General features: G+C 63.0%; 30 protein-coding genes and 9 pseudogenes (1 of these 39 running past the window's edge). 26 read left to right on the top strand and 13 right to left on the bottom strand.

Annotated elements, in window-relative coordinates; all coding sequences use genetic code 11:
• From NCS67_RS31720 to NCS67_RS32080, 3 genes are all read right to left on the bottom strand, one after another.
• On the bottom strand, positions 1 to 15,299 hold a 15,299-nt coding region (locus tag NCS67_RS31720; RefSeq protein WP_250437924.1), incomplete at its 3' end, for a non-ribosomal peptide synthetase.
• Positions 15,300 to 15,499: 200 nt separating this feature from the next.
• On the bottom strand, positions 15,500 to 16,396 hold the full coding sequence (locus NCS67_RS31715; protein WP_250437923.1) for a cupin-like domain-containing protein: 897 nt from the start codon (positions 16,394 to 16,396) through the stop codon (positions 15,500 to 15,502).
• Between the two features lie 24 nt (positions 16,397 to 16,420).
• Positions 16,421 to 16,600: an MbtH family protein gene (locus NCS67_RS32080; protein WP_008345490.1), complete on the bottom strand. Its 180-nt coding sequence runs from the start codon at positions 16,598 to 16,600 to the stop codon at positions 16,421 to 16,423.
• Positions 16,601 to 17,790: 1,190 nt separating this feature from the next.
• Between NCS67_RS32080 and NCS67_RS31705 the strand changes: the two genes are divergently transcribed.
• From NCS67_RS31705 to NCS67_RS31675, 7 genes and pseudogenes are all read left to right on the top strand, one after another.
• Positions 17,791 to 18,825, top strand: coding sequence for a substrate-binding domain-containing protein (locus tag NCS67_RS31705; RefSeq protein ID WP_008345492.1), 1,035 nt, complete (start codon positions 17,791 to 17,793; stop codon positions 18,823 to 18,825).
• A gap of 33 nt (positions 18,826 to 18,858) precedes the next feature.
• Entirely contained in the window at positions 18,859 to 20,340 is a 1,482-nt protein-coding gene (locus NCS67_RS31700; RefSeq protein ID WP_250437922.1) for a sugar ABC transporter ATP-binding protein, read from the top strand.
• Positions 20,337 to 21,287 (top strand): ABC transporter permease, encoded by a 951-nt coding sequence (locus NCS67_RS31695; protein ID WP_008345494.1) that lies wholly within the window; start codon positions 20,337 to 20,339, stop codon positions 21,285 to 21,287. The genes NCS67_RS31700 and NCS67_RS31695 overlap by 4 nt, the downstream gene beginning before the upstream one ends.
• Positions 21,284 to 22,270 (top strand): ABC transporter permease, encoded by a 987-nt coding sequence (locus NCS67_RS31690; protein WP_250437921.1) that lies wholly within the window; start codon positions 21,284 to 21,286, stop codon positions 22,268 to 22,270. Before NCS67_RS31695 ends, NCS67_RS31690 begins: the two co-directional genes overlap by 4 nt.
• A gap of 27 nt (positions 22,271 to 22,297) precedes the next feature.
• The gene (locus NCS67_RS31685) at positions 22,298 to 23,206 is read left to right on the top strand and encodes an SMP-30/gluconolactonase/LRE family protein (protein ID WP_008345503.1); all 909 of its coding nucleotides are present in this window, start codon (positions 22,298 to 22,300) and stop codon (positions 23,204 to 23,206) included.
• 24 nt (positions 23,207 to 23,230) lie between these two features.
• Positions 23,231 to 24,250, top strand: coding sequence for an ABC transporter substrate-binding protein (locus NCS67_RS31680; protein ID WP_008345505.1), 1,020 nt, complete (start codon positions 23,231 to 23,233; stop codon positions 24,248 to 24,250).
• A 271-nt stretch (positions 24,251 to 24,521) separates the two neighbouring features.
• Positions 24,522 to 24,671, top strand: a pseudogene (locus NCS67_RS31675) (SDR family NAD(P)-dependent oxidoreductase); the annotation flags it as partial.
• Between the two features lie 185 nt (positions 24,672 to 24,856).
• On the opposite strand, the gene hutG reads toward NCS67_RS31675, so the two are convergent.
• The gene (hutG, locus tag NCS67_RS31670) at positions 24,857 to 25,675 is read right to left on the bottom strand and encodes an N-formylglutamate deformylase (protein ID WP_250437920.1); all 819 of its coding nucleotides are present in this window, start codon (positions 25,673 to 25,675) and stop codon (positions 24,857 to 24,859) included.
• Positions 25,676 to 25,703: 28 nt separating this feature from the next.
• Positions 25,704 to 25,976, bottom strand: a pseudogene (locus NCS67_RS31665) (formimidoylglutamate deiminase); the annotation flags it as partial.
• A 678-nt stretch (positions 25,977 to 26,654) separates the two neighbouring features.
• On the opposite strand from NCS67_RS31665, the gene NCS67_RS31660 reads away from it, so the two are divergent.
• Together NCS67_RS31660 and NCS67_RS31655 are read left to right on the top strand one after the other, a co-directional pair.
• Positions 26,655 to 27,488, top strand: a complete 834-nt coding sequence (locus tag NCS67_RS31660; protein ID WP_250437926.1) for an AraC family transcriptional regulator — start codon at positions 26,655 to 26,657, stop codon at positions 27,486 to 27,488.
• A 76-nt stretch (positions 27,489 to 27,564) separates the two neighbouring features.
• A complete protein-coding gene (locus tag NCS67_RS31655; protein ID WP_175983202.1) occupies positions 27,565 to 27,990 on the top strand; it encodes a cupin domain-containing protein in 426 nt (141 codons plus the stop codon).
• A 230-nt stretch (positions 27,991 to 28,220) separates the two neighbouring features.
• On the opposite strand, the pseudogene NCS67_RS31650 reads toward NCS67_RS31655, so the two are convergent.
• A pseudogene (locus NCS67_RS31650) lies at positions 28,221 to 29,183 on the bottom strand (NAD-dependent epimerase/dehydratase family protein); the annotation flags it as partial.
• Between the two features lie 93 nt (positions 29,184 to 29,276).
• On the opposite strand from NCS67_RS31650, the gene NCS67_RS31645 reads away from it, so the two are divergent.
• Positions 29,277 to 30,173, top strand: coding sequence for a LysR family transcriptional regulator (locus NCS67_RS31645; RefSeq protein ID WP_008345513.1), 897 nt, complete (start codon positions 29,277 to 29,279; stop codon positions 30,171 to 30,173).
• A 395-nt stretch (positions 30,174 to 30,568) separates the two neighbouring features.
• Positions 30,569 to 31,528, top strand: a pseudogene (locus NCS67_RS31640) (MFS transporter); the annotation flags it as partial.
• A 315-nt stretch (positions 31,529 to 31,843) separates the two neighbouring features.
• On the opposite strand, the pseudogene NCS67_RS31635 reads toward NCS67_RS31640, so the two are convergent.
• Positions 31,844 to 32,035: pseudogene (locus tag NCS67_RS31635) on the bottom strand (RND transporter); the annotation flags it as partial.
• Positions 32,036 to 32,388: 353 nt separating this feature from the next.
• Between NCS67_RS31635 and NCS67_RS31630 the strand changes: the two are divergent.
• Positions 32,389 to 33,498, top strand: a complete 1,110-nt coding sequence (locus NCS67_RS31630; protein WP_284504213.1) for a porin — start codon at positions 32,389 to 32,391, stop codon at positions 33,496 to 33,498.
• Positions 33,499 to 33,603: 105 nt separating this feature from the next.
• A pseudogene (locus NCS67_RS31625) lies at positions 33,604 to 34,146 on the top strand (N-formylglutamate amidohydrolase); the annotation flags it as partial.
• Positions 34,147 to 34,365: 219 nt separating this feature from the next.
• Here the strand turns inward: NCS67_RS31625 and hpxZ are convergent.
• Positions 34,366 to 34,718: pseudogene (hpxZ, locus tag NCS67_RS31620) on the bottom strand (oxalurate catabolism protein HpxZ).
• Positions 34,718 to 34,999 (bottom strand): annotated as a pseudogene (locus NCS67_RS31615) (helix-turn-helix domain-containing protein); the annotation flags it as partial. The pseudogenes NCS67_RS31615 and hpxZ, both read right to left, overlap by 1 nt.
• Positions 35,000 to 35,243: 244 nt before the next feature.
• Here NCS67_RS31615 and NCS67_RS31610 point away from each other — a divergent pair.
• The 13 genes and pseudogenes from NCS67_RS31610 to NCS67_RS31550 form a co-directional block, all read left to right on the top strand.
• A pseudogene (locus NCS67_RS31610) lies at positions 35,244 to 36,131 on the top strand (2-oxoglutarate dehydrogenase E1 component); the annotation flags it as partial.
• A 471-nt stretch (positions 36,132 to 36,602) separates the two neighbouring features.
• Positions 36,603 to 37,457 (top strand): transporter substrate-binding domain-containing protein, encoded by an 855-nt coding sequence (locus NCS67_RS31605; protein WP_008345520.1) that lies wholly within the window; start codon positions 36,603 to 36,605, stop codon positions 37,455 to 37,457.
• Positions 37,458 to 37,464: 7 nt separating this feature from the next.
• A complete protein-coding gene (locus tag NCS67_RS31600; protein ID WP_250437917.1) occupies positions 37,465 to 38,127 on the top strand; it encodes an amino acid ABC transporter permease in 663 nt (220 codons plus the stop codon).
• 9 nt (positions 38,128 to 38,136) lie between these two features.
• Positions 38,137 to 38,790 (top strand): amino acid ABC transporter permease, encoded by a 654-nt coding sequence (locus NCS67_RS31595; RefSeq protein WP_250437916.1) that lies wholly within the window; start codon positions 38,137 to 38,139, stop codon positions 38,788 to 38,790.
• The gene (locus tag NCS67_RS31590; RefSeq protein WP_008345531.1) at positions 38,787 to 39,596 is read left to right on the top strand and encodes an amino acid ABC transporter ATP-binding protein; all 810 of its coding nucleotides are present in this window, start codon (positions 38,787 to 38,789) and stop codon (positions 39,594 to 39,596) included. The genes NCS67_RS31595 and NCS67_RS31590 overlap by 4 nt, the downstream gene beginning before the upstream one ends.
• The gene (locus NCS67_RS31585; RefSeq protein ID WP_175982112.1) at positions 39,593 to 40,828 is read left to right on the top strand and encodes a M20 family metallo-hydrolase; all 1,236 of its coding nucleotides are present in this window, start codon (positions 39,593 to 39,595) and stop codon (positions 40,826 to 40,828) included. The genes NCS67_RS31590 and NCS67_RS31585 overlap by 4 nt, the downstream gene beginning before the upstream one ends.
• Before the next feature lie 10 nt (positions 40,829 to 40,838).
• The gene (locus NCS67_RS31580) at positions 40,839 to 41,537 is read left to right on the top strand and encodes a DUF1989 domain-containing protein (RefSeq protein WP_008345533.1); all 699 of its coding nucleotides are present in this window, start codon (positions 40,839 to 40,841) and stop codon (positions 41,535 to 41,537) included.
• A 141-nt stretch (positions 41,538 to 41,678) separates the two neighbouring features.
• Positions 41,679 to 42,230, top strand: a complete 552-nt coding sequence (locus NCS67_RS31575; RefSeq protein ID WP_008345534.1) for a cupin domain-containing protein — start codon at positions 41,679 to 41,681, stop codon at positions 42,228 to 42,230.
• Between the two features lie 16 nt (positions 42,231 to 42,246).
• Positions 42,247 to 43,200 (top strand): agmatinase, encoded by a 954-nt coding sequence (gene speB / locus NCS67_RS31570; RefSeq protein WP_250437915.1) that lies wholly within the window; start codon positions 42,247 to 42,249, stop codon positions 43,198 to 43,200.
• A gap of 434 nt (positions 43,201 to 43,634) precedes the next feature.
• On the top strand, positions 43,635 to 44,309 hold the full coding sequence (locus NCS67_RS31565) for an alpha/beta hydrolase family protein (RefSeq protein WP_250437914.1): 675 nt from the start codon (positions 43,635 to 43,637) through the stop codon (positions 44,307 to 44,309).
• Between the two features lie 482 nt (positions 44,310 to 44,791).
• Entirely contained in the window at positions 44,792 to 46,081 is a 1,290-nt protein-coding gene (locus NCS67_RS31560; RefSeq protein WP_250437913.1) for an LssY C-terminal domain-containing protein, read from the top strand.
• A complete protein-coding gene (locus tag NCS67_RS31555; RefSeq protein WP_175982115.1) occupies positions 46,078 to 47,331 on the top strand; it encodes an LssY C-terminal domain-containing protein in 1,254 nt (417 codons plus the stop codon). The genes NCS67_RS31560 and NCS67_RS31555 overlap by 4 nt, the downstream gene beginning before the upstream one ends.
• Positions 47,318 to 48,475: a lipase family protein gene (locus NCS67_RS31550; protein ID WP_008345539.1), complete on the top strand. Its 1,158-nt coding sequence runs from the start codon at positions 47,318 to 47,320 to the stop codon at positions 48,473 to 48,475. Before NCS67_RS31555 ends, NCS67_RS31550 begins: the two co-directional genes overlap by 14 nt.
• Before the next feature lie 321 nt (positions 48,476 to 48,796).
• On the opposite strand, the gene NCS67_RS31545 is transcribed toward NCS67_RS31550, so the two are convergent.
• The 4 genes from NCS67_RS31545 to NCS67_RS31530 form a co-directional block, all read right to left on the bottom strand.
• Positions 48,797 to 50,866, bottom strand: coding sequence for a hybrid sensor histidine kinase/response regulator (locus NCS67_RS31545; RefSeq protein ID WP_008345540.1), 2,070 nt, complete (start codon positions 50,864 to 50,866; stop codon positions 48,797 to 48,799).
• A gap of 7 nt (positions 50,867 to 50,873) precedes the next feature.
• Positions 50,874 to 52,382 (bottom strand): ATPase domain-containing protein, encoded by a 1,509-nt coding sequence (locus tag NCS67_RS31540; RefSeq protein ID WP_033535654.1) that lies wholly within the window; start codon positions 52,380 to 52,382, stop codon positions 50,874 to 50,876.
• Positions 52,372 to 52,734: a HigA family addiction module antitoxin gene (locus tag NCS67_RS31535; protein ID WP_250437912.1), complete on the bottom strand. Its 363-nt coding sequence runs from the start codon at positions 52,732 to 52,734 to the stop codon at positions 52,372 to 52,374. The genes NCS67_RS31540 and NCS67_RS31535 overlap by 11 nt, the downstream gene beginning before the upstream one ends.
• A gap of 196 nt (positions 52,735 to 52,930) precedes the next feature.
• Positions 52,931 to 53,342, bottom strand: partial view of an NAD(P)/FAD-dependent oxidoreductase gene (locus NCS67_RS31530; protein WP_250437911.1) — the end only. It continues 512 nt past the right edge of the window; the window shows 412 of its 924 coding nt (coding positions 513–924); the start codon falls outside the window, past its right edge — the gene reads right to left on this strand; it ends in the stop codon at positions 52,931 to 52,933.

Raw genomic sequence — 53,342 nt, 5'->3', positions numbered from 1 at the left:
TCGTTGCGGCCGAGGAACTCGATGTTGCCATCGGCACGATAACGTGCGAGATCGCCTGTGCGGTACATGCGATCGCCAGAAGCGAAGGGGTCGGCGACGAAGCGCTGCGCGGTGAGCGCCGCGCGCCGCAGATAGCCGCTCGCGAGACCCGTACCGCCGATATACAACTCACCCGTCACGCCGAGCGGCACAGGACGCAGGAATTCATCGAGAACATAGGCTCGCGTGTTGGCCAACGGTCTCCCGATGGGAATCGACATGCCGTATGCGATGTCATCGTGATAGGCATGCGTCAACACGCCCACGGTCGTCTCGGTCGGGCCATAGTGATTCAGAATGCGCATGCCGGGCTTCAGTGCCTGCACGCGGCGGATCCAGTCGGAGCGCGTCGCTTCCCCGCCTAGCACGAGCAATTGCGTCGGCAATGCAGGCGCGGTGTCGAGCGTAACGTCAACCAGCGCGCGCAAATGTCCGGGCACGATCTTGAGCACATCGATTCCGCGCTGACGCATGTACTGCCCGAACAGATAGCTATCAGTGGTGCGGTCGTTCGACAGCACATGCAGCTCGTGGCCAGCGACCAGCGCACCGAACAGAATCGTATTGCCCAGATCGGTCGCGATGGTCGAAGCGAGGGCCATCTTGCACTGCGCGAGCACGTTCATCCTCGCAAGCACGCCGCTCAGATAGTTCGATAGATTCCGATGACTCAGCACGACGCCCTTGGGCTTGCCGGTCGAGCCGGACGTGTAAATCACATACGCGGGGCTGTGCGACTGCAGGTCAATGGCGGGATCGATATCGGGACATGCATCGATACGGCACGCTTCGTCGTCGGGACAAACGATCGAGACGTTAAGCGCGACCCGTGAAAGACCGTCGAGCAGCGATGTCTGAGTCACGAGCAGCGATACATCGGCGTCGTCGAGCATGTACGCGAGGCGCTCGGCGACCGAGGCGGGGTCGAGCGGCACATACGCAGCGCCTGCCTTGAGTATCGCCATCAACGCGACGATCATGTCGATGCCGCGCTCCATGCACAATGCGACGCGATGTTCCGGTTCGACGCCAAGCGCGATGAGATGGTGCGCAAGCCGATTAGCGCGCGCATCGAGTTGCGCATACGTGAGGGATTCGTCTTCGAAAACGAGCGCGATCGCATCGGGCGAGCGTCGGACCTGTTGGGCAAAAAGTTGATGGATACTCAAGTGCTGGGGATACGCAGCAGCGGTGTCGTTCCATCGCCTGAGGGATGCATGCTCTTCGGGTAGCACGATGTCGAACGCGTGCAGAGGCGCATCGGGTTTTTCTAGCGCTTGTTCGAGCAGACGCGCGAAGCGTTCCCCGAGCCTTGCAATCGTGTGCGCGTCGAAAAGATCGGATGCGTAGCTCAGGCTGCCAGTAAAGCGCCCTTGCGTGTGCGCGAGCTTCAACGTGAGATCGAACTTCGCGCCGGCTTCGGAAGGAGGCAGCAACTCGAGCGTGAGTCCGGGCAAGGCGAGCGGCTCCGCCGGGGCGTTCTGCAACACGAACATCGCCTGGAACAGCGCCGTACGGCTAGTATCGCGAGCGGGCGCGAGTGCTTCGACGAGCTTCTCGAACGGCAAGTCCTGATGCGCGTACGCGGCGAGCGTCGTATCGCGAACTTGCCTGAACAATGTACGCAACGAAGGCGAGCCGGAGAGATCCGCGCGCATGACGAGCGTATTGATGAACAGGCCGATGAGCGGCTCGACTTGCGCATGCGTGCGATTGGCGATCGGCGAGCCCACCGCGATATCCGTTTGCCCGGACAAACGCGCGAGGAGCGTCTGGAAGACGGCGAGCAGCAGCATGAAGGGCGTGGCGCCTTCGCGTTGCGCGAGCGCGATCAGCCGCTCGGAAAGCGCCGGGCTGAGGGCGAAGGGCAAGCTGGCGCCGCGCCCGCTGATGTGCGAGGGCCGGGGGTGATCGGTCGGCAGATCGAGCGGCGCGAGGCCTTCGAGCCGATTGCGCCAGTACCGAGTCTGTCTTTCGAGCTCGGCGCCGGCGAGCCAATCGCGCTGCCACAAGGTGAAGTCGGCGTACTGCACATCGAGCGGCGGCAACGCAGCAGGCGCGTTCGACAACGCCGCCGTGTAGCACGCGCCGAGTTCACGCACGAGCACGCCCGTCGACCAGCCATCGTAGATGATGTGATGGATCGTGAACAGCAGGACATGCTCTCGCGCGGACAGGCGCAGCAATCTCGCTCGGAGCAGCGGACCCTGTTCAAGATCGAATGCGCGTATTGCCTCATCTTGTGCGAGGCGGCGGACTTCGGTGACCTGCGCATCGGCATCGAGCGTATCGAGCGCGATCAGCGGCACGGTGACCTGCGCTTGCATTGCGATGCGTTGAACCGGAACGCCGTCGTGTTGCGCGAAGCAAGTGCGCAGGACTTCATGCCGATCGATGAGCGCGTTCATCGCGGTCTGCAACGCCCGAGCATCGAGCGATCCGGTGAGACGCACGGCCACTGGAATGTGATACGCGGACTGACCCGGGTTGAGTTGCTCGAGGAACCATAAACGTTCCTGCGCGAAGGACAACGGCAGATGCGCGGGGCGCTCGCGCGTCTGCAAAGGCGGCAAGATGCTCGCGCGATCCGAAGGCGCATCGAGCGTCAGCGCTTCGGCAAGCAAAGCGACGCCAGGCGCATCGAACAGCGTCCGCAAGGGCAGCTCGATCGCAAGCGTCTGACGCAAACGCGAGACGAGTTGCGTAGCAAGCAGCGAATGGCCGCCGAGCGAGAAGAAGTTGTCGAAGACGCTCACGCGTTCGAGGCCGAGTACATCGGCGAAGCACTTCGCGAGCGTGTGTTCGAGCAAGGTGCGCGGCGCGACATACGCGGCAAGGTTTTGCCATTCAGGATCGGGCAAAGCGCGACGATCGAGCTTGCCGTTGGGTGTCAGCGGCAGCGCGTCGAGCAGCACGAAGGCCGACGGCACCATATAGTCGGGCAGACGAGAACGTGCATGTTCCCGAAGTGCCTCGATGTCGATATCGCCGGTTGCCGTAACATAAGCGACGAGTTGCTGATCCAGCGTTTTTTGATGCCGCATGCGGCCGATGACGACAGCCTCGCGCACCGACGGATGACTGGCGACGTGCGCTTCGATCTCGCCGAGCTCGATACGGAAGCCGCGTATCTTGACTTGATGATCGTTGCGTCCGAGGAACTCGATATTGCCATCGGCGCGATAACGCGCGATATCGCCGGTTCGATACATGCGCGCGCCCGCGATGAACGGATCATCGATGAAACGTTCGGCCGTGAGTTCGGGCCGGTTCAGATAACCACGCGACACACCCGCGCCGCCTATATACAACTCACCGATCGCGCCCGGCGGGACCCGCCGAAGGTGCGCATCGAGCAGATAGATGCGCGCGTTGGCAATCGGCTTGCCGATGACCGGCTGCACCTGGTCTGCCGTGATCTCGGTAAGCGCCGCATCGACGGTGCATTCAGTCGGACCGTAGACGTTGAACGCGCGAATCTGTTCAGCGTTCGCCAGTCGATTCCACGTCTGTTGTGTGATCGCTTCGCCGCCGATAAGCAAGGTCAGCTTCGACCGCCGGCGTTCGAGCAAGCCGCTGGCGAGCATGACATCGAGTTGAGTGGGCGTGCAGTCGAGCACGTCGATATCGGCGTTGTTCAGATAGTCGATGAGCACCGCACTATCGGTGCGCACGTCGGCGGGAATCACGATCAGTCGATGACCTGCAAGCAGCGCCGTGAGGCTCTTCAATGAAGAGTCGAACGCGATGCTCGCGTTCAGACCGATGCCGGAGCGCGCGGCGCAACGTGCGAACACCGTCGATTGCAGCGCGTAATGCAGATTCACGACATGGCGATGTTCGACCATCACGCCCTTAGGCTTGCCGGTGGAGCCGGAGGTGTAGATGACGTAGGCGAGATGATGCGGTGCGACGTTCGTTTGCGGGTTCTCTTGTGGGAGCTCGTCATCGAGCGATGCATCGATTTCGAGTACGCCGAGCGCGCCGGTGTCGCCCAATGCTTCCCGGCCCGCGGCATCGGCGAGCAGCAGACGCGGCGCGGCATCGGTGAGGATATGGTTCAGGCGCTCGCCCGGATAAGCCGGATCGAGCGGCACGTAAGCGCCGCCTGCCTTGAGTATCGCCATCAACGCGACGATCATGCCGATGCTGCGCTGCATGCACAGCGCGACGCGATCGTCCGGCCGGACGCCGAGCGCGATCATCCGATGCGCAAGCCGATTCGCACGCGCATTGAGTTCGGCATACGTGAGCGAATCGCCTTCGAATACCAGCGCGGTCGCTTCAGGCGAGCGTCGAACCTGCTGCTCGAACAGACGATGGACGCATACATCTTCGGGATGCGCCTCGGCCGTGTCGTTCCATCGTTCGAGCAGCGCATGCTCGTCAGGCAGCACCAGTTCGAACGCGTGCAAGGGCGCATCCGGTTGATCGAGCGCCTGTTCGAGCAGACGCGTGAAGCGTTCGCCCAAGCGCACGATCGTCTGTTCATCGAACAGGTCGGTCGCATAAGCGAGCGTGCCTTGGAATCGATCTTGTGTATGCGTCAGATTCAGCGTGAGATCGAACTTCGCGCCGGCATCGGCGGGGCGCATCACTTCCAGCGTCAGGCCGGGCAGCGAGAGCGGCTCCATCGGCGCGTTCTGAAGGACGAACATGACCTGGAACAACGCCGTGCGGCTGGTGTCGCGAACCGGCGCGAGCGCTTCGACGAGCTTCTCGAACGGCAAGTCCTGATGCGCGTAAGCGGCGAGCGTGGTCTCACGCACTTGCGCGAGCAGTTCACGCAGCGACGGCGATCCCGAAAGATCGGCGCGCAAGACGAGCGTGTTGACGAACAGGCCGATGAGCGGTTCCGTCTGCGCATGCGTGCGGTTTGCGATCGGCGACCCTATGGCGATGTCGTTTTGACCGGACAGTCGCGCGAGCAGCGTCTGGAACACGGCGAGCAGCAGCATGAACGGCGTGACGCCCTCCCGATTCGCAAGCGCGTCGATCCGTTCGCATAAGGCGGCACCTACCGCGAATGGCACACTCGCACCGCGTCCGCTCATTTGCGATGGACGTGGGCGATCGGCGGGCAGGTTCAGCGGTGCGAGTTCGGCGAGCTGATTGCGCCAGTATTGCGTCTGACGGTCGAGTTCTGCACCCGCCAGCCAATCGCGCTGCCACAAGGTGAAGTCGGCGTATTGCACGGCCAGCGGCGGCAGTGAAACAGGCTCATTGCGTAACGCAGCCGCATAGCCCGCACCGAGTTCACGCACGAGCACGCCCGTCGACCAGCCATCCGAGACGATATGATGCATCGTGAACAGCAGCACATGTTCGTCTTGTGCAACGCGCAGCAGGAGTGCGCGCAGCAACGGACCGCGCTGAAGATCGAATGCCCGCGTGGCTTCGTCCTGCGCGAGTCGACGCAGTTCGGCGGCGTGCGCACCAGATGCAAGCGCATCGAGCGCGATGACCGGCAGCGCGATGTGCAAGTGCGGCGCGATGCATTGCACGGCCTGTCCGTCGTATTGCGCGAACGTGGTTCGCAAGCTCTCGTGACGCTCCACGAGCGCGTTCAGCGCGGTCTCGAATGACGGCACATCGAGCGATCCGTTCAGACGCACCGCGACTGGAATGTTATACGCGGATTGTCCGGGATCCAGTTGTTCGAGGAACCACATACGTTCCTGCGCGAAGGAAAGCGGCAGATGAGCGGGTCGCTCGCGTGCTTGCAGAGGCGGCAAGGCGCTCGCGACGCGGCGTGACTCATCGAGCGCAAGCACTTCGGCAAGCGCTGCAACGCTCGGCGCATCGAACAAGGCACGCAGCGGCAAGTCGATGGAGAGCGCTTGGCGCACGCGCGAAACGAGTTGCGTGGCCAGCAGCGAATGACCGCCCAGCGAGAAGAAGTTATCGAACACGGCGACACGTTGAAGGCCGAGCACACTGGCAAAGCATTGCGCGAGGGTTTCTTCCAGCGATGTGCGCGGCGCGACATATGTGGCCTGATCCTGCCACTGCGGATCGGGCAATGCGCGACGATCGAGCTTGCCGTTGGGCGTCAGCGGCAAGGCATCGAGCACCACGAACGCCGAGGGCACCATGTAATCGGGTAAGCCCGATGCAAGATGTTCGCGCAACATGCCCGCGTCGATCTCGTCCGTACCGGTGACGTACGCGATGAGTTGCTGATCCTGCGTCGCTTCATGCCGCGTGCGCGCGATGACGACAGCCTCCCGCACCGACGGATGACTCGCGATCTGCGCCTCGATCTCGCCGAGTTCGATACGGAAACCGCGAATCTTGACTTGATGATCGTTGCGTCCGAGAAATTCGATGTTGCCATCGGCGCGATAGCGTGCGATGTCGCCGGTGCGATACATGCGCCCGCCCGGTACGAAGGGATCGTCGAGGAAGCGCTCGGCGGTGAGTTCGGGACGGTTCAGATAGCCGCGTCCGACACCCGCGCCGCCGACATAGAGTTCGCCCACGGCGCCGACAGGCATCAGGCGGCGCTCGGCATCCAGCAGATAGATGCGCGTGTTCGCGATGGGACCGCCGATCGGCACCGGGTTCGACTCTTCCGGCAGGCACCGATACGCGGTCGCCCAAACCGTCGCTTCCGTCGGACCGTATTCGTTGTAGAGGGCGACCGGTCGAGGCAGCGTGGAGCTTTGCTTCGCGAGTCCGGGCGGGCACGCCTCGCCCGCTACGATGATCTCGCGAAGCTTATGATCATCGCTCGACGACATACTGTCGAGAATGGCCTGACCGAGCGACGGCACGCACAACACACGCGTGATGTCGCGGTGCCGCACCAGTTCGATGATCGCGTCCGGGTCTCGCGCGGTATCGAGATCGACGAGCGCAAGACAGCCTCCGTTCGTGAGTGTGCCGAAGAGGCCTGCGACGGAGCTGTCGAACGCGAGCGACGACAGCAGCAGGAAGCGTTCGTTCGGTGCGCGCTCATAGAACCGGTGCCGCGCGAAGGTGGACGCGACGAGCGTTCCGTGCTCGATCGCCACGCCTTTGGGCTTGCCGGTCGAACCCGATGTATAGATCACGTAAGCAAGGTGGTTCGGGCTGACGTTCGGGCGCGGATCATCCTGCGGATACGCGTCGTCGAGCGCTGCTTGCGGATCGATGACAGTGAGCGAACCCGTGTCGCCCAATGCTTCGCGACCGGCGGCATCGGCAATGAGCAGACGAGGCATCGCATCGGTGAGGATATGCGTCAGGCGTTCGCCCGGATAAGCGGGATCGAGCGGCACGTACGCGCCGCCTGCCTTCAGTATCGCCATCAACGCGACGATTCCTCCGATGCCGCGTTCCATGCAGAACGCGACGCGATCTTCCGCTTGCACGCCGAGCGCGATCAGCCGATGCGCAAGCTGGTTCGCGCGCGCATCGAGCTGCGTGTACGTGAGCGACTGGTCCGCGAAGATGAGCGCGAGGGCATCCGGCGTGCGCCGGACTTGCTCTTCGAAGAGTTGCTGAATGCAAACATCGTCGCGATAAGCCGTTGCCGTGTCATTCCATCGTTCGAGGAGCGCGTGCTCCTCGGGCAGCACGATGTCGAGCGCAAAGAGCGGCGCATCGGGCTGAACGAGCGCCTGTTCGAGCAAGCGCGCGAAGCGCTCGCCGAAGCGCGCGATGGTGCGTTCATCGAAGAGGTCGGTGGCGTAGTTCAGGCTGCCGGTCAGATGGTCTTGCGTATGAGTCAGGTCCAACGTGAGATCGAACTTGGCGCCGGCTTCGGCCGGTGGCAGCGGTTCCAGCGTGAGGCCGGGCAGCGCGAGTGGTTCGAGCGGCGCGTTTTGTAACACGAACATCACCTGAAACAACGCGGGGCGGCTAGTGTCCCGAACCGGCGCGAGTGCTTCGACGAGCTTTTCGAACGGCAAATCCTGATGCGCGTAAGCAGCGAGCGTCGTTTCGCGGACTTGCGTGAGCAACGTACGCAACGACGGCGATCCCGAAAGATCGGCGCGCAGCACGAGCGTATTGACGAAGAGGCCGATGAGTGGCTCGATCTGTGCATGCGTGCGATTGGCGATGGGCGAGCCGACGGCGACATCGTTCTGTCCGGAAAGGCGCGCAAGCAGCGTCTGGAACACGGCGAGTAGCAGCATGAAAGGCGTGACGCCTTCCCGATGCGCGAACGCATACAGCCGTTCGCACAGCGCGGGGCTGAGCGCGAAAGGCAAGGTCGCGCCGCGTCCGCTGATCTGTGCGGGGCGTGGACGGTCGAGAGGCAAGTCCAGCGGCGCGAGATCGGCAAGACGACCGCGCCAGTATTGCGTCTGGCGTTCCAGTTCCGCATCGGCGAGCCAGGCACGCTGCCAAATCGTGAAGTCGGCGTACTGCACGGGCAAGGGCGGAAGCGCAACCGGCTCCTTGCGCACGGCAGCCGTATAGCATGCGCCGAGTTCGCGAACGAGCACGCCGATAGACCAGCCGTCCGAGACGATGTGATGCATCGTGAACAACAGGACATGTTCAGCGGATGACAACCGCAGCAATCGCGCGCGAAGCAGCGGTCCATGTTGAAGATCGAAGGCGCGCGAGGCTTCGATCTGCGCGAGACGGCGGACCTCGGCGCTTTGCTCATCGGCGACGCGTTCATCGAGTTCGATGATCGGCAGCGCGATCTTCAGACTGGACGCTATGCATTGCACCGCTTGGCCGTCGTGCTCCACGAATGATGTGCGAAGGCTCTCGTGACGTGCCACGAGCGCGTTCAACGCGGTTTCGAATGCGTGAACATCGAGCGAGCCGGAAAGGCGCACGGCGACGGGTATGTTGTACGTCGATTGTCCCGGATCGAGTTGATCGAGGAACCACAAGCGTTCCTGTGCGAACGACAGCGGCACTTGCGCGGGACGCGGCAACGCTTGCAACGGCGGGCGCGCCCCGGCGCGATGAGCCGTGTCCTCCAACGCGTCGGCGAGCGCGGCGACGCTCGGCGCATCGAACAGCGTGCGCAAGGACAATTCGATCGACAGGGCTTCGCGCAGTCGCGAGACGAGTTGCGTGGCGAGCAGCGAATGCCCGCCAAGCGCAAAGAAGTCATCGAAGATGCTCACGCGTTCGAGGCCGAGCACGCTGGCAAAGCACTCGGCAAGCGATGTCTCGAGCGATGTCCGCGGCGCGACATACACGGCGAGGTTCTGCCATTGCGGATCAGGCAGCGCACGTCGATCCAGCTTGCCGTTCGTCGTCAGCGGCAAGGCATCGAGCGTCACGAACGCGGACGGCACCATGTAATCCGGCAGACGCGAACCGAGATGCTCGCGAAGGTCGCTCGTGTCGATGTCGGAAACGCCGGTGATATAGGCGATGAGTTGCTGATCCTGCGTCGCTTCATCGCGTGCGCGCGCGATGACGACGGCTTCGCGCACCGCCGGATGACTGGCGATCTGCGCTTCGATCTCTCCCAACTCGATACGAAAGCCTCGAACCTTGACCTGATGATCGTTGCGCCCGAAAAACTCCAGACTGCCATCGGGACGATACCGTCCGAGATCGCCCGTGCGATAGAGCCGCGCGCCCGGAACGAAGGGATCGTCGATGAAACGCTCCGCGGTCAGCTCGGGCCGATTGAGATAGCCGCGCGCCACGCCCGCGCCGCCGACATACAACTCGCCGACCGCACCGACAGGCGCGAGCCGCTGTTGCGCATCGAGCAGATAGATCGTGAGGTCAGGAATGCGCACGCCGATCGGGCTGTGGCTGTCCGCGCAGTCTTCGCGATCGAGCGGTCGATAAGTCACATGCACGGTCGTCTCGGTGATGCCGTACATGTTGACGAGGCGCGGATGCCGATCCGAATGACGCGCGTACCACGGCTCCAGCATCGAAGGATTCAACGCCTCGCCGCCGAATATCACATAGCGCAACGCGGTGGGCGCATCGTTCGTCTCCTGCGCCTGAATCAATGCGCGAAACGCGCTCGGTGTCTGATTCAGTACGGTCACGCGTTCCCGCTGAAGCAGTCGAAGAAAGTCGGGCGCGAAGCGCGCAAGCTGTTGCGGCACGATCACGAGCTTGCCGCCATAACGCAGCGCGCCCCACATTTCCCAGACCGAGAAGTCGAAGGCGAACGAGTGGAACAGGCACCATACGTCGCGTTCATCGAAATTGAACCAGTCGTGCGTCGCATCGAAGAGGCGAACGATCTGCGCGTGCTCGATCATCACACCCTTGGGCTTGCCGGTAGAACCGGACGTGTAGATCACGTATGCGAGATGCGACGGAGCGACGGCCGTGACCGGATCGTCTTGCGAGATGTCGTCGTCGAGCAATGCATCGGGATCGATCACGGTAAGCTCGCCCGTATCGCCGAGCGCCGCGCGGCCGGGGGCGTCGGCGAGCAACAGGCGCGGCGTCGAGTCGCTGAGAATGTGGCTCAGGCGCTCGCCCGAATAAGCGGGATCGAGCGGCACATAAGCGCCACCGGACTTGAGGATCGCGAGCAACGCGACCATCATGCCGATGCCACGCTCCACGCATAACGCGACGCGATCTTCCGGTCCCACGCCCAGCGCGATCAGACGATGCGCGAGCCGGTTCGCTCGCGCATTGAATTGCGCATAGGTCATGGATTGATCTTGGAAGACGAGCGCGACCGCGTCGGGCACGCGCGTAGCCTGCTGCTCGAAAAGCTGGTGAATGCACATGTCCGATGGATACGAAGCCGTGTCGTTCCATGTCTTCACCAGCAGCTCATGCGTGTCGGGCGGCACGACGTCGAGCTGATTCACCGGCGTTTGCGGCGCTTCTTCGAGTGCGTGCGCAAGGCTCGACAAAGCCTGCGCCATATATCCACAGAGCTGTGCGGGCGACAGCGGCGCAACGGTCTGCGCGATGAGACCGAGACTATCGCCGTTGTCATCGACGCACAACGTCAGCGGATAATTGGTGCGCTCTTCGGCGCCGAGCAGTTCGATGCCGTCGAAGGGGGTGTGCCGGTCGTCGGATGCGCGATTATGACGATAGTTGAGCAGCGCATTGAAGAGCGGCGCGGGCGCGGCGACGCCGCTGCATCGTTGAGCGAGCGCGAGCGGGGCATGCTGATGCCGCAGCAGCGCGGCGAGACGGTCATGCGCAAGACGCGCGCTGTCAGCGACGGAAGCGTCGTCGATGTCGAAGCGAACCGGCAAGGTGTTGATTACGAGCCCGAGCGCCTGGTCGACGCCCGCCTGCATGCGTCCGAGCAACACGGTGCCGAATACCACGCACCCATCGGAATCCAGTGCGCTGCCCGCGTTCAACACGCGCGCCCACGCGAGATGACAGAGACTCGCGAGACTGACGCCGATATGCCGGGCCTGAGCGCGCAGACGCGCATCGAGTTCGGCGGGCAGCGTGATCTGCGCTTCCGCGACGGCCGAGCCGTCGTGATGCACATCGGTCAAGCCGAACGGCAACGTGGGCTCGCTGACATCGGCGAGCATGTCGCGGAAAAAGGCTTCCTGCGCGTCATGGTTCGCCCCGAGCCGGGCCTGCGCGACAAGGTCGCGGAATGGTTGCGCCGCGCCCAACGCGTGCGCGCGGCCATCGAGAATCGCGCCGATTTCCGCATGCATGACCTCGAGCGTCGCATGATCGCCGATCAGATGATGCCAGTTCAATTGCATCAGCCAGCGATCCCCGCTCGCGTCGCGTGCGATTGCAATCTGCATCAGGGGCGCGCGAGCGAGATCGAGGCGCTGCGTGCGCGCATCGAAATGATGCGTCAGATCGTCGACCTCGACGATCGTCACGGGCGCATGACGCAGGACGACTTGCGCCGCCGTCGTCACGCCTTCGTGAACGAACGCAGTGCGCAGAATGTCATGCCGCGCGACGACCTGTTGCAACGCATCGACCCATGCATCGAGACGGGCGCGGCTGTCGAACGCGAGGCGCGCGGTTTGCAGATACGGATCGCCTTCCGTCGCGAGCATGTGATGAAACAGGATGCCTTCCTGAAGCGGCGCGAGTGCATAGATATCCTGAACGTTAGAGATTCCGCCAGGCATTTGATCGGCGATGCGATCGATATCCGTCTGCGTCAGCGAGATGAGCGGCAGCATGTCCGGCGTGATGGCGCTGTTCGCGGGCGTGATGACATTGGGCGGCACGACAATGTCGGACTTCGGCGCGGCGTAATCGATGGCATCGGCGAATGCGCTGAGCACGGGCGTCGCGAAGAGATCTCGCACGCTCGCTTGCAGCCCGATGCGCCGCAAGCGCTCGATGAGCGTCACCGCGAGCAGCGAGTGGCCGCCGAGCGCGAAAAAATTGTCATGCCGACCGACACGTTCGATTCCCAGCAGTTCAGCCCACAGTCCGGCAAGCGCGCTTTCGGTGCGACCTTGCGGTGCTTCGAAGGGACGCAGCGCGAAGGCGTCGGCTTGCGGATCGGGCAACGCGCGGCGATCGAGCTTGCCGCTCGGCGTAAGCGGCAGCGCATCGAGCGCAACGAACGCGGCGGGCGTCATATAGTCGGGAAGACGCGTGCTCAGATGTTCGCGCAAGTCGCTGGCATCGATGCCGAATTCATCGCGTGCGGTGACATAGGCGATGAGTTGCTGATCCTGCGAGCCGGGCGTGCGCGAACGCGCAATCACCACCGCATCGCGCACCGCCGGATGACTCGCGATCTGCGTCTCGATCTCGCCGGGCTCGATGCGGAAGCCGCGAATCTTGATTTGCAGATCATTGCGTCCGAGGAATTCGATATTGCCGTCGAGATGAAAGCGGGCGAGATCGCCGGTGCGGTACATGCGTGCGCCGGGCACGAACGGATCGTCGAGAAAGCGCTCGGCCGTGAGCTCGGGACGATTCAGATAGCCGCGCGCGACACCCGCGCCGCCGATATACAGCTCGCCCACCGCGCCAGGCGGCACCGTGCGACGCCGTGCGTCGAGCACATACGTGCGCGTGTTGGCGAGCGGCTTGCCGATAACCGGTCGCGCCTGTTCATGCGTGATCTCCGCGAAAGTCGCATCTACCGTGCATTCGGTCGGACCATAGACGTTGAACGCACGTATGCCTTGTGCGCGCGCAAGACGGCTCCACGTCTGCGGCGTGAGCGGCTCACCGCCGACGAGCACGGTCAGTGGCGCTTGCCGTCGTTCGAGCAGACCGGCCGAGAACAGCGATTCGAGTTGCGTCGGCGTGCAGTCGAAAACGTCGATACCGGATGTGTCGAGAAAATCGACGAGCGCCATCGCGTCGGTGCGCACATCGGCTGGAACGATGACGAGCCGATGCCCGGACAGCAACGCGGTGAGATTCTGCACGGACGCATCGAAGGCGATGCTTGCGTTCAGCGTCACGCCCGCATGCGGCGCGCAATGCGCGAACACGGTCGATTGCAACGCATGATGCAGGTTCATCACGTGCCGGTGCTCGACCATCACGCCCTTGGGCTTGCCGGTGGACCCCGACGTGTAGATGACATACGCGAGATGATGCGAGGCGAGGGCGGGCACATGCGGATCGTCGTTCGGCAGGGCATCGTCGAGCGATGCATTCGGATCGAGCACCGTAAGCGCGCCGATATCACCGAGCGCGTGACGGCCCGCTGCATCGGCGACGAGCAACCGAGGCGAGGCATCGCCGAGTATGTAACTCAGACGTTCGCCCGGGTAAGCTGGATCGAGCGGGATGTAAGCGCCGCCCGACTTGAGTATGCCGAGCAACGCGACGATCGCGCCGATGCCGCGCTCCATACACAAGGCGACGCGACCTTCGGGACGCACGCCGAGCGCGATGAGCCGATGCGCGAGCCGGTTCGCGCGCGCATTGAGCTGCGCAAACGTGAGCGATGCGCCATCGCAGACGAGTGCGACGGCGTCGGGTGTGAGCCGTGCCTGCTGCTCGAGAAGCCGATGAATGCACTCATGCTCCGGATACGGCGCGGTCGTGTCGTTCCAGCGTTCGAGGAGCGCCTGCCTTTCAGGTAACACGAGCTGAAGCGTATGCAGCGGCGCATCGGGCCGATCGAGCACTTGTTCGAGGAGACGTGTGAAGCGGCGCGCGTGCGCCTCGACGGACTCGGGCGTATAGAGCAACGGATTGCCATCGAACATCAATTCGATGCCAAGTTCATCGCCCTGGTCATGCACGATCAGCGCGAGATCATCGGGCGTGCCATAGAACGAGCGATTCGAGCCGATGACGCAGCCCGCGAAGTTCAGCGCACGGCTGTACTCCGGCATGATGTTCACCGTGGGACCGAAGAGCGGCCTGTCGGCTTCGATGCGGCCGACATCGCGCCGGATATCTTTCACGCGATAGCGCTGATGACGCAGTACGCGGCGGCTTTGCCGCGCGACGGCATCGAGAAGATCGACGATGGTCGTGCGTTCGTCGACGATCGCTCGTAACGGCAGCGCATTCGACAACATGCCCGGCACGCTTCTCGCCAGACGTCCGACGCGTGCGGTGACGGGCAACCCGAGCACCACTTCGGGCTGGCCGCTCAGACGTGCGACATAGGCGGCCATGACCGCCGTCATGATTTGCGGCCAGGTCGTGCCGTTGCGTTCGGCCATATCGCGCATGCGCGCGGTCGTGTCGGGCGACAGACGGATCCGCGCGCTCGCCTGCGAATAGGCTTCTGCGGGCATCGGCTCGGGCGCCATGCATGCCGAGAGGATCACAGGCTCGGGGCAACCCGCCATGTATTCGTGCCAGAACTGCCGATCGTTTTCGAAGGCGCTGGACGCGCGATACTCGGCGTCGTTATCGAGGAGATCGGCAAGACGCGCCCAGCCGGACGGTGCGGGATCGTCTCCTTGGATCAGTGCCGAGTAAATGGCTGCGAGCCGCTGCGTGAACAGCAAAAACGAAAAGCCATCGAACGCTACATGGTGAATCCGCTGAAAGAAGAAGAAGCGCGTGGGGCTCGCCTGAAAGAGCTGCCCATCGAATAGCGGCCAATGGCCGAGGTCGAAGGCGGTGGCCAGCGCGATCTGCACAGCGCGATCGATCGCTTCCAGCGGATCGGGTGCATCGCTTACATCGACCACGCGCAGTGTGAAGTGCAACGGCTCATCGGGAACGGTCTGACGCGGCAAGCCGTCGGTGACGAAGAGGCGCACCCGCATGCCTTCGGCTTCGTCGATGGTTTGCCGCAGCGCTGCCTGAAGCGCATCGACATCGAGCGGTCCGATGATCTCCGTGAGTTGAGCAAGATTGAAGCGCGGATCGCGCAAATCGAGTTGCTGTCGAAAGAAGATGCCCGATTGAGCGGGCGTGATGGGAAAACCGTGCATGGCGTCGATCCGTAGTGGAGAGCACGCGCGTGCTCTGAAAGCGATAGTCGAGAACGTCGTCATCGGAACGCGTGGAAGAAGCGCACGCGCGTTCGCGCGTGGTTGCATCTGGCACAGGTCCTTGCGTGTTCGTCAGACTGATGCGGCGGCGTAAAGCGACGCAAACGCGCCTCGATTGGCCGCGGGTATGAATGTGAAACTCAGGAAGTCACGAGCCTCGAAATCGAACCGAGGGCGACGAACGCTCTCATCCGGAACGCGAGCATGGCGCTTTGCTGCGCGCGGATGACGTCTTTCACCGCGGGATCGCTCAGTGAACCGAGGCGATTGAGCGGCGTTCTGAAACAATGAGCGAGTGTGATGCCGAAATCGTTATCGGCGGGATCGACGCCATGCCACCAGAACGGTGGGATATAGAGAACGTCGCCGGGCGCAAGCGTGGTTTCGAACTTCGTCAGTGCACCGTCCGCGGGAAAGAAGCGCGCGCCGTCATTCATGTGATGAAGATTGGACTTGATCGGCACGGCATACGCTTGCCAGTTTTCACTGGACAGCCTGAACATGGAAATGCGCTTGGTGCCGATGATCTGCGTGGTTAGCGTCTCGTCGGTCGTGTGGTAGTGCCATTCGGTCGAAGCATTCCGATAGATGAAGAGCCGGTCTTGTGCATATGCGCGCGGCGGTCGATCGTGCTCTCTTTCGAGAAACTCATAATGGCCGAGATCGGGTTTCCATTCCGACGGAATAGGGAGCGCGCGAATCGCATGCGTCTCGTCCGGCCCTGCGTCGCGCAGACGCGCAATGGCCTGATTGAGTTTCAGCTTTGGGAGATTTGCATACCAGAGACCGGTGGGCGAGGCGTTGAACGCGTCCGAGATGCCGACTTCGCTATCCGTCAATGCTTCGAGATAGCCGGGTGCGTTCCATTTCCGGAGAGCAGGCCAGTTGCGCACCGCTCCTCTGATGACAACAGGTTTCTGAGCGCAGACATGGTCGCTCCAGAATTGTCCGTGTCTGAGCGTTTCATTATCGATGGACGGAAGCTGAACGCTGCGTCCCGGAACGAGGTCGATCACTTTCACAATGCGCTTGGCCATTTCCCACTCCCAGATCGAGAATCATCAGGACCGTGCAGTCCAGTTCTGTTCGATGTAGTCCAGGCATTGCCTGCGTGAGCAATCTGGATACTCCACCGTCCAGCCGTCCGGAACCTCGAGATGAGCGGGCCAAAGCGAGCGCTGCTGCAATTCGTTGATCAGCACACGGAATGTGCCCTGATCGTCGTCGAATGGATTGTCCACGCTGTTGCTCCCTTCGTTCGTGCTTCGGATTGCAACGAAATATAGGCGCCGGGAGTTAGCATTGAATGAGGTGTCGCGAGAGCCATAGCGTGCGTCGAGCGTGGCGCGCACTCGATGCGACGAGCACCTTGCAAAAGACGTGAGGAATGCATCGCTATTTAATATCGGCTTCGGATTGGTAGCAAGGGAAATTGCGGGGGCCTTACCGAGTTCGATATGTCTCGCGTGACGAGTGCTTTGCGCGATGCCCACATCGCGCTCGGCGCAAGGCACGTCGAGTTGCTTGTGACGCGTGTGCTGCCCTTGGGGGACGAGGTACGCAGCTATGGAAGCGCTTCCCGATGGCCTCGATCGCAATAAAAGAAGCGTATCAAGGATTGGTTTTCTAATTCAAAGCGCCCGGCATTTGCATGCAGACCGGCACAGACTCGGTCTTAACTCGAAAGAGCGTGCGCTGTGCACCTCGCCCGAGTTTGTGAGTGCTTCAAACATGGACTGCGGTCCCGGTGAGCCGCGCACGCGCGTATCCCGGCGCATACGATAACTTTCCGCGATGCCGTGCGCTGGCGCCAGGCGCTGCGGTTCCGTCGCGCGGGCTCGACTGCACCCGCCGACGCCATCGAACGCGTGGCGCGTCATGCGAACTTCCATCTGCATCTGGCTGCGCCCTGGCACGAAGCCGTCGTCGATGACAACCGCGTGCGCGCGCGTGCGGAAGACGGCACGTTCGAATTCGATTTCGTGATCGCGGCACGGGCTACACGGTCGATCTGCATGCGCGGCCCGAACTCGCCGGCATCGCCCATCATGTGCTGCTTGGGCGCGACCGCTACACGCCCGCATCCGACGAACGCGACGATGCGCTCGAATATGTGGAGAAGCGGCCCGGCGAGGCATCGTTCCTCAAGAATATCCACGTCGTCAATGCCGCGGGATTGGTGAGCCGGGGCGAAGCCGCTGCGCCACGCTGTTACCGGTAACGCACGCAATTGCACGAATCGCGAAACTGTCGTTATACTGGCTCCGCGATCGAGTGGCCTGACCACCGCAATTGGCCTGACCGCAGGACGAATCAAGCAGACTGACTGGAAGCGTCGCATCGGCACCGCGCCCGATGCGCCCGGAAGGGGCGTGCTGTAGATGAAGTCGCGCAGCGCCTCTCCACAAGAAAAATGAAAGGAGACAACCCGATGTTCCGTGAAGGAGTGCAGGCAAGAGCCGCGCTCGCGCTCGCCGTCTGCATGCTCGCAGGCGCCGCGCACGCGCAGGTCGCAACGGGCGACACCACGCAGAAAAAAATCGCCCTGTCGAATAGCTTCGCGGGCAACGCGTGGCGGCAGTCGATGCTCAAGAGCTGGAACGCCGTCGCCCAGCAAGCGGTGGCGGACAAGAAGATCGCGGCCGCGCCCGCTTTCACGACCGCCGAGAATCAGGTGACGGAGCAGGCGCAGCAGGTTCAGAACCTGATCCTGCAAGGCTATAACGCGATCGTCATCGACGCCGTTTCGCCGACCGCGCTCAACGGCACCATCAAGAAGGCATGCGCTGCGGGCGTCGTCGTCGTCTCGTTCGACGGCGTCGTCGACGAGCCGTGCGCGTATCGCGTCAATTTCGACTTCAAGGGCTGGGCGGAGCAGGGCGTCGACTATCTGGCGACGAAGCTCAATGGCCACGGCAACATACTGGAAGTGCGCGGCGTGGCCGGCATCTCCGTCGACAACCTCATGCACGAAGGTGTGCTCGAAGGGCTCAAGAAGCATCCGGGGCTCAAGCTCGTCGGCTCGGTGAACGGCGACTGGACGCAATCGGTCGCGCAGAAGGCTGTGGCCGGCATTCTCCCGACGCTACCGCAAGTCGATGGCGTGGCGACCGAAGGCGAGATGTCGTTCGGCATCGCGCAGGCGTTCAAGGCCGCCAATCGTCCCGCGCCGCCGATGGTCATCGGCAGCACCTATCCCGAACTGCAATGGTGGAGCGAGCAGGCGAAGACCGGTTATCAGTCGCGCTCGCTGTCGAATCCGCCGGGCGCGGTCTCGTTCGCGTTCTGGGTGGCGCAGCAAGTGCTCGCGGGCAAGAAGATTCCGAAGGAAGTCACCATTAACGTGCCGCTGCTCGCCATCTCGCAGCAGGAGTTGCCGGCGAGGCTCGCCGCGACGCCGCCGGGTGGAATCGCCGACGTCACTTATACGCTGCCGCAGACCGTGGCCTTGCTCGACAAGAAATAAGCATTCGATGACGCCACGCATGGAGGCATGTGAATGGGCGCAACTATCAATACAGAGGACGAGCGCACGCTGATTCGCTTCGAAGGCGTCGGCAAGACCTTCGGCCGGGTGCGCGCGCTCGCGGACATCGACTTCGCGTTCATGCGCGGCGAATGCGTCGGCATCGCGGGACACAACGGCGCGGGCAAATCGACGCTCATGGCCGTGCTCGCGGGCGTGTATGCGCCGACGCAGGGCCGTATCGAAGTGGACGGCCAAAGCGCGCCGCACTACGACGCCAACGCCGCGCGCAAGGCCGGCGTGCGCTGCGTCTTTCAGGAACTCTCGCTGTGCGCGAACCTGACGGTCGCGGAAAACATGACGATCGTGCATCCGCAATTGCGCGGGCGCGGCTGGCGGCGCACGGCAACGGCGCTCATGCGCGACAAGCTCGAAGAGATTTTTCCGGGCAACGGACTGAAGGGCAACGAACTCGTGTCCGATCTGACGCTCACCCAACAGCAGATGGTCGAGATCGCGCGCGGGTTCACGGTGACGGACGCGCCCGTGCGTCTCGTGATCCTCGACGAGCCGACCTCGTCGCTCGATGCCCATACCGCCGACCAACTGCTTGCCTTCGTCCGGCGCGCGGCAGAGAGCGGCATCACCTGTCTGCTGATTACGCACATGCTCGGCGAGATAGAGCGCGTCGCGAATCGTGTGATGGTGATGCGCGACGGCGGCATCGTCGGCGTGCTGCCGGGCAACGAGGCGAACCGTGCGTCGATCATTCAGGCGATGGGCCAGCATCTGGAAGCGGAGAAAACGCCGGCCGCCGCACGCATACGCAACGCACAAAGCGATGACAAACCGTTCCGCTGGAACGTCGGCGGAAGGAAACATACGCTGATCGAGGCATCGCGCGGAGAGATCGTCGGCTTCGCCGGACTCGCGGGCCAAGGCCAGACCGAAGCGCTGCTCGCCATCTACGAGGCAGCGACGAGCCACGGCGCGGGCCGCATGAAAGCCGCATTCGTTGCGGGCGATCGCGGGCGCGACGGCGTGTTCCCGGTGTGGTCCATCGCGCAGAATCTCGATTTGCGGTGGCTTCTCGGCGGCGCGAAGCGCAAGCGCGGACTCGTCGATCGCGCGGCGGCGCGCGCGCTCGTGGAAGCGTGGCGCACGAAGATCGGCATACGCGGCGCGCCGATGGGCGCGGGCATCCTGTCGCTCTCGGGCGGCAACCAGCAGAAGGTGCTGTTTGCGCGCGCGCTGTCGTCGGACGCGCAGCTCATTCTGATGGACGATCCGACGCGCGGCGTCGATGTAGGCACCAAGCGCGACATCTACCGGCTCGTTCACGACGAAGCCGCGAAAGGCCGCACGTTCATCTGGTACACGACAGAAAACGAAGAGCTGTCGCATTGCGACCGCACGTATGTCTTTCGCTCGTCGGCGGTCACGCGCGTCTTGCATGCGGACGAATGCACGGAAGAAGCGCTGCTCGCTGCGAGCTTCGAGGAGCAGGCCGCATGACCCCCGCGCGCATCACGTTCCGGGACACGCAAGCGCGTCTGCGCGCGCTGCTTCCCGCCATCTCGCTCGTCGCGGTGCTCGTGCCGATTCTCGTCATGCAGCCCGCCGTGATGAGCTATTTCGGGTCGAGCCTGCTGCTCAATCTGGCCGTGCCGATCGTGCTCGCCACGCTTGCGCAACTCGCGATCATCACCGTCAACGATCTCGACTTGTCCATCGGTCCATTCGTGAGTCTCGTCGCGTGCATCGGCGCGACGCTGCTCGTCAAGGAGCCGTGGCTCGGCGCGCTCGCGCTCGTCGCCTGTGTGCTCGCGTATGCAGCCGTCGGCGCGCTGATCGAACTGCGACAAATTCCGTCGATCGTCGTGACGCTCGGGCTGTCGTTCGTGTGGAGCGGGCTCGCGATCGTGCTGCTGCCTTCGCCGGGCGGCGCGAGCCCCGGCTGGCTCGGCACGGCGATGAGCTATCAGACGCCGTTCATCGCCGCGCCGATCGTGTGGTCGGTGCTCATTGCCATCGCAGGGCACATTCTGCTGATGCGCACCTCGGCCGGCGTGCGCATACGCGGCGCGGGCGGCAATCCGCGCGCGATGCGGCGCTTCGGCTGGTCGCTCGTGCGCAGCAAGGCGACGCTTTACGGCATCGCGGGCGTGTTCGGCGTGCTGTCGGGTCTTTCGCTGCTCGGGCTCACGACCTCCGCCGACGCGAACCTTGCGCTGCGCTACACGCTGCTCTCGATTGCGGCGGTCATTCTCGGCGGTGGAGAATTCGTCGGCGGGCGCGTATCGGTCATCGGCGCGGTGCTCGGTGCCATCACGCTCACGCTCGCGGCGTCGTTCCTCGCCTTTCTCAACATCTCGGCGGATTGGCAAGTCGGCATGCAGGGCGCGATCCTGATCGTCGTGCTGTCCTTGCGCGTGCTGCTGCAACGCGGGGAACGGCAATGAAATCGCAGACTTCCGGTGAAGCGCTCGCCAACAACGATACCGCGTGGGAACGGCTGAAGGGCGTTCAAGCGCCCTGGGCGTGGTCTTTCGTCGGCACGGTGCTCGTGTGGTTCGGTATCGTCGGCATCTTCGGCTTCGGCATCGCGAGCAATGTCGCGCAGACGGCCCTCACCTACGGCGTGTTCATGGTGCTGGTCGGTCTCGGGCAGATGCTCGTCATCACGTCGGGTGTCGGCAACATCGACCTCTCGGTGCCGTCGACGATCGCGCTCGCGGGCGTCGTCGGCATGCACGCGATGGGCGGCTCCAACGGCCACATTGCGCTCGGCGTCGCGGCGGCGCTCGGCGTGGGCGTCGCGGTCGGGATCGCGAACTACATGCTGATCCGACTGCTGCGCATTCCGCCGATCATCGCGACGCTGTCGTCGAGCTTCATCATCCAGTCGATCGCCATTACGCAAGGGCGCCAGCTTCCGCCGCCGCCGCCCGCGCTGGGCGCATTCGCCACGAGCCGGCTCTTCAACGTGCCGTATATCGCGCTGGTTGCGCTCGCCTTGTCGGTCGCGCTCGCGGTGCTGCTTCATCGCGCCGTGTATGGCCGCAGGCTTTCGGCGATCGGACAGAACGCGCGCGCCGCGTGGCTCGCGGGCGTGAACGTGCATCGCACGCGCTGCCTTGCCTACGTGCTTTCGTCGATGATCGCGGCGCTCACGGCGCTGCTGCTCGCGGCGACATCAGGCGGCGCGTCGCTCGATATGGGCGTCGAGTACATGCTGATCTCGATCGCCGTGGTCGTGATCGGCGGCACGCTGGTCACGGGCGGCAAGGCGACGATCGTCGGCGTATGGGGCGCCTCGATGTTCCTGTTTCTCACTAACGCCGCGCTCAACGCGGTCGGCGCCGACGCCGGCGTGCGCTCCATCGTGTACGGCGTGCTCATCATCGCGGTGACGGTCGCCGCCGGCGGAAAACCGGCGCGCTGACACGCAAACCACAAAGGACGAGGAGACATGAAACCCAGCGATTTCGAAGTGCATGATCCGCGTTTCAGGCTGCTGCTGCAGCCGAACGCGTTCCTTTCCAAAGTGACGGACGAATGCCTCTGGGCGGAAGGACCGGTCTATTTTCCGGCCACGGACCTGTTCGTCTGGAGCGACATCCCGAACAACCGCATGCTGCGCTGGGCGCCGGGAATGGGCGTCGGCGTGTTTCGCGCGCCGTCGAACTACAGCAACGGCAACACGCGCGACCGCGAAGGGCGGCTCGTGAGTTGCGAGCATGGCGCGCGGCGCGTGACGCGCACGGAGCACGACGGCAGCGTGACCGTGCTTGCATCGCATTTCGAAGGCAAGCGGCTGAACTCGCCGAACGATGTCGTCGTTGATTCGAAGGGCGACATCTGGTTCACGGATCCCGACTACGGAATCTTGAGCGACTACGAAGGCTATCGCGCAGAGAGCGAGATCGGCCGATGCAACGTGTATCGCCTATCGCCCGACGGCGCGCGTGTGCATCTCGTCTGCGACGACTTCGCGAAGCCGAACGGCCTCGCGTTTTCTCCGGACGAATCGCAGATCTACATCGCGGATTCGGCCGCTTCCCACGACGAAGAAGCGCCGCGTCATATCCGCGTGTTCGATGTATCGGGCGATGGCGTATTGCGTAACGGACGCGTGTTCATCGAGATGCAGAGCGGCGTGCCGGACGGCATGCGGGTCGACGAGCACGGCAATGTCTGGACCAGCGCGGAGGACGGCGTGCACTGCTACGCACCCGACGGCACGCTGCTCGGCAAGATCCTCATTCCCGAGGTCGTCGCGAACCTGACGTTCGGCGGCATCCATCGAAATCGCCTGTTCATTACGGCGACGTCATCGATCTATTCGCTGCATGTCGGCGTGCGTGGCGCGGGACGGTAAAAACATCAATAACAGGAGACGAGCATGAGAATCACAACACTGGCCGTGGCGCTGTGCCTGGTCGCGGCATCGGCGGGCGCGTCGGCGCAGGTCGCGACGGGCGATACGTCGTCGATGAAGATCGCGCTGTCGAACAACTACGCGGGCAATAGCTGGCGCCAGCAGATGCTCAAGAGCTGGGCCAACGTCGCCGATCCGGCCGTGAAGCAGAAGGTCGTCGCGGCGGCGCCCAGCTTCACGACAGCCGAAAGCCAGGCGACAGAGCAGGTTCAGCAGATCCAGAATCTAATCTTGCAAGGCTTCAAGGCCATCGCCGTCGATGCCGTTTCGCCCACGGCGCTCAACGGCGTCATCAAGCAGGCGTGCGGCGCGGGCGTGACGGTCGTATCGTTCGATGGCATCGCAACCGAGCCGTGCGCGTATCGCATTGCCGTGGATTTTCAGGGCATGGGCCGCATGCAGGTCGATTACTTGGCGAAGCGGCTGAACGGCAAGGGCAACTTGCTCGAAATTCGCGGACTCGCGGGCGTCTCCGTGGACGACGAGATTCATCAGGGAATCGTCGACGAACTCAAGAAGTATCCGGGGATGAAGATCGTCGGTTCGGTGCACGGGGACTGGACGCAGACCGTCGCGCAGAAGCAGGTCGCGGGCATCCTGCCGACTTTGCCGAAGGTCGACGGCGTGCTCACGCAAGGGGGCGACGGCTTCGGCACCGCGCAGGCGCTCAAGGCCGCGGGGCGGCCGACGCCGATCATCATTCTCGGCAACCGGCAGGAAGAACTCGCCTGGTGGGCCGAACAGAAGAAGAGCGGTTACGAGACGATGTCGGTGACGATTCCGCCGGGCGCGTCCTCGTTCGCCTTCTGGGTGACGCAGCAGCTTCTCGCCGGCAAGAAGATGCCGCACGACATCCGTATGCCGGTTCTGGAAGTGAAGCCGGAGGAACTCGACGCGGTGCTGGCCAAAACGCCGGTTGGTGCATTGGCGAACAAGGAGTACACGCGCGACGAGGTCGTCGCCGTCGTGGATGGGAAGAAGTAGGCACGTATCATCGGAAATGGAAACACGACGAATGATTCTCTCAAGGGGCTAAAGGTTGCGATCTTGGTCGCGGGAAGGATTTGAGCAAGTGGAAATGGCGAGCCCCGCAAGGCGCTCGATGAAGCCGGCGCCAAGACGCGCAACGCCTCGCCCAAGAATGAGCACGTGCGCGCTTGGACATTCACGAACTGGGGAGACGAGTTCCCGGTCGACGTCGTTCTCGATACGTCGGCGCGCACCGTTCGCTCATCGACGACGCATGGAGCCCTTCGAAGCGTTCGACGGTCTCGTGAACTGCGCGGGCATTGCATCGCTCGAATCGCCGCTGGAACTCGACGCGGACGCATTCGACCGCGTGATGGCCGTCAATGCGCGGGGCGCCGCGATGGTCGCCCGCGCCGTCGCGCTCGAGATGATCGAGCGGGATATCGCTGCCTGTCGATGGCGGGTACACGGCGCGTTGATGCGGTTGGCTCGTCGCCCGCCAGCCTGATCGCCTGCTCGGAGCGCTGATGAAGCTCGGCAAGCGTGTATTGGCCAGAGCGTCTCTGGTCGTGGTGTTCAGAAGGTATTGCCGAGACGTCCTGCGGCAAGGACGTCTCGCGCTCATTTCGCCCGCGAGGCGTTCGCAGTCAGCTTGACGATTGCGTCGAGCGCGCCATTCACCATGCCGCGTACCACCGGCTCCACTTTCCTCGCGACCTCGGGCAGATAGTGGAACGGTGCGTTTTCGCTCATATAGGTGGACTGGCACATCTCCAGTTGCACCGCATGCACGCCGTCCTGCGGCGCGCCGGCGTGCCGCGTGATAAAGCCGCCCTTGAAGCGGCCGTTCGCAATCCATGTGAACGGACTCGCCGCGGCGACGCGCTGTATAGCTTCCTGCACGGAGGGCGCGGCGGTGCGGCCATCCTGCGTACCGATGTTGAAGTCCGGAAGCTTGCCTTCGAAAACGCGCGGCAGCACGCTCGCGATCGAGTGCGCTTCCCACAGCAGCACATTGCGATGCTGGCTGCGCAGGCGCGTCAGCTCTTCCTGAAGAGCGTCGTGATACGGCTGCCAGTAAGTCGCCACCCCGCGATCGCGCTCGGCCGCGTCGGGCGCGCAGCCTTCGCGATACAGCGGCGCGCCGCGAAACGTTTCCGTCGGGCACAGGGACGTGGTGGTCTGCCCGGGATACAGGCTCTCGTCGTTCGATGGCCGGTTCAGGTCGATCACGTAGCGCGACACGCGCGCGCCGAGGATCGTCGCGCCGAGTGCGCGGGCGAAGCCGTAGAGGCGGTCGAGGTGCCAGTCAGTATCCGCGACCGTCAGCGCGATATCCGTGTACCGGTCGCGCAGGGCGTCGGGAATGTGCGTGCCGAGATGAGGAATGGAGATTATCAGCGGCGCATCGCCGACTTCGAGTGAGAAGAGATCGTTCATGGTGCCTGCAATGGAATTACGGTTGCGTTCAGGCGTCGGCGAGAAGCTGCGCCAGCGCCCGGCGATAGTCCGCGTAATGCCTGGCTTCGTCGCGATGACGGCGCTCGTGGATCACGCGCTTGCCGCCGACGAAGACATCGCGCACGGGCGTTTCGCCGTGTTCGCAAAAGACGGCGGACGAAAGCCACGTCGCGCTGGTCTGTTCGGCGAGAGCGGGATGGTCGGAATCGAGCACGATCCAGTCCGCCCGCCCGCCCTGTTCGAGGGCGCCGACGGTGCGGCCAGCCGCGCGCGCGCCGCCTGGACAAAAATGCGATTCCCATTGCGCGGGAATGACGAATCGAGGGTTTGCACTATCGCTTACCTAAGGCTATGTTCAGGCGCGGCAGTACCGCAATGCGAAGGTCGCAGTCGGTACCCTGGCGGGGCAGCGCCAATGTCGCTTCGACCGGACGCCGCTAGGCGCTGTTAGCTCTCTCCTGAGTTTGGAGCTGTCAGCTTGAGACACTCGCGGGGTTAGTCGACTGGTCGGACGAAGCAGCGATGGTCGTTCGAACACATTGCCTCGTTTGACGCGTCGTTCGATCAGGCTGCGGCCGACATGACATCGCGTTCAGTCATCTTTAGATTTCGGACCTGCAGTCGAATGATCGGTGTATTTCGTTACCCGACGCCAAAACCCTGTCCAGGTAACGGCGGTTCTGGGTCGGTTTGCGCCCGTCACCTCCTCAAACCCGTCGCTGGAAAGCAGTCAGTGGTTGCAACTGCCCACAAGCTCCCGGCCGGCAGCGGATCTTCACAACACCGAACGGCCGTCCACGTTCCTCAAGCCGACGTTTAGGGCCGCGGAAGTCCCACTGCGTAGGGATGCGCTAGGCGCATGTAGCGCGTCGTCGCACGTGCGACAATTCGGTTTTCGCCTGCGCGCGCACCGCCTTGAGATCTGCACCGCATCAGCACAGGGCGGCCATCCGGGGCCATATATCATGAATCTACGAGCAGCGGTCTTACCCCCGACTGGGTAAGGCGCGCCGAGCCGATAGAAGGCGTCGAGCGCATCGAAGCGTGGTTTCACGGCAGCGCATACTCCATGCACCGCCACGACACCTACGCGATCGGCCGCACGCTCGCTGGCGTTCAGAGTTTCAACTATCGGCGCAGCCAGCGGAACAGCCTGCCGGGCAACACGCTCGTACTGCATCCCGATGAGGCTCACGATGGCCAGGCGGGCACCGATGAGGGGTTCCAATACCGGATGGTCTACGTGGAACCCGCTCTCTTTCAGGAAGTGCTCGGCGGACAAGCGCTGCCGTTCCTCGAAGGTGGCGTGACTACCGATCGGCGCCTCGAGGTTGCGACCGTAGCGTTGCTGCAGCATGTCAGCTATACGCTCGAGCCGCTTGAACAGAGTGATGCACTTGCCGAGTTGGCGAATGCCTTGGCCGCCGTCACTGGTACGCCTGCAAGAACAGCCAAAGGGGACTTCCTCGCGGCGCGGCGTGCACGCGACTATCTGCACGCAAATTGCTCGCGCGTTGTCGCGCTCGACGAACTCGAAGCGGTGACGGGTCGCGATCGCTGGAGCTTGTCGCACGATTTTCGCAGGTTCTACGGCACGAGCCCGTATCGATATCTGACGATGCGGCGCCTCGATGCAGTGCGCCACATGCTGCTCGCTGGCACCTCGCTCGCTTGCGCTGCTGCAGCCGCGGGTTTTGCCGATCAGAGTCATATGACGCGACACTTTTCGAAGACATTTGGGCTGACGCCAGGGCGCTGGTTACAAGTCGCGGGCGGCGTTCCGCGCGGCTAAAAGCACCACGATCGTTCAATACGACCGGAAGGAGCATGCGTATCCTCAACGCATCAACCTTTGAACGGAGAGAACGATGTCCCAATCCTCGAACCATTCCACCGCTCCGGTCACGCGCGGCCAGTGCGACACCATCGATCTGATCGGCAAGATCGCGCAGATTAACGATCACTGGCAACCGCGCGTTGTCGCTGAAATGAACGACTATCAATTCAAGGTCGTCAAGGTCGAAGGCGAGTTCGAGTGGCACCGACATGCCGATACCGACGAAGCGTTCATCGTCCTCGATGGCGAACTGCGTATCGATTTTCGGGCAGGGCCTTCAGGCGATGGTTCGATCGTATTACGTGCCGGACAGTTGGGAGTCGTTCCGAAGGGAGTCGAGCACAAGCCCTGTGCAAACGCAGAAGTCAAGCTGCTGCTTATCGAGCCGCGAGGTGTCGTGAACACAGGCGACGGCGCGGCAAGCGAGCGTACTGTCGCGAACGACCAGTGGATTTGAGCCGGCCACCGGGGTATGACCGGTGAGACGTGGCGGGCGGAGACGGGCGATTCTCCGAGGGCGCGATTGCGTCGATTCCAGTTCAACGTCCGCTCTCGTGTGGGGCCAGGTAGTTCCACCGGCGATTCGCTTGAGGACACAAGGCATGTGCCGGTCGAAACAGCCCGGCGCCTGCCACTCGGCCATGGCTGGTGAACCGGCGACAATCGCGAGGAAACACAGAGCGCATCAGGCGCGAGACATCCGAGGCCGATTAGCGTCTTTTCGACGGCCACGTCCAGCGGCGTATGCGGCTCGTGCCCGAGCGTCTGCACGAGCCGCGCGTTATTCAGATGCACGGACGTCGTCCATAGATAGCGCATTTCCTGAAGCTCCCTGAATGTTACGTTGAACGGCGCGGCAAGCGCGAGCAGCCACCACGGAAAGCCGACGACAGCGGGCGCCCGCCCGGTGCGCCGCGCGACCACGCGACGGATCGCGTCGGCAAAGCCGGTGCCGTCCTCGTCCCAATGACCGCTCATGTGAAAGCGCGCGAACGCATCGAGCGAATGGCGGTGCGCAAGCAGTTCAACCATCGTGCGAGCGACATCGGGTAGATACGCCCATTGATGCCCGATGCCACGCGCACCCGGATTGCTGACCTTCGCCACCGGCTTTCCTGGCTTCACGAGTCCTTGCGCGAGCCAGTTATTGCCCGCTCTTGGCCCGAAGAAATCGCCCGCGCGCACGATCAGCACTCGCGCGCCTTCCTTGCTCGCGCGTTGCAGACGCGCTTCCATTTCCACGCGAATCGCGCCTTTGCGCGTGACGGGATGCTGTGGCGCGTCTTCGTCGATGAATGGAAACGCGTCCGGCCCGAAGTTGTAGACCGTGCCCGGCAACACGATGGTAGCGCCCTGCGCCTTCGCCGCCGCGATGGTGTTGTCGATCATCGGCAGCACCAGTTCGGCCCAGCGCTTATAGCCTGGCGGATTTACCGCGTGCACGATCACGGATACGCCCTGTGCCGCGCGCATCACGTCGGCCGCGTTCATCGCGTCGCCGTGAATCCATTCGATGCCGTCGCCCTTCGATGCCCCCGCGCCACGCCGCAGCCCGTGCACGCGCCAGCCCCCATCGCGCAATTGCCGCGCAACTTCCCCGCCGATGCCGCCCGTCGCCCCAAGTACCAGAACCGTTTCGCCTTGCGCCATGTCACGCCTCCCAGGTTGTCGATGACGCCATTCTCCGCCCTTCGCGGACACATTAAAATTGGCGAACCTCGTTGATCCGATATTCAAAAACGTATGGCAGACGACATCGGCTGGGAGCTTTACCGAACGTTCCTCGCAGTGCTGCGCGAGGGCTCGCTGTCGGGTGCAGCGCGCGCGCTCGGCATCACGCAGCCGACGGCGGGGCGGCACGTTGAAGCGCTCGAACGGGCGCTGAAGGTAAGTCTATTTACGCGCTCGCAGAACGGGCTTCAGCCGACCGACGTTGCGCTTGCATTACAGTCGCACGCCGAAGCGATGCAGAGTACGGCGGCATCGCTCAAGCGCGCGGCGAGCGGCCACACGGGCGACGACGGCGCGGGCGTGCAGGGCGTCGTGCGCGTATCCGCGAGCGAAGTGGTCGGGGTCGAAGTGCTGCCGCCGGTCATCGCCGCGCTGCGCGAGCGGCATCCGCGATTGATCGTCGAACTCGTGCTGTCGAACCGCGTGCAGGACTTGCTGAGGCGCGAAGTGGATATTGCCGTGCGCATGGTGCGCCCGCGCCAGACGCAACTCGTCGCGCGGCGAGTCGGCGTGATCGAGGTCGGACTTCATGCGCGGCGCGATTATCTCGACCGTCACGGCACGCCGCGCAGCATGGCGGCGCTCGCAGAACACGCGGTCATCGGCTACGACCAGCCAAACGCGTTCATTCGCGATGTGAGCCGCACGTTGCCGGGTTTTCGTCACGCGTTGTTTTCGATGCGCGCCGATAGCGATCTCGCGCAACTCGCACTGATCCGCGCGGGTGCGGGAATCGGCGGATGTCATGTCGCGATTGCGCGCCGTGATGGTCTCGTACGCGTGCTGTCGAAAGCGTTCGCGCTCCGGCTCGAAACGTGGGTGACGATGCACGAAGATCTGCGCGCGAGCCCGCGCTGCCGCGCTACCTTCGATGCCCTTGCTGACGCGCTCGAACAGTACGCGCGATAACGCCGCGACTGGGCGACACGCGCATCCGCAAGCCTCACTGTGAGCGTCGGCGCGAGGCATCGACACGGCGCAGTCCGCACCCGTCTTCCGAAACACTTCCAGCGGAGCTTCGACGAGCGGCGCAACCAGTTCGCATGGGCACGACGGATTTGTTCGATCCCGTATCGATGATTCTCCGCGAGACGCGACAGCGCATGTTATAGCGCGTGCTACCAGCGGAGGAAGAGGCATTCGACCGTTCTGGGCGAGGTCAATCCAGAAACTTGACGCGGGCAGCGAGGTGAGAGCCGCGCGTTCTGATTGCCGAGCGAACCGAACAGCCATGTGCACGCCGATGAACTCAAGCGCGTCAACGAAGGGGTGTTGAATACGTACGGAATCTCGGCACCATGCGTGCTGCCGAGGCGGGTTTCTTTCCGGGGGTCCTACTGTACCTCTCGTACTGGATTCCGGCGTCGTACCGCGCTCGCATCGTTGCTATATTCATGGTGGCGATCCCGCTTGGTAACTTCGTCGGTTCACCACTGTCCGCACTGCTTCTGCAGATGGATGGAATCGCAGGGATGCGCGGATGGCACTGGCTTTTTATCCTTGAAGGCCTGCCGACTGTGCTTCTTGGTCTGATGTGCCTGTTCTTCTTGACTAACAAGCCGGAGCAAGCGAGATGGCTCAAGGAGGAAGAGCGCACGTGGCTCGCCAATGAACTTGCGACAGAGACGAAGGCGCCAAAAAAAGTCTTGGATATGCCGCTGACGAAGCTCTTCCGAAACCGCTACGTCCTTTGCCTTGCTCTTGTCGATACCTGTGCGTCGGCTGCGGGTAGCACCCTGAACGTGTGGCAGCCACAATTGCTCAAGTCGTACGGCCTGACCGTTATGCAGACAGGCCTCATTAACTCCGTACCCTACGCGTTGGCGTGCGTGTTGATGGTCTATTGGGGCCGACGCTCTGACCGAGTAAAGGAACGTCGCTGGCACACAGTCATTCCGATGCTTCTTATCGGTATGGGCCTATTCGCCACGTCGCTTAGCGGCGCCTTGCTCCCGACGATCTGCCTGCTCTGTGCCGTTTTGGTCGGTGCTTATGCGTTCAAAGGGCCTTTCTGGGCGCTCGCTGGCGACATGCTCTCCGGCAGCGCGGCGGCGGCGGGCCTCGCAACGATTAACGCCATCGCAAATCTGCTTGGTGGCGGCCTCATGGTGAACGTCTACGGCTGGGTTAAGGAGGCAACGGGCAGTTACTCCCTCGCGCTCATGCCGCTTGCCATCCTTACGCTCGTCAGTGTCGCAACGTTGCTGCTCTTGACGCGCAAAGGGCGATCCGGGTACATGGTCGGCAAGACGGAGGCAGCCTGAGCATGAAAATCTCGCGCGGCGCGGCTTTCTGGAGCTCGCCTGCGCTTCGAGGCGAATCTGGATTTACCTCGGTATGTTGCTTCTCGGATTGATCGCGATCGCCTTCATTCCCTCAATATCAACGGTCTTTCTTTGAGGCGCCGTCGAAAGCCGAGGTTGCTTAGTCAGAGGCCGCTGGCGCGCATCAGGGTGTACGCGAATGCAGGCGTCGATCCGATGACCATGCCTCGATTCCACGTACAGCAGGAATTTGCTAATTCCTGTCTGTACGGAGGTTTGAAGGTCGGAGAAGCTAGTGCCAAAACGACAACGGTGTCATTGCGCTGCGGCCGCCGTGTCGCGCAGCGCCGTGCGATCCCAGCCGCCTCCGAGCGCCTTGAGCAGTCGAACGCTAGCATTCAGTCGGCGCGCTTCGATCGTCTCGCCGTTGCGCTGGTTCTCGAGCGCAATGGTCTGCGCGCTGGCGACATTGAGATAGTCAACCGAGCCGGCCTGATAGCGGTTCGTCCCCTTGAGCACGAAAGGGTGGATGGAACGCTCTTATCTGCGTAGCTGTGTCGACCATCGAGGTCCGACGTGCGCGCTAAGGTCTTAGCGACGTTCGGGACTGAAAGCGAGCTTGCTTGGCGAAACAAGTAGCATCGCCGATGGCGACCTCGACCGGCTGAAGTATGGCTGCTCGCGGCTGCCCGTTGGATCGCTAGCTGCGCGGGACGCAGCAAACGGACTTCGATTGAGATCATCTTCTAGTTCTTGACCGTTGCGGTTACTGGATCTGTGCCGAGTTCTCGCGATGGTGCTATGTTCGCGTGCATCGGTTCCGCGCATCCGAGCGGACCCCCAACGGAGTCGAACCGAACATGAAAGGTTGTGTACGGAAAGCGGTGGTCGGTTTCACCTTTGTCGCGTCGGGCGCCATGGCGCAATCCAGCGTCACGATGTATGGACGCCTCGACGGGGGCATCGAATATCTGAATCACATCGCGAACGGTACCGGCGGCACATCCGCGCGATGGAGCGCCGAGGGCGGCGACTGGGGCACCAGCATGTGGGGCCTCAAAGGCAACGAAGATCTAGGCGGCGGCCTGACGTCGGTGTTCAATCTCGAAACTGCGATCCAGATCATGAACGGCACCACGGGGGGCGGACGTCTCTGGTCGCGCCGCGCCTATGTCGGACTGAGCTCGAAGACATTCGGGCAGTTGCAGGCGGGCCGCAATCTGTTCATTGACAGCGACGGCGTCTGGGAATTCGATCCCTTCGTGCAACAGGCGGTGTCATCGGCATCACTCGTGCGCGGACGCAACTGGCAGCAGACGAGCAACAACGTCGAATATCACAGCCCCGTGTTTCATGGGTTCGACGTGCAAGGACAGTACTCGCTGGGCGGTCAGGCGGGCGCGTTCAACTCCGGCGCGGCGGGCGAGTTCGGCCGCTCGGACGGCATCATGCTGACTTACCACTCGCCGCTTTTCGACGTGCGCGGCATCTATGACGAACTGCGCAGCCAGAATGGCCAGATGAACAACGTATTTCAGGCGTCGCGCGAACTCTTCGTGGGCGCGAACCTGAAGGTGGATCGATGGAAAGTGCAGGCCGCCTACACGCACTATTCCGCGCCCGACACGCCCGCGGGCCTCTCCAGCACCGCCGATCACTATTGGCTCGGCGCGACCTATCAGGCGACGCCCGCTTGGGCCGTCACGGCGGCGGGCTTTTATGTCCGCGTGGGCGAGGGCGGCGGCGACGCATCGCATGACCCGGCGAGCCACGCGATGCTCTATGTGCTCGGCACGACCTATAACTTCACCAAGCGCACATTTCTGTACAGCACGGTCGCTTACGTGCGCAACAGCGCGAACGGTACGTTCTCCGTCTTCGCCACGCCGCGCGACGCCGATCCGGGCACGAGTCCGCTCGCGGGGCAATCCCAGACGGGCGCGTACATCGGCATGATGCATATTTTCTGACGCGCCGACGTTTCTTTTCGGCCGAAGTAGTCATGTGCCTTGCGCTTGGTGCATTACGCGAGCGTGACCGCGCAATCGAGGCGTGGCTGCGGGATGAGGTTTTGCCAGACGACGACCGGCCTGTGCCCCGATCTGACGTTTCGCGGCGAGCAGGTGAATCGCGAAGGCTGCGCTCCCGATGCCGCCGAAAAGCAGCGTCGCGTGACAGCGTACTGGCAGCCGTATCACGATGCGATCCCCGCCGAGCTTGTGCGTCTGCGCGACATGCACGGGAACGTGCTGCTGTGGGAAGGGCGCTCGATCGCGAGCGTGCTGCCGCGTCTTTTCGACGGCAAGCTGCCAGACCTGTACATCGGCACGCAGGATGGGAGGACGGCGGCGGAATCGGTGACGAGGGCGGTGACGGATGCGGCCGCGCAAAGCGATTACACGTGGATCGCGAACGGGCGCTTCAAGGGCGGCTTTATCACGCGCCATTACGGCGCGCCGCAGGACGGGATTCACGCGGTCCAACTGGAAATGTGTCAGTCCGCGTATATGGATGAAGCGCCGCCGTTCGTGTATCTGCCGGAGAAAGCCGACGCTATCCAGCCGACGCTGCGCGCGATGGTCGGCGGCGCGCTCGATGCGGTCGTGGCGTTGGATTGACGTCGGCGAGCCGGTCATCGGCCACAGCATCGACGTGACTTGCCGGGCGTCGACCCTCTTTCCGATCGTCGCTGGACTTTGCGCAGCAAGTGACGTGCTTCCGATGCAGATCGAATATTCATCGGGTTGCGTCGCGCGAACGGAATTGACCTCGCAATGACGCATTTCACGGTGATGCGCAACGGCCGCTGCTGGTCAGGCAGTCGGCCAGGCGCGCCGCTACGCGCCCATCGAGCTTACATGCGCGCTGGCGACGCGCCATCCCTCGGGCATCTTCACGCACGTTTGAGTCTGCCGGCCGATGCGCGGATCGCCATCGCGCCGGAACTCGATGTTCGCGACGGGAAGGCATCGCCGCATGTGGTCACGACGCGCGCGGTCACCGTGCGCGCCAGTGTCTTGCCCGGTCGTGCAGCCCGGAACGCGCGGATCGCCTTGTAACCGTAGAGGTTTTCCGTGGCGCCGTAGCGCAGCGTATGCGGCGTATCGAAAAACAGCGCGTCGAGCATCGCGACGTCGTTCGTGACGAGTGCGGTCTCGTACGCGTCGAAGGCCGCTTCGACCTCGGCCAGCTCGGCCCGAAGTCCTCGTAGCGTTCGCGGATCAACGCCAGCGCGCGCTGTGCCACGCCGTTGGGCAATTGATGGTTGCTCGGGCGTCCGCGTTTGCCTGACACCAGACCGGCCACGCCGGCCGCGTGGTAACGCCACACCAGGCGTTCGACTTGCCGTACGCTCAAGTTCAGCCGTTCGGCCGCACGTTCGGGTTTGAGTCGCGCGTCGGCGACCGCCTGAATCGCCTTGAGTCGGTCCAGTTCACGCATCGACATCGTGATGATCCCAATCGTGTTCATCGCCCGCGCTCCTGAAACGCTTGTGTGGCGACGAACCTACGCCAAAACGCGACATCTCTACTTAGCAGAAACACGACATTTGAACTTGGGACCTACAAATAAAACTCTGATAATGTTGATTATGTAAAGCCAAGGATGGAAATTAGCCGCGCTTCCTGTTTGAAATTGTTGCTCACAGGGAAGCTCTATGGCGATTTGGGCGCGCGCTTCGGCCGCGTCTTCGTGCTTGACGTGCACTCACCACCGTCATGTGCCGCTCAGTGGCATCGCCGCAAGGCAGGGACGGTTCGACATCGTGAACTCGCCGCTGACCGAAGAGGCCGTGCTTGGATTCGAGTATGGCTACAGTGTTCAAACGAAGACCACGATGACTGTCTGGGAAGCGCAGTACGGTGACTTCGTCAACGGCGCGCAGGTTTTCATCGATCAGTACATCGCGGCCGGCGAGTTCAAGTGGGGTTATGAGTCGGCGCTCGCCGTATTGCTGCCGCATGGCCATGAGGGCGTCGGTCCGGAGCATTCGAGCGGCTATCTCGGCCGCTTCCTGCAGCTTTGCGCGGACGAAAACATGCGGATTGTCGTACCTTCGACCTCGGCGCAATGGTTCCATCTGCTTCGCCAGCAGGCGACGACCGAGCGTCGGACGCCGCTCATCGTCATGTCTCCGAAGTCGAAGCTTTACGGCAACGTCGCGTCGCACTCGACGCTGCGCGAGATGATCGATGGCGCATTTCAATGCGTACTGGGCGACGAACGCATCGCAGATGCAAGTGCGGTTGAACGCGTCGTCCTATGCAGCGGAAAGTTCTACTACGAATTGCGCGATGCTCGCGACGGGTCCGGCGACGAATCGACGGCGATCATCCGCATCGAGCAGCTCTATCCGTTCCCGCATGACCCACTCCGGCGCGTGCTCGCCCGGTTCACCAGCTTGCGCAGCATCGTTTGGGCGCAGGAGGAAGACCGTAATCAGGGCGCATGGCGATTCGTTCGCGACGAACTGGAGACCGTGCTTCCCGCCGATTGCGCCTTACGCGATGTCTGCCGCACCGCGACACCAGCCGGCGCGCATTCTTCCGTCGCGGCGCATCGTCGGGAACAAGCACAGCTGGGCGCGACCGCACTGGCGGCGGCCGAGCTTCAGGCCGAGTGCCAATTTTGCAGCAGGACGATGGGCGTCGATCGCGCGGAACGTACGATCGTACGCCGGGTACCCGAGTTCGCAATCTCCAGACTGACGAAACGTTGCGAGCTTGCTAGTCGAACCCTTGCGCGCGACGCATCGAGGATCCATCTCCATGTCCCCGCTGCTGGTTAAGCCGCGGCCGCCGGACGCCCTGTCGCTCGTGTGACGTCTTGCGTCCCTATTGCGGACCCCACTGACTCTCGCAATCACTCCCTTCATACTTCAAACCGGTGCATCGCCGTGCGCGGCGGTGCATTCGCCCGCTTCTACACCCCCCTTTCAGTGCATGTCGTAAGACGAAGCCCCGCAGGTCCGGGCGCTTCGCGTTGGCACACTTCATGCCTAATGAATTACATTCAAGTTGCTTGAATGAAATTCCGATTGCCTTCAACATAGCCCATTCGCAAGGGGAGTGTCATGAACAAACGTCTTCGCCATTTGCTGGCCGCACTGACGGGCGCGCTCGCGCTCAACGCCGCCGCGCCGTCGCTTGCGCACGCGGAAGATCTGCTCGCCCGCATCAAATCGAACAAGGAAATCACGATCGCGACGGAAGCGCGTTACGCGCCCTTCGAATACGTCGATAACGGCAAGATCGTCGGCTATGACGCCGATCTGATGGCCTACGTCCTCAAGTCTCTGCCCGATGTGAAGGTCAAGCAGCTCGACCTGCCCTTCCAGGGTCTGCTGCCCGGTCTCGATGCAAAGCGCTTCGACGTCGTCGTGACGGCCGTGACCGTCAACAAGGACCGCGCCGATCATTTCGCCTTCACTGTTCCCGTCGCCGACGCGACCACCGGCGTACTCACCCGGTCCGCCGATACCTCCATCAAAGCGCCGAACGATCTGAACGGCAAGGTGGTCGGCTCGCAGACCGGCTCTGCACAATTGCAGGCGCTGATGGCGCTCGACAAGAAGCTGAAGGAAGCAGGCGGTCCCGGCATCAAGCAGATCAAGCAATACGTCGCGTTCGACGAAGCCTATGCCGACCTCGCCGTCGGCCGGCTCGATGCCGTCGCGCAGTCCGTCGCCAATCTCGGGCCATTGCTGAAGTCGCGTCCGGGCGTTTTCGCGGTGCTGCCGCAGACCATCGGTCCGAAGAGCTACTTCGCCTGGGTCGCACGCAAGGACGCCGACAGCGCTGCCCTCCTCAAGCTCTTCAGCGATGGCATCGCGAGAGCGAACAGCGACGGCACCATGAAGAAGCTTCAGGAGAAATGGTTCGGCTCGACGATGGACGTTCCGGCCACGCTTCCCGCACCGTCTATCTGACATCGCGATGAACGGTCCCGATCTGCTTACGCGCTGCATCGGCTACTTGCCGCAACTGCTCGACGGCGCGCTGACGACACTCGTGCTGTCGGCGGTTGCCGTCGGCTGCGGCTTCTTCGTCGGCGTGTTCGTCTACACGATGTCGGTCAGCGACAGCCGGCTGATGCGCGGCACGGCGCGCGTGTACGTGAGCCTGCTGCGCGGCACGCCCGTACTCGCGCAACTGCTGGTGTTCTACTACGTGCCGTCCGCGCTCGGGCTGGAGTTACCGGGGCTCGCTGCCGCCGCGATCGGGCTGTCGCTCAACACGGGCGCGTATCAGTCGCAGATTCTGGGTGCGGGTTTTCGCTCCATCGCGCCGGGGCAGATCGAGGCGGCATCGACCTTCAATCTCACGCGGCGTCAGACCTTGTGGCATATCGAAGTGCCGCAAGTCGTGCGCGCGACGCTGCCCGCGCTCGTCTCCGAAATGATCGATATCGTCAAGGCATCGGCGGTGGTGTCGGTGATATCCGTAACGGATCTGATGCGCGTCGGACAGCAGCTTTCGTCATCGACGTATCGGCCGCTCGAAGTGTACGCGCTGGCGGCGATGTTCTATCTGGCAATCACGTCGCTGCTCGCGGGCGCGGGTCATGTGTACGCGCTGCGTGTGGCACGGCGTCCGTGAGGCATCGGCATGAACAACTTCATCGCACTCGTTCCGCGCTTCATCGAAGCGATGGGCATCACGCTCGAAGTGAGCGTGCTGACGGCGTTCATCGGCATCGTCGCGGGCTTCGCGATCAATGCGATGCGGCTCGCGTTCGGCCGTCCGTTCGCGCTCGTCTATGGCGCGTTCGTATGGCTGGTGCGCGGCACGCCTTATCTGTCGCAACTCGTGATCGTGTACTTCGGGCTGCCGGTTTTAGGCGTGACGTTGTCAGCCGTGCAGGCCACGATCCTTTCGCTCGCGTTCTATTCGAGCGCTTATTTCGCGGAGCTTTTTCGCGCGGCATGGGCGAGCGTTCCGCGCGGTCAGCTCGAAGCCGCCGCCGCTTTCGGCGTGAGCCGGCGAGACGCGTTCCGCTCCATCGAACTGCCGCAGGCGCTCGCGTTCGCGGCGCCGCTGATCGCGAACCAGACGATTCTCGTCATCAAGGAGAGTGCGGTCGCGTCGATCATCACGGTGCCCGAATTGACGATGACGGCCAGCGATATCGTCGCATCGAGCTACACGTATATCGGTCCGTATGCGCTGCTGATCGCATGTTACTGGCTGCTGACGCAAGCCGTGTCGCTGATCGCGCAGGCCGCGACTTCCCGCATTCCGTTTCTGAAGAAGACATCATGAGCGACCTTCCGATACTCAAGCTGCGCGCCGTCGGCAAGTCGTACGGCGAGAACCGCGTGCTCAAGGGCATCGACCTCGATGTGATGCGCGGCGAGATCGTCACGCTGATCGGGCCGTCCGGTTCGGGCAAGACCACCGCGCTGCGCTGCATGAATTTTCTCGAAGCCTATGACGAAGGCGAAGTGTGGATCAAAGGCCAGTTGCTGGGCTATCGATCGACAGGACGCACGGCGAAGGATCGTGACAGCGAAGCCAGCATCGCCGACGTGCGCCGTCCTATTTCGATGGTCTTCCAGCAATTCAATCTCTGGCCGCACATGAACGCGTTGGACAACGTCGCGACGCCGCTCGTGCTCGCCAAGAAGATGAGCAGGCGCGACGCGCGCACGAAAGCGTTGGCCGCGCTCACGCGTGTCGGTCTCGAGCACAAGGCGGACGCGTATCCCGCGCGGCTGAGCGGCGGGCAGCAGCAGCGCGTGGGCATCGCGCGGGCGCTGGCCATCGAACCCGAAGTGATTCTGCTCGACGAACCCACATCCGCGCTCGATCCCGAGCTCGTCGAGGAAGTACTCAACGTGATCCGTTCGCTCGCGCAGGAAGGCATGACGATGGTGATGGTCACGCACGAGATGAGCTTCGCCGCAAAGATCTCCGACAAGGTCGTGTTCATGGAAGCCGGGAAAATCGTCGAAGCCGGACCGCCCGCGCAACTGTTCGGCAATACGCGCACACCGCGCTTGCAGCAGTTCCTTAAACCGTGGCTGGAACGCAGCCTCGATTTCGTGAGCGAAGGAGTGACATCGTGAGCGCAAGACAAGTGGCGGATGCCGTGAACGCGGCGCGCCTGCTCGAATCGATCGAAGCCCTCGCTGCATTCGGCGCGCGCGATGACGGCGGCGTGGACCGCCCCGCGCTCGGCGAACGCGATATCGAAGCGCGGCGCTTTCTGATCGACCGCGCGCGTGCGCTCGGCTGCAGCGTGCATGTGGATGCGTGCGCGAATCTGTTTTTCCGCCGCGAGGGCGACGCAGCACTTGCGCCGGTGATGACCGGCAGCCACATCGACACGCAACCTGCCGGCGGCAAGCTCGACGGATGTTACGGCGTGCTTGCGGGCTTCGAAGTGCTCGCCGCGTTGAACGATGCGAACGTGCCCACGCGCCGCCCGCTCGAAGTCGCGATCTGGACCAACGAGGAAGGCACGCGCTTCTCGCCGGGCGCGATGGGATCGAGCGCCTTCGTGGAGCCGTCGCGGATGGCGCGTTATGCGCACGTGCAGGACGCCGAAGGCACAACCCTGAGCGCGGCGCTGCAACGCCACGTCAGCGCGTTCCCCGAACTGCCGCCGCGCGCGCAGCAAGACGCCGCGCATGCCTTCGTCGAACTGCATATCGAACAAGGTCCGCAACTCGAAAAGGCCGAGGTGCCGCTCGCTGTCGTCAGCGGCATTCAGGGCGTGCGCTGGTACGCGTTCCATGTGCAGGGCATCGCCGCCCACGCGGGCACCACGCCGATGCCACTGCGCCGCGACGCGATGACGCTCGCCATCGCGCTGCATCGGGAACTCGATGCCATCGCCCATGAACTCGGCCGCGCCGATACGCGCGTCACGTTCGGCCGCTGGAACATCGCGCCGAATTCGATCAACACGATTCCGTCGGCGGTGAGTTTCACCGTCGACTTCCGCCATCCGGACGCGCGCGTGCTCGGCGCGTTCGATGAACACGCGCAGGCCATCGCGCAATCTCATGGCGCGCGCATCGAAGCGCTGTTCGCCCATGCGCCCGTCGCGTTCAATCCGTCCGTGTTGTCGCGCATCGACGAAGCCTGCCGCGCGCTCGATACCCGCGCGCTGCATCTGACCTCGGGCGCATTCCACGACGCCATGTATCTCGCGAAACATTGCCCGAGCGGAATGATCTTTGTGCCCAGCATAGACGGCATCAGCCACAACCCCGCCGAAGCGACGGACGCCGGACATCTCGTGCTCGGCGCACGCGCGCTCGCTCATTGCCTCACCACACTCTGCAACGACTGAAGGAGCCCACATGAACGCATCCGCAACGACTCTTGCAAGCACCGAAGACAACGGCCAGGAAACCGGCGTCAACGCCACGCTCAACGAACCCATCTCGCCGGACGGCACGCCTGAAATCGGCATGACGTATACGGTGCCCGCGCGCTGCGGCCGCGCGGTGCGCGTGAAGGCCGGGCAGACCATCCGCATCGCCAATCCGCACGGCACGCAAGTGTGCGATACGTGGATCTTCAACGCGCAGCATCTGAACGAGTTTCTGTCGTTCGAACATACGCGCGCGTTCATCGACAAGATCATTCCGCAGCCGGGCGATCCGCTCGTGACCAACCAGCGCCGCCCGATTGCCGAACTCGTCACGGATACGTCGCCGGGCGTGCACGATACGCTCATCGCCGCGTGCGATCTGTACCGCTATCGCAATCTCGGCGTCGAGCACTATCACGACAACTGCGCGGACAACCTGCGGCTTGCGCTGAAGGCTATTGGCTTGCGCACGAAGGAAGTGCCCCAGCCGTTCAATCTTTGGATGAACATTCCCGTCAAGCCGGATTATTCGATTGACTGGCTGCCGCCCGTGTCGAAGTCCGGCGATTACGTGGATATCAGGGCCGCGATGGACTGCGTCGTGGTCATGTCGGCGTGCCCGCAGGATATCATTCCGATCAACGCGCTCAACCCGCTCGAAGTCGAGTTCACGGTGCTCGCATGAGCGCGCCCTTCTTCTTTTCGATGGTGTTCATTCGTGGCCAGCAAACGACCTTCCTCAACTGCAGCGCGTACTTCACCTAAAGCCAACGCCGCGCCGGCGTCCGCCGCCGATGGCCTCGGCACGCGTCTGCGTCATGCGCGCATGGTGCGACAGATGACGCTCAAGGTGCTCGCGGGAGCGGCGGGTTGCTCGGAAAGTCTTCTGTCGAAGGTCGAAGGCGGCCACGCGACGCCTTCGCTCGCCATGCTGCACAAGCTCGCCATTGCGCTCGACACCAACATCGCGGCACTGCTGTCCGCGCCGACCCTCACGGCTTCGCCCGTTCAGCGTGCGAGCGAGCGGCCCTCGGTGCGCTTTCCGGGCGCGCGGGCCGCTCCGGCGGCCGGCAAACGCAGACGTGCCGAGGGCTCCATCATGCTCGAACGCCTTGTCGTGCCGAGTCCGGGCCAGTTGCTTCAGGGCGACATCCACGTACTGGAGCCGCTTGCCCGCAGCGACGAGCAGATTCATCACGTCGGCGAAGAGTTGGGTTATGTGCTCGAAGGCGAACTGGAACTCACGCTCGGCGATCAGAGCTATTCGCTCAAGGCGGGCGATTCGTTCTATTTTCCGAGCACCGAGCCGCACAGCTATCGCAATCCGGGCGATGCGGTGACGCGCATACTCTGGGTCAACACGCCGCCCACGTTCTGATCAGCGGGAACTCATCATGGCCAGCACCGATCTTTCGCAGATGCAGTTGCCGCGCTTCGCCGGCATTCCCACTTTCATGCGCGTGCCGTTCGAGCGCGACCTCGCGGCGCTCGATATCGCGCTGGCGGGCGTGCCCTTCGATGGCGGTGTCACCGCGCGTCCTGGCGCACGCTTCGGGCCGCGCGAGATCCGCAACATGTCGACGATGATGCGCGCGATTCATCACGTCACGCGATTCAATCCGTTCGAAGCGTGCCGCGTGGCCGATATCGGCGATGTGCCCTTCGAGCATCTCTACGATCTAGAAGCCGCGCACGCCGATATCCGCCGCTTTTTCGAGCCGGTATTCCGCGCGGGGAAGATAGCGCTGATCGCGGGCGGCGATCACTCGATCACCTATCCGGTCTTTCAGGCGATCGCGCCGAAGCAGCCGCTCGCGCTCGTGCATATCGACGCGCACACGGACACGTGGGACGCGTTCAAGGGCTCGAAATTCACGCACGGCGCGCCGTTCAGACGCGCGGTCGAAGCGGGTCTTCTCGAGCCCACGCGCACGATTCAGATCGGCATACGCGGCGCGCAGAATACCGACGAAGGCTGGCGTTATTCGTTGGATCACGGCATGCGCGTGGTATTCATCGAAGAGTTCGAGGAACGCGGCCCGGCGGCGATCGTCGAAGAAGCGCGGCGCGTGGTCGGCGATGCGCCCGTGTATCTTTCGCTCGATGTCGATGGGCTCGATCCGGTGTTCACACCTGGCACCGGCACGCCGGAAATCGGCGGATTGACGACGCGCGAAACGCTTGCGTTGCTGCGCGGACTCGACGGGTTGAACTGGGTCGGCGGCGATGTGGTTGAAGTGTCGCCGCCGTATGATCCGAGCGGCAACACCGCGCTCGTCGCCGCAACGATGATGTACGAGATGCTGTGTCTGTTCGCGGCACGTCAGGCGGGATCGAGCCGACGCTAGCGCAGCGTCGAACGCGCTGCCGCTCGATGGTCCCGGCGTTAGCGAGCGACGTACCCGCGTCGCGGCCATACGCGGCCAACCATGCGTCGACTAAGAGCTTCTTGCTGCCGGACCTGCTCTTTCAGGGAGCCCGATAAATGAACCGCCCTCCGAGAACTTCCTTTGACGCTGCTTGCAGTGTCGTAACAGCTCGCTAACAATGATGCAGGCGTGCTATTACGCGAATGTCTCGAAGCGCAAATCACATTGCTGTCGGGCTTTCGGTCGTCAACCGACACATCGCGACTGCGGCGCCCTCCGCGATGCGCGCGCTCCATGGATCGGCCGGCAAAGTCCGCCCGAGCAATGCCTTGCCGGAAGCTGCCACAAGCGTCTCCCGATGCCTCATTGATGCAGAATCGGCACAAAGACCACACCGACACGACCTGAATACCATGGACGACGCAGAATCGCTTTCGCTCGCACTACCCGACGGCTCTAAGGTCTCTGCGCTCCTTCAAGTGCCAGCGCACGCGCGAGCGCTATACGTCTTCGCGCACGGTGCGGGGGCGGGCATGCAGCACGCCGGCATGTCGTCTTTGGCCGACGCGCTTGCCGCGGCGAACGTCGCCACATTGCGCTACCAGTTTCCGTACATGGAGCGGGGCTCCAGGCGGGTGGACTCGCCGGCCGTGGCACATGCTGCCGTGCAGGCAGCCGTCGCAGAGGCCCGCCGGCGGCTGCCAGCCCTGCCGCTCTTCGCGGGCGGCAGGTCGTTCGGCGGCCGCATGACGTCCCAGGCCCAAGCCATCTCCGCGCTCGACGGCGTGCGTGGCCTCGCTTTCGTCGCGTTCCCGCTGCACCCGGCTGGGGCGCCCGGCGTCGAGCGGGCGCGGCACTTGGCGGACGTCACGGTGCCGATTCTCTTCCTGCAGGGCACGCGCGACAAGCTGGCCGAGCTTCACCTGCTGAGGTCGGTCGTCGAGACGCTGGGGCCGCGCGCCACGCTGCATGTGGTGGACGACGCAGATCATTCGTTTCACGTGCGCGCATCCTCCGGCCGGACCGACGCGGAGGTCGTGCGCGAACTAGCGCGGACGATGTCGGAGTGGTTCTTCGCCGAAGGGTAGTTCGTGCGCGTTACCTGAGCAAGCGCAGGAATGCTTGTAGCAGAGTCGGGACGGGAAGCCGGCGAACTCGCCGTCCTGCACTCGCCCTCTCAACGCTTTGCTATCCGCAGACGGTCTGTCGCATAGCCACGACAACCGACGCCTGTCGCGTCGGCGGCGTTTTGCCAGTGCTTAGTGAGTGAATTTGTCAGATCGATCTTTTTGCGGTGCTTCCGCCCCCGGAAATCGCGGCGGGCCATCTGCTTTGATTTGGCCGGCGCCGATCCGTGCAAGCCGCTTAGGGACGCGGCCGGAAAGCAATCAAGACTTTGCGATCATCAACTCCGTGCTGCACGGATGCGATCCACGGTCGCTACCCCATCGGCGCCCCAACCTCTACTAAACTGGGTAGCGTACTCCTGCAAGCTCAGTGAGGGCGGCGCGCAGTTAGCTAGCTGATCCGCGCGACCGAACGCCACGGTGTCAACCCCGGAGTTGACTTGATGAACAGCGTCGTTACCAGGATGCTGATTGCGATTTCCGTCGGCTATCTAGTGGTCGGTTGCGCTGCGGTTCCGCCAGAAGCCGCAATACCGGCTTACCAAAACCGGGCCGTGACACGCGACGAGGCCGGCATCGAGGTTTCAACAGCCGTGCTGTCCTCAGAGGAAAGCGCGGCGGTGTACGGTGTCCCGCTTGCCGAAAGAAGAATTCAGCCCGTCTGGATCGAGGTCCGCAATCGCGAGGACCACAACTACTTTCTCCTGTCACCCGGCCTGGATCCAAACTTCTTTCCCGCATCGGAGGCGGCAGAGGCTTTCAGCAGCGATGCTCCGCCCGACCAGCGTTCCGAGCTCGCGCGCCGCTTCCGTAGTCTCGCTTTTCATAACCCCGTGCGTCCCGGAGAGACGGTCGCGGGGTTTGTGCTGACGAATTTCAACGCGGGCGCGAAGCTGGTGCAACTGGATCTCGTCGCGAGCGGACACGCTCGGACGTTCTCCGTTTTCGTATCGGTACCTGGGTTTGAAGCCGACTACAAGCGTAGTCGGGTCTTCAGACGGGCGACCGATCCGCAGGAGCCCACTGTAAATTACACGGACGACGCGAGCTTTCGAGAAGCGCTCGAAGCACTGCCCTGTTGCGCAACTGACGAGGACGGCTCAAAGAAGGGCGACCCGCTCAACCTGGTGATCGTCGGCAGCCTCGACGACGCCTTTCCCGCACTGGTGCGGCGGGGCTGGAGCCTCACGGAACGAAAGTGGTCGGGGGCAATCGAGCGGATGATCAGCGCCGCGTTGTCGGGCCAAGCGTACGTCAACGCGCCGGTGAGCGACCTTTACCTGTTCGGACGCGCCCAAGACCTCGCGCTTCAAAAGGCGCGGGGCGACATTCACCAGCGCAACCATATGCGGCTCTGGCTCAGCACGATGCGCTATCACGACAAGCCTGTGTGGGTTGGACAGATCAGCCGCGATATCGGGATTCGCCTGACGTGGCACTCGTCAACGTTCACGACACACAAGATCGACCCGGAGGTGGATGAGGCACGCACTGCGCTGACCGAAGACATGGCGTATTCCCAGAACCTGTTCAAGATGGGACTAGTGACGGGAGTGGGTGCCGTGTTGGAAGCTGCGCCGCGAAGGAATTTGACGACCGACCCGTATTACACCGACGGCTTCCGCGTCGTGCTGGTGTTCGATCGCACGCCGAGGCCGTTATCGCAGATCGAAATCTTCCCGTGGATCACTCCGTACAAGGTACTGCGGGTGACGCCAGGAGCGAGGCCATGACCATCCAGCAGACCTTGCGCAGGCGACGGTCTAATGCAGGACTCGCGCTATGCCTGGCGCTCGCGCTGGCCGGCTGCTCGACATGGCAAGTTCCGCCCGAGGCGGACGCTGAGCCGTTGCGTCAGCGCGAGGTCAGCGCCTCCAGTCGCGGCGTACGCGTGAGCGCAACGGTGCTTAGCGAGGAAGACAGCAAGCGGATGTATGGTGCCGACGTCAACAGAACGGGAGTGCAGCCGCTTTGGCTCGAAGTGCAGAATGGGACGTCGCAGGCGCTGTGGCTTTTACGCTCGGGCACGGACCCGGACTACTTTTCACCTCATGAAGTCGCATGGTCAATGCATACGCTGTTTGGCGGCGCAAGCAACAAGCGCATGGACGACTATTTCCGTGATCTCAGGTTCAACAACCCCATCCCGGCGGGGGAGACACGATCGGGCATTTTGTTCACCAACCCCGATCAAGGCATCAAGCTCGTCAATGTCGATCTGCTGGGAAACCAGACGCTGATGCCCTTCTCGATCTTTCTGCGTGTGCCAGGCGGCACAATGGATCCACGGCTGTCGCAGATCCCTCTGCCACCCTCTGCCACTGGAATCACGGACTACCAGGACCTGGCGTCGCTGCGCGCGGCGCTCGAGCGCCTACCATGCTGTGCCACCGACCCGAGCGGGACTATTCAGGCCGATCCGCTAAATGCCATTGGCATTGGCCAGCTCACCGACATCGGCGCAGCGCTGGTGCGGCGCGACTATCGGCGCGATGCGCGGGAGTTTGACCTCGCGCAGCGCGTCTTCGGTCGGGAACCGGACTTTGTCATGCGCAAGCAGGCGCAGGCCGGGGCGCCCGCAAACTGGATCCGGGGATGGCTCGCTCCGATCCGCTTTCAGGGACAACTGGTCTACGTCGCGCAGGTCGGCCGCCCTGTCGGCGGGCGCTTTGCGCCCCGCGATAAAAAACGCCTCACTCTCCACGAGAACGTCGACGAGGCACGCAACTTTCTGATGCAGGACCTGATGTATTCGAGCGGCCTCGAAAAGCTCGGATTTGTGAACGGTGTTGGCCCCGCACCGCCGACTCGTCCTCGTATAACCCTTGACGGTGCGACTTACTATACGGACGGATTGCGCGCGGTCGTGTTCTTCGCCACCCGGCCACGGAGTCTGTCGGATGTCGATTTTCTTGAGTGGGTCCCCTATCTGGAAGAGCCAGATACTCGTCAAACTGGAGCAACCGGCAATGCGAGTCAGTGACTCGAGATCGAGATGGGCGCTCATTCAATTCAAGCGTCAGGTTGCCGCTGCCTTCGATGCGTGCCGCCAGATCAGCGCTTGGTTAGCGACGATCACGTCGTGCGTTCTCTTCGGCGCATGCGCGGCGAAGCCGCTTATCCCGTACTCGGCCGATACACCCCCGATGGTTCTCATGCCCGCGTCTCAGGCTGGCGTCATGGATAAGCGAGGGCGCTTTCGGGAAATTTATTGCGCGGTCCTCGAAGCACGCGGTGCAGCGCTACCCGACTACCGCCCGTGCGAGCAAGCGCTGACGCGGGTCGGCGCAGAGTCCCCTGGCACCGGCGAGCCCGTCGAACTTGGCCAGTCCAGGCGGCACCTGATTGGGGCGGTGGTGCATGGCGTCGGCTACGATTGCTTCGATCCCTGGCTGGATACGCCGGATACCGTCGTGACGCATCTTCGCGAGTATGGCTTCGATGCAGCGCTCATCAACGTCGACGCGCTGTCGAGTTCCACTAACAATGCACGGCAAATTCGCGACGCGATCATGGCTATGCCGGCATCGGAGGACGCGCCGCGGCTCGTGTTGATTGGTTATTCGAAGGGGGCGCCCGACATTTTGGAAGCACTGGTCGCCTATCCTGAGATACGAAGCCGCGTGGCGGCGGTGGTGAGTGCCGCCGGTGCAATCGGCGGCTCCCCGCTCGCCAACGACGCCGACCAATATCAGGCCGACTTGTTGCGATATGTTCCGGGCGCAACCTGCACATCGGGCGATGGTGGTGCCGTAGAGAGTTTGAGACCTGCGACTCGCAAAGCGTGGCTCGCGCAGCATCCGCTTCCGGCTGATCTGCATTACTACTCGGTCGTGACGTTCCCGCAGCCCGAGCGAATCTCCTCGATCCTGAAGTCGAGCTATGACAAGCTCGCGCGCGTCGACTCGCGGAACGACAGTCAGGTCATCTTTTACGATCAGGTTGTCCCCGGCAGCACGCTTCTCGCCTACGTCAATGCGGATCACTGGGCGCTCGCGGTGCCTGTTGCGCGGACCCACCCTACGATCGGGGCGCTCTTCGTTACACAGAATGCGTATCCTCGCGAGGCGCTGGCAGAGGCGATTCTGCGCTTCCTGGAGGAGGATCTTGGCGTGCCGATCCGCTGATTAGCTGGCAGTCGTCTGTCAACGAACGCGTTCGGGGCCGTTTCAACCGGTTGATGCAGCCCCATGTACACCGGTCCGGCGTCGGTCAGGTCTCGACCTGAACCGGCCGCTGGAGCGGTCACACTGCGACTTGGTCGAACGGCAGAAACCGGCCGGTTGCGGAATTTAGCACAACGGCCAACCAGCTAACGAAAGGGTGAGGAAGTAAATCCGTGCAGCCATATGCGTTAAGCGGCAACCATCTCTGCAGACGTCGTTCGTTCGTCAAGGCTGTTACGTGTCCGGAAGGCGGCCCGTTCGCTGGCTCGTGCGATGGACAGCTTACTGCGCCCCGGATTGCGGCGATTCCAAGCTTTTCACGGCGTTCCTGATCTCTTGCAGAAGCCGGCTTTGTTGATACGGCTTGCGTAGTCTCGGTAGGTCCGCTCCGGTGCCCTCCGGCAGTTCCGCGTAGCCGGTTGCGAGTATGACAGGCAGGACGGGCCTGAGTGCCCGCGCCGCATTGGCCAATTCAACGCCGGTCATCTTGGGCATTGAGAAATCAGTTAGCAGAACGTCAACTTTCTGGCCTGCGCGAAGGACTTGGAGCGCGGCGTCCCCTGATGCGGCCTCGATCACCTCATGTCCAAGGTCCTGCAGGAGATAAGATGTGCTTGACAAAATAAGTGGGTCATCATCGACGACTAGTACGGTGGCGCGCAGCTCGCTGGCGTCGGCCGGACCGTCGTCCTTCGGGTCATCGGCGATACGCTCCTCGGCAGCCGGCCGACCCGTGACAGGAAGCCAGAGCGATGCACGCGTGCCCTTTCCATACGTGCTTTCTAGACGAAGCGCGCCTTGTAGCTGACGCGCGAGACCGTGAATCATCGAAAGGCCAAGCCCCGTGCCCTTCCCCACTTCCTTGGTCGTGAAGAAGGGTTCCGTCGCTTTGGCGAGTGTCGCGGCGTCCATGCCAGTGCCTGTGTCTCTCACTGTCACCCGCACGTAGTCGCCGGCTCGCAGGTCGCCATCGCCCGCAGAATGCGCGGTATCGACGCTGATTTGGATTGCGCCGCCATCGGGCATCGCATCGCGCGCATTGACTACCAGGTTCAGTATCGCCAGTTCAATCTGATTTGTATCGACGCGAGTAAACGGCACTTCTTCGGGCGTATCGATGACCAGTTCGATCATCGAGCCAATCGACCGGTCCAGAAGGTCGGCCATGCCGTGAACCAGCGCAGACATCTGGACAGGCTCGACCTTAAGGACCTGCTGTCGCGCGAACGCGAGCAGCCGTTGAGTGAGCGCGGCGCCGCGTTGAGCGCCTTTCAGCGCGCCATCGACCAACCGACCCACTCGCTCTTCCGGCGGCACTTCCTTTCGCACGAGTTCGAGATTCGCCATGATCGCCATCAGCAAATTGTTGAAGTCGTGCGCGATGCCGCCCGTCAACTGGCCGATCATCTCGAGCTTCTGGACCTGCCGCAGCAGCTTCTCTGTATGCTCGCGCTGCCGTATTTCCTCGAGCACCGTTCGATGCGCGTCTTCCAGTTGCGCGGTGCGCTCCAGCACCTTGACTTCGAGCGATTCGTTCACCCGGCGCAGCTGATCTTCCGACGTTTTGCGCAGCGTCACGTCGGAGCAAACGCCGACGAGCCGAACGATCCGGTCGTCGCGCACGACACGCGCCCTGACTTCAACCCAGTGCACGGTCCCGTTCCGCCAGACGTTGCGATACTCGATCGCATAGTCGCAGCCGGTTTCCGCGCTGACCGCGATGGCTGCCTGCACCCGCTCGCGATCCTCGGGATGAGTGCTTGCAATCAGTTCTTCATAAGTAAAATTGTCGGTCTCCAAGCGGCCGAATATCGCTTTGCAAGTCGTCGATGCTGTCAGCGTGTTGCTGGAAAGATCGAGGCTCCAGGAGCCGAGGTGTCCGGCCGTGAGTGCTATGCGAAGATGCGCTTCGCCCTCATCGAGTTCTCGGATTCGAGCCCGAGCCTCGAACTGGCGATTCCGGCCCCGCACCGCTGTTTCGACGACGCTTACGAACGTCGTCGGATGAAACGGACGCTCGATGAACGTGACGTTGCCGAGTGCCGTAATCAACCGCTCGGCCATCGGTCTGCGAACGGGACCGCTGCGCTGTGTGAGTACGACAAATGGAAGGTCCGACCACGGCGGCTGCGACGACACCCATCCCGCCAGCGTGGCGAGGTCGGCGCCGTTCAACGCTTCGTCGGCGACGATAACGCAGCAGACGTCGTCTCTCAACGTCTCGCCGAGTTGCGCTACGTTCTTGCACGGCTCTGCGTCGATCCCGGCCGCCCCCAACAGCGCCTGCGCAACGACGCAGTCGCGTCCCGACGGGGTGAGGAGCAGCACGGGACATCGCTCGGTTTCGGCCATGCGATCGTCAGTCCTTGGTTGCAGTCTTCGGCGTCAGCAGAGGCGCCGACTTTCCGACGAACGTCGGTACGCCTCGAAGCACCCCCTGGAAATCTTCCAGCGGCTCTCCGAGCGTGAGCCCCTCTGAACCGATACGGAACTCGCGGATCGATTCCTCATGAGCCCCGGTGCGCTTCTTGATGACCGACACCGCGCGTCGAACGCGCCCGATCGCTTCGAAGTAACGAAGCAGGATGACCGTGTCAGCAAGATAGGTCACGTCGACCGGCGCCTTCATGTCGCCGACGAGGCCGTGCTGGGCGACCGTCAAAAAGGTGTTCGCGCCCTGCCGATTCAGATACTGCAACAACTCGTGCACGTGCAGTACGAGCGCGTTTTCCTCAGGCATGGCGGCCTGATACCCGTTCAGACTATCGATGACAACCGTCTTTACACGCGCGCGGTCGACGCTCGCACGCACGCGATGCGCGAACTCGCCCGGCGACAGCTCTGCCGCGTCCAGTTGTTCGACGTGCAGATCACCGGCATCTCTCATGGCTTCGAGGTCGATGCCCATTGGGCGCACACGGTCGAACAGAAGGCCGAGCTCTTCATCGAAGACGAAGAGCGCAGCCTTTTCGCCCCGCCGCACGGCCGCCGTGACGAATTGGATCGCGAAGAGGCTCTTGCCGGTCCCTGCGGGACCAAGGATAAGCGTGCTGGATCCTTGCTCGACACCCCCGCCGAGCAAAGCGTCGAGTTCCGCAACGTCGCTTGTCATTTGCGTGCGCGCGTAACTGGTTCGGTGCTCACCGGCGACAAGTCGCGGGAACACCGCCACCCCGCCGTGTCGGATCGCAAAATCGTGATAGCCGCCACGAAAATGCTGACCGCGGTATTTGAGCACCCTTAGGCGCCGGCGCTCGGCGCCATATTGCGGCGATAACTCCTCCAGTTTGATGACGCCGTGCGCCACGCTGTGCACGGTCTTGTCCGCCGCATCGGAGGTGAGATCGTCCAGCATGAGCACCGTGGCGTCGCGGCCCGCGAAGTAATGCTTGAATGCCAGGATCTGCCGGCGGTAGCGCAGCGAGCTTTGCGCAAGCAAGCGAATCTCCGAAAGACTATCGATGACCACGCGCTTCGGTTTCACGCGCTCGAACTCGCCGAGGATGAGCCGCGTCGTCTCGCCCAGCTCGAGGTCGGAGGAATAGAGCAGCGTCTGCTGCTGATCGGCGTCAAGCAGATTTTCGGACGGGCTGACTTCGAAGATGCTGATCTGTGGACCGAGCCGCCATCCGTGCGACAAGGCGCCGTTGCGCAGTTCCTCCATCGTCTCGGAGAGCGTGATGTAAAGGCATGGCTCCCCCAGTTCGGCGCCAGCCTGCAGGAAACTCAGCGCGATGGTCGTCTTGCCCGTGCCCGGACTTCCCTCGAGAAGGAACAAGTTGCCCCGGCTCAGTCCGCCAACGAGAATGTCGTCGAGCCCCGGGACGCCCGTGCGAGCGTATTGGGGCATTACGGTACTATCGTTCATCTGTTGCTCCAAGCTGCTTCATTGCAACACGGGAGAGCCTGTGTTTCGCAATTTTCGTCAGCGCCTGCTCGAGCGAAGTACGAGCGTCGCAGACATCATGCGCGGATTGCAGTTCCAACCAGTGCATCGCCGGCACGCCACAAAAGGCCTCGAGACGCACCGCCATTTCGGGCGTGATGCTCGCGCTGCCGTCGAAGATCCGGTGAAGCGTTTGACGAGCCACGCCCAGATCTCGGGCCGCCTGGCTCACCGAGAGGCCCAAATGGGGCAGCACAAAGATCTTGAGAAGATCCCCTGGATGGTGTGCCTCGTCCTGATAGCGGGTGGTGCCGGGAATCGACGTGGAAGCCATGGTGGCAAGCGTAACGCGTTGCGTGACAAGTGATCAGGCTACCATGAAGCTGGGTGAGCCGCGCCGTGAGCGTCCCGGCCCGGCCAGACCATCTTTTCACAGATTCCCTCGCTCTGAGCCGCGACAGTGCGAAGCAAGATGCGGCGCAGTTAGCCTACTCACGCCGATGCTGATGTCGCAGCGGCCTGCCGCCGCTTCAAAGCGGATTGCCTGGCAAGCTGCAATGGATAGCCGTCGCCGCGATCGCGGCTTCGCCGACTGCCACGCAGATCTGATTCAACGAATTGACTGCATCGCCCGCGGCAAATATGCCGGCCACGCTAGTGCGCTGCCGCTTATCCGCCACGATCATGCCGTCCTCATCCCGTTCGACGTTCAAGCCACTCAATAGCTCAGTTTCTTCGCGAGAGCCAAGCACAGGATAGACAATATCGAACCTCTGTCGCCGCCCATCCGGGCAGACAACGCTCAAGCGCCCGTCAGCGTTAGCCGAAGCTTCGAGCGCACCCAACGGCACCAATTCTATGGCGTTCTCTACGGCCGACGCGCGCTGCTCTTGCGTCAGCGCCGAAAGGTCGGGCGCGACGACAGCTACCTGCCTGCAAAAC

The organism is Caballeronia sp. ATUFL_F2_KS9A (assembly GCF_023630765.1).
In the GTDB taxonomy this organism is placed as follows: Bacteria; Pseudomonadota; Gammaproteobacteria; order Burkholderiales; family Burkholderiaceae; genus Caballeronia; species Caballeronia zhejiangensis.
Note: the sequence above shows the minus strand (reverse complement) of the source record. Positions and strands in the feature narration are given on the sequence as shown.

What these genes read in the sequence shown, in the direction of transcription:
- NCS67_RS31705 (WP_008345492.1), top strand. Translation starts at nt 17,791, where the DNA reads ATGTTCCGTGAAGGAGTGCAGGCAAGAGCCGCGCTCGCGCTCGCCGTC.
- speB (WP_250437915.1), top strand. Translation starts at nt 42,247, where the DNA reads ATGGCCAGCACCGATCTTTCGCAGATGCAGTTGCCGCGCTTCGCCGGC.
- NCS67_RS31590 (WP_008345531.1), top strand. Translation starts at nt 38,787, where the DNA reads ATGAGCGACCTTCCGATACTCAAGCTGCGCGCCGTCGGCAAGTCGTAC.
- NCS67_RS31600 (WP_250437917.1), top strand. Translation starts at nt 37,465, where the DNA reads ATGAACGGTCCCGATCTGCTTACGCGCTGCATCGGCTACTTGCCGCAA.
- NCS67_RS31550 (WP_008345539.1), top strand. Translation starts at nt 47,318, where the DNA reads ATGCGAGTCAGTGACTCGAGATCGAGATGGGCGCTCATTCAATTCAAG.
- NCS67_RS31575 (WP_008345534.1), top strand. Translation starts at nt 41,679, where the DNA reads ATGGTGCGACAGATGACGCTCAAGGTGCTCGCGGGAGCGGCGGGTTGC.
- NCS67_RS31595 (WP_250437916.1), top strand. Translation starts at nt 38,137, where the DNA reads ATGAACAACTTCATCGCACTCGTTCCGCGCTTCATCGAAGCGATGGGC.
- NCS67_RS31690 (WP_250437921.1), top strand. Translation starts at nt 21,284, where the DNA reads ATGAAATCGCAGACTTCCGGTGAAGCGCTCGCCAACAACGATACCGCG.
- NCS67_RS31605 (WP_008345520.1), top strand. Translation starts at nt 36,603, where the DNA reads ATGAACAAACGTCTTCGCCATTTGCTGGCCGCACTGACGGGCGCGCTC.
- NCS67_RS31695 (WP_008345494.1), top strand. Translation starts at nt 20,337, where the DNA reads ATGACCCCCGCGCGCATCACGTTCCGGGACACGCAAGCGCGTCTGCGC.
- NCS67_RS31565 (WP_250437914.1), top strand. Translation starts at nt 43,635, where the DNA reads ATGGACGACGCAGAATCGCTTTCGCTCGCACTACCCGACGGCTCTAAG.
- NCS67_RS31540 (WP_033535654.1), bottom strand. Translation starts at nt 52,382, where the DNA reads ATGAACGATAGTACCGTAATGCCCCAATACGCTCGCACGGGCGTCCCG.
- hutG (WP_250437920.1), bottom strand. Translation starts at nt 25,675, where the DNA reads ATGAACGATCTCTTCTCACTCGAAGTCGGCGATGCGCCGCTGATAATC.
- NCS67_RS31580 (WP_008345533.1), top strand. Translation starts at nt 40,839, where the DNA reads ATGAACGCATCCGCAACGACTCTTGCAAGCACCGAAGACAACGGCCAG.
- NCS67_RS31630 (WP_284504213.1), top strand. Translation starts at nt 32,389, where the DNA reads ATGAAAGGTTGTGTACGGAAAGCGGTGGTCGGTTTCACCTTTGTCGCG.
- NCS67_RS31655 (WP_175983202.1), top strand. Translation starts at nt 27,565, where the DNA reads ATGTCCCAATCCTCGAACCATTCCACCGCTCCGGTCACGCGCGGCCAG.
- NCS67_RS31545 (WP_008345540.1), bottom strand. Translation starts at nt 50,866, where the DNA reads ATGGCCGAAACCGAGCGATGTCCCGTGCTGCTCCTCACCCCGTCGGGA.
- NCS67_RS31680 (WP_008345505.1), top strand. Translation starts at nt 23,231, where the DNA reads ATGAGAATCACAACACTGGCCGTGGCGCTGTGCCTGGTCGCGGCATCG.
- NCS67_RS31700 (WP_250437922.1), top strand. Translation starts at nt 18,859, where the DNA reads ATGGGCGCAACTATCAATACAGAGGACGAGCGCACGCTGATTCGCTTC.
- NCS67_RS31560 (WP_250437913.1), top strand. Translation starts at nt 44,792, where the DNA reads ATGAACAGCGTCGTTACCAGGATGCTGATTGCGATTTCCGTCGGCTAT.
- NCS67_RS31685 (WP_008345503.1), top strand. Translation starts at nt 22,298, where the DNA reads ATGAAACCCAGCGATTTCGAAGTGCATGATCCGCGTTTCAGGCTGCTG.
- NCS67_RS31535 (WP_250437912.1), bottom strand. Translation starts at nt 52,734, where the DNA reads ATGGCTTCCACGTCGATTCCCGGCACCACCCGCTATCAGGACGAGGCA.
- NCS67_RS31555 (WP_175982115.1), top strand. Translation starts at nt 46,078, where the DNA reads ATGACCATCCAGCAGACCTTGCGCAGGCGACGGTCTAATGCAGGACTC.
- NCS67_RS31715 (WP_250437923.1), bottom strand. Translation starts at nt 16,396, where the DNA reads ATGGCCAAGCGCATTGTGAAAGTGATCGACCTCGTTCCGGGACGCAGC.
- NCS67_RS31645 (WP_008345513.1), top strand. Translation starts at nt 29,277, where the DNA reads ATGGCAGACGACATCGGCTGGGAGCTTTACCGAACGTTCCTCGCAGTG.